The organism is Pelomonas lactea (assembly GCF_043555885.1).
Classification (GTDB): domain Bacteria; phylum Pseudomonadota; class Gammaproteobacteria; order Burkholderiales; family Burkholderiaceae_C; genus Pelomonas; species Pelomonas lactea.
The window spans coordinates 171,542-226,822 of record NZ_JBIGHX010000003.1 but is presented as its reverse complement, the minus strand read 5'-3'; the positions used below and the strand labels follow the sequence as shown (position 1 = coordinate 226,822).

Sequence of the window (55,281 nt, the reverse complement as noted above, 5' to 3'; positions counted from 1 at the left end):
CCGCGTCGTCGAGGTGCGCGACGAGTACATGCCGGTCATCGAGCTGGAGAAGGTCTTCGACGTGCCGCGCTTCGATTTCGAGCACGTCAGCTCCATCATGGTCGTCGTGGAAGCCGAAGGCGGCCGCGTCGCACTGCTGGTGGACGAGCTCCTCGGCCAGCAGCAGGTCGTTGTGAAGAACCTGGAAGCCAACTACCGCAAGGTCAACGACGTGTCGGGCGCCACCATCATGGGCGACGGCCGCGTGGCCCTGATCCTGGACGTCGGCAGCCTCGTGCGCCGTTCTCGCCACTAACAATCCACCAACGACAGAGAGGTCCGCATGGAAGCCAGCAACGTCCCCGCCCTGCGCCAGCAAGGCGCCGTCACTGCCAAGTCCCATGGCCCCGCCAGCGGCGAGTACCTGACCTTCCGCCTCGGCTCCGAGGAATACGGCATCGACATCCTGAAGGTGCAGGAAATCCGCTCCTACGAGCAGCCCACCCGCATCGCCAACGCGCCGGACTTCATCAAGGGCGTCGTCAACCTGCGCGGCGTCATCGTCCCCATCGTGGACCTGCGCCTGAAGCTGGGCTGCCCGACGGCCGAGTACAACAGCTTCACGGTCGTCATCGTGCTGAACGTGAAGAACCGCGTCGTCGGCGCCGTCGTCGACTCGGTGTCGGACGTGCTGGAACTCAACCGCGAAGCCATCCGCCCGGCGCCCGAGCTGAGCGCGGCGTCGGTGGACACCAGCTTCATCACCGGCATCGGCGCGGTGGGCGAACGCATGCTGATCCTGATGGACATCGAAGGCTTGATGAGCAGCGCCGACATGGGGTTGATGGACGCCGCCATCGCGGCCTGACCGCCACCGCCTGACCTGTTTCGGAAACCACCCGCGACGGCGCGGGGTGGCGCAGCTTTGTCCTCCCCAACGCTTTCAAGGAGGTGCACATGAGCCAGCCCGTCAACTCCATCGCCCGACAGGTCTCACTGACCGGCGCTGCGGCGGTCGCCGTCGTGCTGCTGGGCGTCAGCCTGATCGTCGGCACGCTGCTCAAGCGCACGATCAACGACCAGGTGCACACCTGGGTGAGCGACAAGGCCGGCTCGCTGGTCGACGCCATGCAGGCCATGGACGATGTCGCGGCCAAGCAGACGCAGCGCAGCTTCGGCTCCTTCCGCCAGGAGTTCGGCCCCAGCTTCACGCTGGATGAGGCGACCGGCGAACTGCGCGACTGGGGCCCCAAGCTGAACGGCAATTTCAGCCAGGTCGACAAGTTCGCGGCCGTCAACGGCGGCGTGGCCACGGTCTTTGCGGCCAAGGGCACCGACTTCGAGCGCATCACCACGTCGCTGAAGAACGAGAAGGGCGAGCGCGCCATGGGCACGCTGCTGGACAGGCAGGGTGCCCCCTATGCCGCCGTGTCGGCAGGCAAGCCATACACCGGCCGTGCGCTGCTGTTCGGGCGCGCCTACATGACGCACTACGAGCCGATCAAGAACGACGCCGGCAAGATCATCGGCATCCTCTTCGTCGGCTACGACCTCGATGCATTCGAGCAGGCCATGGACCGCATGGCTGGCAGCGCGAAGTTCTTCGAGCGGGGTGGCACCTACATCGTCGCCGTACCCAAAGACCCGACCAAGGCGCAGCTGGCCGCTCACCCAACCGCCAAGGGCAAGCTGCTGTCCAGCGTGGCGCCGGGCTTCGAGAAGCTGCTGGCCGAGCAGACGACGAACGCCGTCACGCTCGATGACGTGCCCGACGTGCTGGGCAACGGCGCCAGCGACAACTTCGCCGTCGCGCGCAAGAGCGAGAAGACCGGCTACTGGGTCATCGCCCAGGTCTCGCGCGGCGAGGCCCAGGCCGCCAGCCGCACGACGCTGTGGTTCTTCTGGGGCGCGCTGGCACTGACGGCTGCGGGGCTGGGCTTCGGCCTGATGTGGATGATGCGCCGCTGGGTGGCGCAGCCGCTGGCCGCGCTGCAGAAGGCCGTGGGGGCCATCGCGGAGGGCGACCTGAACCAGTCGGTCAGCAGCAGCCGCAACGACGAGATCGGCGCGCTGATCCAGGACACCGAGGGCATGCGCCAGCGCCTGGCCGCCACCATCGGCACGGTGCGCAACTCGGTGGACAGCATAGCCACCGCCGGCACCGAGATCGCCACCGGCAACCTGGACCTCAGTCAACGCACGGAGCAGACGGCCGGCAATCTGCAGCGCGCAGCGTCTTCGATGAGCGAGCTGACCGGTACCGTCCGGCAGACGGCCGACTCGGCCCGCACGGCCAACCAACTGGTGCAGTCTGCCGTCGGCGCCGCGACGCGCGGCGGTGAGGTCGTCGGCCAGGTCGTCACGACGATGGACGAGATCAACACCGCCAGCAAGAAGATCGCCGACATCATCGGCACCATCGACGGCATCGCCTTCCAGACCAACATCCTGGCGCTGAACGCTGCGGTGGAAGCCGCGCGTGCCGGCGAGCAGGGCCGCGGCTTCGCGGTGGTGGCCAGCGAGGTGCGCTCGCTGGCCGGCCGCAGCGCCGAGGCGGCCAAGGAGATCAAGGCCCTGATCGGCAACAGCGTGGAGCGCGTGGAGAATGGCGCCCGCCTGGTGGAGGCGGCCGGCACGACGATGGGCGAGATCGTCGCCAGCGTGCAGCGCGTGCAGGACATCATCGGCGAGATCAGCTCCGCCGCCACCGAGCAGAGCGAGGGCATCGCGTCGGTCAACACGTCGGTCGTGCAGCTGGACCAGATGACGCAGCAGAACGCGGCGCTCGTGGAGGAATCCGCCGCTGCAGCCGAGAGCCTGAAGGAACAGGCGCAACGGCTGGTGGAGGCCGTTGCGGTGTTCCGCGTGTCGGGCAGCGAGTCGTACCGCCCCGCTCCCGCAGCACCGCGGGCCGCGCCTCCCCGCCCCCTCGCCACGGCCTCGGCCAAGAGCTCACCGAAGCCCGCTGCCGCTGCGAAGCCGGTGACAGCGCCTCGCCCGAGCGCACCCGCTGTCAAGCCGCCCCCTGCGCCGGCGCCCCGCCCCCCGGCGGAGGACGGCGACTGGGAAACCTTCTAACGACAAAGGCCCGCGGTTCGCGGGCCTCGTTCATTCAGCCAGGTTGAGTCAGACGCGCTCGGCCACCCAACCGGCCACGCTGTTCAGCGCCGCGGCCACGCCGGCCGGCTGCGTGCCGCCGGCCATCGCCAGGTCGGGCTTGCCGCCGCCCTTGCCGCCGACCTGCTGGGCGACAAAGTTGACCAGCTCGCCGGCCTTGACCTTGCCAATGCTGTCGGCCGTGACGCCGGCCGCCAGCTGGACCTTGTCGCCGTCCACGGCCGCCAGCACGATGGCAGCGGTCTTGAGCTTGTCCTTGAGCTTGTCCATGGTCTCGCGCAGCGTCTTGGCGTCGGCGCCTTCGAGCTTGGCGGCCAGCACCTTCAGGCCCTTCACGTCCACGGCCTGGGCCAGCAGCTCATCGCCCTGGGCGGAGGCCAGCTTGCTCTTGGCGGCGGTCAGTTCCTTCTCCAGCTGGCGCACCTGCTCCAGCACGGCATGCAGGCGCTGGCCCAGCTCGTGCGGCGTGGTTTTCAGCGTCATCGCGGCGCCCTGCACCGTGGTTTCCAGCGACTGCAGATAGGTCAGCGCGTTGTCGCCCGTGACGGCCTCGACACGGCGGATGCCGGCAGCCACGCCGGACTCGGCGACGATCTTGAATAGGCCGATGTCACCGGTGGCCTTCACGTGCGTGCCGCCGCAGAGTTCCTTGGACGAGCCGATGGAAAGCACGCGCACGGTCTCGCCGTACTTCTCGCCGAACAGCATCATCGCGCCCGACTTCTGCGCATCGTCCAGCGCCATGACCTGCGCCGAGGCGCCGGCGTTGGCCAGGATCTCGGCGTTGACGAGGGCTTCCACCTCGCGGATTTCCTCGGCCGTCATCGGCGCGTTGTGCGCGAAGTCGAAGCGGGTGCGCTCGGCGTTCACCAGGGAGCCCTTCTGCTGCACGTGCGCGCCCAGCACTTCGCGCAGGGCCTTGTGCATCAGGTGGGTGGCGCTGTGGTTGCGCACGGTCTTGGCACGGCGTTCGGCGTCGACCTTGGCGGTGAACACGTCGCCCACCTTGACCGTGCCCTCGACGACCTGGCCGTGGTGGCCGAACACGTCGGCCTGGATCTTCAGCGTGTCGGCGACGACGACGCGCGTCGTGCCGTTGCGCAGGTCGCCAGCGTCGCCGACCTGGCCGCCGCTTTCGGCGTAGAACGGGGTGTGGTCCAGCACGATGACGGCGTCGTCACCGGCCTGGGCCTCGTTCACCTGTGCGCCATCGATGTAGATGGCCGTGACCTTGCTCGTCTCGCAGACCAGGTGCTCATAGCCGTGGAAAGTCGTGGCCGCGCCGCTGTAGGCCAGGCCCTGCGCCATCTTGAACTTGCCGGCGGCACGGGCGCGGTTCTTCTGCTCTTCCAGCAGCTCGTGGAAGCGGGCTTCGTCCACCGTCACGCCGCGCTCGCGGCAGACGTCGGCGGTCAGGTCGACCGGGAAGCCGTAGGTGTCGTGCAGCTTGAAGGCGGTGTCACCGTCGACATTGCCCTTGCCCAGCGCACCTTCGAGGATTTCCATGCCGGTGGCGATGGTCTGGAAGAAGCGTTCCTCCTCCTGCTTCAGCACGTCCGTCACGCGGGCCTGCGCCTGGCGCAGCTCGGGGTAGGCATCGCCCATCTCGGCGGACAGGGCCGCCACCAGCTTGTGGAAGAACGGCGTGCGCGCGCCGAGCTTGTAGCCGTGGCGGATGGCGCGGCGGGCGATGCGGCGCAGCACATAGCCGCGGCCGGCGTTGCCGGGGATGACGCCGTCCACCACCGTGAAGGAACAGGCGCGGATGTGGTCGGCGATGACCTTCAGCGACGGGCTGTTCGCATCGCAGTCGCCGCCGCCGGCTTCGTCCACGGCCTTCTTGGCCGCGGCGAGCAGGTTCACGAAGGTGTCGATCTCGTAGTTGCTGTGCACATGTTGCAGCACCGCAGCCAGGCGCTCCAGGCCCATGCCGGTGTCCACGCTGGGCTTGGGCAGCTTGTGCATGACGCCGTCTTCAGTACGGTTGAACTGCATGAAGACGTTGTTCCAGATCTCGATGTAGCGGTCGCCGTCCTGCTCGGGCGAGCCCGGGGGGCCGCCGGCCACGTCGGGGCCGTGGTCGTAGAAGATCTCGGTGCAGGGGCCGCAGGGGCCCGTGTCGCCCATCATCCAGAAGTTGTCGGACATGTAGCGCGCGCCCTTGTTGTCGCCGATGCGCACGATGCGCTCTTGCGGCACGCCCACCACCTTGTTCCAGATCTCGTAGGCCTCGTCGTCTTCCTCGTAGACCGTGACCCACAGCTTCTCGGCAGGCAGCTTGAAGTGGACGGTCAGCAGCTCCCAGGCGTAGGAGATGGCGTCGTGCTTGAAGTAGTCGCCGAACGAGAAGTTGCCCAGCATCTCGAAGAAGGTGTGATGGCGGGCGGTGTAGCCGACGTTGTCCAGGTCGTTGTGCTTGCCGCCGGCGCGGATGCACTTCTGGCTGGTCGTCGCGCGGGTGTAGGCGCGCTTGTCAAAGCCCAGGAACACGTCCTTGAACTGGTTCATGCCCGCGTTGGTGAACAGCAGCGTCGGGTCGTCGCCCGGCACCACGGGGCTGGAGGCGACGATCTGGTGGCCTTTCGACTCGAAGAACTTCAGAAAGGTCTGGCGGATCTCGGCGGCTTTCATCCCGGGGCTTCCTGGAAAAGGTCAGTGACAAAGAGGGGCGATTGTAGAGAGAGGCCCTTGCCTGCCCCGGGTAGAGTGGGTGTCAATACGACTGGAGAAGCCCCCAATGGACGCGAATTCCCCGCTGGACGCGCTGGAGAACCCCGGCCTGCTGCGCACGCAAGCCTTGATCAACGGCGAATGGGTGGGCGGCGCCGAGACCTTCGCCGTGACCGACCCGGCGACCGGCCGCGAGCTGGCGCAGGTGCCCAACCTGGGCCGTGCCGACGTGGAGACGGCCATCGCCGCCGCCGCCAATGCACTCAACGCCTGGCGCGCCAAGCCCGCCAAGGAGCGCGCCGCCGTGCTGGTGCGCTGGCAGCAGTTGCTCGTCCGGCATGCCGACGACCTGGCCCGGCTGATGACCGCCGAGCAGGGCAAGCCGCTGGCCGAGGCGCGTGGCGAGGTGGTTTACGGCGCGAGCTTCCTGGACTGGTTTGCCGAGGAAGCCAAGCGCGTCTACGGCGAGACCATCCCGACAACCGACCCGACCAAGCGCTACCTCGTCGTCAAGCAGGCCGTGGGCGTCTGCGCGGCCATCACGCCGTGGAACTTCCCGCTGGCGATGATCACGCGCAAGGTGGCGCCGGCGCTGGCCGCCGGCTGCACCGTCATCATCAAGCCGGCCGAGGCCACGCCGCTGACGGCGCTGGCCGCCGCCGAACTCGCGCAGCAGGCCGGCATGCCGGCCGGCGTGTTGAACGTGCTGACGGCGGATTCGCAGCGCTCCGTCGAGGTGGGCAAGCTGCTGTGCGAGAGCGACGTCGTGCGACATCTGTCGTTCACGGGCTCCACCGAGGTCGGGCGCATCCTGATGGCGCAGTGCGCGCCGACGATCAAGAAACTCAGCCTGGAGCTGGGCGGCAACGCGCCCTTCATCGTCTTCGACGACGCCGACCTGGACTCGGCCGTCGACGGCGCCATCGCCAGCAAGTACCGCAACGCCGGCCAGACCTGCGTCTGCGCCAACCGCCTCTACGTTCAGGCCGGCGTGTACGACGCCTTCCTGGACAAGTTCGCCGCGCGTGTGGCCCAGCTCAGGACCGGCAACGGCTTCGAGGCCGGCATCCACGTCGGCCCGCTGATCGACGAAGCCGCGCTGCAGAAGGTCGAGACCCACGTGGCCGACGCTGTCGCGCTGGGTGCCAAGGTACTGGTCGGCGGCAAGCGTGTGGAGGCGGCGGCGGGCAGCTTCTTCGAGCCCACGTTGCTGGCCGACGCGGCGCCGCAGATGCTGTGCTCGCGCGAGGAGACCTTCGGCCCGGTTGCACCGGTATTCAAGTTCCAGACCGAGGCGGACGCCATCCAGCTCGCCAACGCCACCGAGTTCGGCCTTGCCAGCTACTTCTACAGCCGCGACATCGGCCGCATCTTCCGCGTCAGCGAGGCGCTGGAGTACGGCATGGTGGGCGTCAACACCGGGCTGATCTCGACGGCGGAGGTGCCGTTCGGCGGCGTCAAGCAGTCGGGCCTGGGGCGCGAGGGCGCGCGGCAAGGCATCGAGGACTATGTCGAGGTGAAGTACATCTGCCTGGGCGACATCCAGAAGTAGTCGTCCAGAAACAAAAAACCGCGAGGCAGCTTTTGGCTGCACACGCGGTCACTGAACCGACTGGCCGGGCCGGATCGGCCCGCCAGCCACACAGTTTCTTGAAGGCTTACTCGAAGTCGGCGCTGAACGTGATCGTGCTCAGACGCGGGGCGCCGAGGTAATAGAACACGCCCTGGGCGGCCTGGGTCTGGTAGGCCACGGCGTTGGTGACCGTGCCCGACGACGGGTTGCGGTACTTGGCGTTGGTCAGGTTGCTGACGTTGAAGCGCAGCTGGGCGTTCTTCACGAAGCCGAGGTCGCCGACCTTGTAGCCGACGTCCAGGTCCGCGGTCTTGTAGGACGGCACCAGCTCGTCGTTCATCAGCGTGGCCTGCTGCGAACCCGAGTACTTGGCCTTCACACGGGCGTAGAACGGGCCTTGCTCGTACTGCAGCGACAGACCCGCCATGTGGCGGGGCGTCAGCGTGAACTGCTTGCCGGCGGTCGGCAGCGTCACGGCGGTGGAGACGCGCAGGTTGTCCTTGATCAGGCTTTCCTGGATGGTCACCGAGGCGTAGGCGGAGAAGCCCGAGAACACGCCGGTGCCGGCTTCGACTTCCAGACCGCGGGTGCGCACGCGGCCCGCGTTCATGTAGACGTTGGTCAGCGTGTTCGGGTCAACGGCGTTGGCCTGGCGGTCACTGAAGTTCGAGTTGAAGATCGTCGCGCCCAGAGACACGGCCGGCGACTGATAGCGGAAGCCGAAGTCCGTCATGATGGACGTTTCGGCCTTGACCTCGGCGTACGGCTGGATGGAGCCGGCAACGAAGCGCACGTTGCTGCCCGTGTAGGCGAAGTTGGACGGCGCGCGGAAGTTCTTCGCGACGTTGGCGAACACCTGCGTGCGCGGGTCGACGTTGAAGCGGATGCCCAGCTGCGGCAACACCTCGGTGAAGGAGCGCTTGACCTGGTAGTCCTGCGACACGTTGGTCGACGTCGTGGCCGTCGCCGACGCGAACGAACGGGTGGTCGTCTCGCTGGCGAAGTTGGTCACGTCACGCTGGACGGTCGGCACGCGGATGCCCACCGAGATCAGGCCGCGGTCGTTGGCGAAGCTGATCTGGTCGTTGAAGTAGGCCTGGTGGGCGGTGCTGACCGTCGACCAGTCGCGACCCTGGTAGCAGGAACCGTTGACGCGCTGGATGCAGCCTTCGCGCATCCACATGTCGGTGGGCGAGCCGTCGGCGTTCAGCTGCACGGCCGGCTGGGTCTGGCGGTGCTTGGCACGCTCGAACCACAGGCCGAACTTCAGGTAGTGGTTCTCCCAGGTCGTGCTCAGCTCGGCGGTGACGCCGGGGCGCTGCGTGCGCGTGACGCTGGCGCGGCCGACGCGGACGGTGTCCAGCGTATCGCCGTCACCGTTGATGTCCTTGGCGCCACCCAGCAGGCCGGAGGCCTCGCTCAGCGCGACTTCAGACCAGCCGCCGTTGCCAAAGCCGTACCACATGTACGGCTGCACCTTCAGGTAGGTGTCCGGGGCAACCTTGAACGAGCCCGACACCGATGCGATGACGTTCTCGAACGGGTTCAGCGACGTCTTCCAGAAGATGGGGTTCATCGGGCCGGCGGGGTTCGGCGCCGCCGGCGTGCCGATGGTCGCGGCTTCGTTCTGAGCACCCGCGCCCGGCGTCAGGCGGGGCTTGAAGGTCGTCGCGAAGTCGTAGTAGTAGCCGTTGGCGTTCAGCTGAGCCAGGCTGATCGAGTAGATGTTGTTGTTGACGGCGCGGTTGTAGAGCACCGAACCCAGAATCTTGTTGTCCTCCGACAGGTCCAGCGAGAAGCCGAAGTCCACGTGGTCCTTCTTGGCCTTGCCCTCACCCTTCCACTTGTCAGCCTGGGTGTGCGAGACGCTCAGGAACATCTTGGCCTTGCCGTCCATGAAGCGGCCGGTGTCGGCGCGCACATAGGTGCGGGTCATGTTCAGGCCGCCGAGCGTCTGCGAGAAGCGCAGGCGACGCTTGTCGGCCGGGTCGCAGGTGATGATGCCCACGCTGCCGCCGGAGGCGCCGCCGCTGGGCGATTCCAGTTCGGTGGAGCCTTGCGCGACGGACGTCGTGCAGACGTTCTCGGTGTCGATGAACTCCTGCGGGTAGACGGCGAAGTTGCCCGAGTCGTTGACGGGCACGCCGTTGACGGTGAAGCCCAGCTGGTCGGAGTTGAAGCCACGAATGGACAGACCGCCGCCGAACAGGCCGGTGCCGTCGTAGTTGTAGGTGTTGACGCCCGGCAGCAGCGCGATGGCCTGGTAGGAGTTGCCGGTGGAGCGATCCTTCTCCAGCGACGCCTTCGTGACCGTGCTGCGGCCCTTCACGGAGTCGTCATTGATCATCAGACCCGAACCCAGCTTGGCGCCGGAGCCCACGACGGTGATGGTGCCCAGGCGGACGGCGTCGTCCTTGGCGCGGGGCGTTTCGGTGGGCTGGGTACCCGCTGCTTCCTGCGCGTACACGGTGCCGGTGGCCAGTACGGTGACGGCCAGGGCCGTGGCCGTCTTGCAGAACAGTCTGCTCTTCATTCGTGTGACTCCTAGTGGGCGCGCCGGGCGCGCTGGGCTGTAACAAATTCCGTTGACATGACAGCCGGACAGCAGTCCGACCTTTGCCAGTCCTGGAATTGTCATGACTTTCCGTGACAGAACTTTACGGGTAAGTCAGAAGTGGCCCTTTTTAGACACTTCACTCCGGTTGCCGGCACCAGCAAGGTGCGGCCGCTGGGCGGGTCGACCGTCACAGCTCGGCGCAACCAGTGCCGGCATTTCCCAGTAGGCGCGGCGTTCCCATGCGCCGGCAGCGGCACCAGATTGGGTCGGCAGACGACCCGGAGGGAGGCATTTCCGGACTGTCGCAAAACTGCTACAGCCCCTCGTCACAGTCGGACTCCTAAGATCGACGGTTTAGTCAAACTTCGCTTCGCGCCATGTCATTTCGCCTCAGCGCCGTCGTCATCGCCGGCCTCCTGCTTGCCGGTTGCGCCACCCAGCCGGGCAAGACCACCGAACTGACGCTGCTGTCGATCAACGACTTCCACGGCAACATCCAACCCGCCAAGCCGACGCCGCTGATGCCGCGCCTGCCCGACCCCGCCACCGGCGAGGTCAAGCCCCAGCCCGCCGGCGGCGTGGCCCACCTGGCCACCGCGCTGGCCGAGCTGAAGGCGAAGAACCCGGACGCGCTGCTCGTCGCCGGCGGCGACCTCATCGGCGCCTCGCCGCTGATCTCCAACCTGCTGCGCGACGAGCCCACGCTGGCCGCCATGTCGCAGTTGGGCATCTCGGCCAGCGCTTTGGGCAACCACGAGCTCGATGCCGGCCTGCCCGAGTTGTTGCGCCAGGCGCGTGGCGAATGCGCGCCGGCCGGCTGCCTGTGGCCGGGCTACCGGGGCCCCGGCTTCCCCTTCCTGGGCGCCAACGTGCTGGATGCCGCCACCGGCAAGCCGGTGCTGCCCACGCACGTGATGCAACAGGCGGGCGGGCTCAAGGTCGCGGTCGCGGGCGTGGCGACCAAGGAGACGCCGCAGGTCATCGTCGCCCGGGCCATCCAGGGCCTGCGCTTCGCCGACGAGGCCGACACGCTGAACGCGCTGGTGCCCCAGCTCAAGGCCGAGGGCGCGCAGGTGCTGGTAGCCGTCATGCATGAAGGCGGCGTGCAGGGCAAGGACGGCGCCGCCAACGACCCGAGCTACGCCTGCCCCACGCTGAGCGGCCGCGTGCTGGACATCGCCAAGCGCCTGGACCCGGCCTACGCCATCATCATCGGCGGCCACACCCACCAGGCCTACACCTGCAAGATCAACGGTCGCCTCGTCGTGCAGGCCGGCAGCTACGGCGGCTGGATCACCGAGAGCAAGCTCAAGATCGACGCCGCCGGTCGCGTGCTGGAAGCCAGTGCCGTGAACCACCCGGTGCTGCAGTCGGCCTACGCGCCCAATGCTGCGCTGGCCGACCTGGTCGCCCGCGCCGCCGCGCTGACCGAGGCCGCGCGCCTGAAGCCCGTGGCCACGCTGCCGCGCGGCGCGGTGCGCAGCGCCAAGGAACCCCACGGCGACGCCGCGCTGGGCAATCTCATCGCCGACAGCCAGCTCGTGTTCGCCCGCAAGCAGGGGCCGGCGGACATCGCCTTCATGAACCCGGGCGGCATCCGCGCCGACCTGGTGGTGGAGCCCGGCAAGCCCACGACGATGAGCGACCTGCTGGCCATCCAGCCCTTCGGCAACGAGATCGTCGTGCTGACGCTGACCGGCCAGCAGCTGTGGGACGTGCTGCAGCGCCAGCTGCCCCGTGGCGACGCCGCGCCGCGCATGCTGCAGCCGTCGTGGACGCTGCACTACCGCTGGCGCACCGGGCCCGACGGCACGCCGCAGCTGGGCGAGATCCTCATCGACGGCAAACCGCTGGAGCGCACACGCGACTACCGCATCGTCGTCAACAACTTCCTGTCCGAGGGCGGCGACGCGCAGGCGGGCTTCCGCCACGGCCGCGACCGCGCCGTGCTGGGCACCGACATCGACGCCTTGGTGGGCCTGCTGCGCGACCAGCCGCTGGCCATGGACCGCATCGCCCCGGGCCGCATCGTCCGCGAGTGAGGGGGCACAGGGGAAACCTGTAACCAATTGCAGCGACGCCGACGCAGGACTCGCCGCATGTGCACCCTAGACTCGTGACGTCCGGCACAGCTGGCCGGGCGCCAGCGGTTCGGGGGAGCGATGGCGGCGTGGGACAAGCAAGGTGGCGCGGGTGCCGAGCACCGGCTCAGGCCCGCGCCCAGCCCGCTGGTGCTGGAGGTGCTGGCCCACCTCCCCTGCGGGCTGGCCGTGTTCGACGCCGAGCGCCGCCTGGTGGTGCACAACGCCGAGTTCGAGAGGCTGCTGGACATCCCCGCCTCGCTGTTCGAAGAGCCGCTGCTGCGTTTCGACGACCTCGTCAGCTTCTTCGCTGCGCGCGGCGACTACGGCGAGGGCGAAAAGGCGCGCGCCACCGTCGAGGCGGCGCTGGCCCTGGCCCGCGACGGCCAGCCGCGCCGGCTGGAGACCTACCGCACCGGCAACCGCGTCATCGAGGCCCGCACGGCGCCGCTGCCCGACGGCAGCCTCGTGGTGACCTGCCTGGACCTCTCCGCCCAGGTCCAGGCACGCGTCGCGGCCGAGCGTGCCTCGCTGGCCAAGACGCGCTTCCTGGCCAACATGAGCCACGAGATCCGCACGCCCATGAACGCCGTGCTGGGCATGCTGCGGCTGCTGCAGAAGACACCGCTGGATGCCCGCCAGCGCGACTACGCCGTCAAGAGCGAGGGCGCCGCGCGCGGCCTGCTGGGGCTGCTGAACGACATCCTCGACTTCTCCAAGATCGAGGCCGGCCACCTGGAGCTGGACCCGCACCCCACCAGGCTGGACGAGCTGCTGCGCGACCTCTCCGTCATCCTGGCCGCGCATGTGGACCGGCGCGACATCGAGGTGCTGTTCGACCTCGACCCCGCCCTGCCCGCCATCATCCACGCCGACGCGCTGCGCCTGCAGCAGGTGCTCGTCAACCTGGCCGGCAACGCGATCAAGTTCACCAGCCAGGGCGAGGTCGTGCTGGCCATCCAGCGCGTCATGCAGGCCACCGGCAGCGTCACGCTGGCCTTCTCGGTGCGCGACACCGGCATCGGCATCGCACCGCAGCAGCTCGAGCGCATCTTCTCCGGCTTCACCCAGGCCGAGGCCTCCACCGCGCGGCGCTTCGGCGGCACCGGCCTGGGCCTGGCCATCAGCCGCCGCCTCGTGCGGCTGATGGGCGGCGACATCCACGTCGACAGCACCCCCGGCGCCGGCAGCTGCTTCAGCTTCTCGCTGAGCTTCCCGCTGCCCGGCGACGCCCCGCCGCCGCCGCCGCCCCGCCAGGCGCTGCAGGCGCTGGTCATCGACGACCACGCCGAGGCCCGCCGCGTCATCGGTGCGCTGGCCCGCTCGCTGGGCTGGCAGGTGCGGCTGGCCGGCAGCGGCGCCGAGGCGCTGGCGCTGGCGGCCGCGCAGGCGCCCGAGGTCGTGCTGCTGGACTGGGTCATGCCCGACATGGACGGCTGGCAGACCGCCGTGCGGTTGCGCCAGCTGCTGGGACCGGCGCCGCTGGTGCTGATGGTCACCAGCCATGACCGCGAGCGGCTGGCCCAGCGCAGTGCTGCCGAGCAGGCGCTGCTGGACGGATTCCTCGTCAAGCCCATCACCGCGGCGATGCTGGGCCAGGCCGTCGCCGCCGCCACGCAGTCCCGCCACGGCAACGCCGCGCCCCCCGAGCCCGCGCCGCAGCGACTGGCCGGGCTGCGCCTGCTCGTCGTCGAGGACAACCCCGCCAGCCAACAGGTCTCGCGCGAGCTGCTGGAGCTGGAAGGCGCCACGGTCACGCTGGCCGGCGACGGCCAGCAGGCGCTGACGCTGCTGGCCCAGGCGCGCGGCCGCCCCGGCTTCGACGCCGTGCTGATGGACGTGCAGATGCCCGTGATGGACGGCACCACCGCCACCCGGCTGATGCGCCGCCAGTTGGGCCTGACGCTGCCCGTCATCGCGATGACCGCCGGCGCACTCGCCGCCGAGCGCCAGGCCTGCCTGGACGCCGGCATGGACGAGCACATCGTCAAACCCTTCGACCCCGACACCGTCGTCGCCGTGCTGCACCGCCGCTGCGGCACCGTGGCGGCGCCCGAACGCGCCGCCGCGGCCGAGCTGCCGCCCGCGCTGCTGGACGACGCCGGCCGCGCCGGCATCGCGCTGGCCGAGGCGCTGGCACGCATGTCCGGCCGCGTCGAGCTGTTCGAGCGCACGCTGGCCGCGCTGCACGAGCAGGACCGCCACATCGCCCAGGCGCTGACCGAGGGCGGCAAGGCCGCCACCCGTGGCCTGCACGGTTACCGCGGCCTGGCCGCGATGCTGGGCGCCGGCCAGCTCGCCGCGCTGGCCGCCGAGGGCGAGCACGCCGCCGCGCCCGACCCCGACTGGCGCCAGCGCTTCCAGGAGCGTCGCCAGGTGGACCTCGCCGCGCTGGACCGGCTAGCCGCCAACTTGAACGCGCGCCAGGCCGTGCAGGCGCTGCACGCCGCCGCCGGCGCCCCGCCCGCGGCCGGCACGCTGGCCGCGCAGCTGGCAATGCTGACCGAGCTGCTGGCCGGCTCCGACCTCGCCGCGCTGGACGCCCACGAGGCTCTGCGCCCGCAGCTGCCGCCCGGCACCGCCGCCGCGCTGGACGCGGCCATGGCGGCGCTGGACTTCGACACCGCCCTGACGCTGTGCCACGAGCTGCAGGCCACGCTGGAGCCCCGCCCATGATGCAGATCTCGCTGCCCGAACACACGCCGCTGGTCCGCGGCCATGGCCCGTCGGGGCGCCGCCCGCGGCTGCTCATCGTCGACGACCAGCCCGTCAACATCCAGGCCCTGCACCGCGTGTTCGCGCCGGACTGCCAGGTGCTGATGGCCACCGATGGCGCCCGCGCGCTGCAGCTGTGCCGCGAGCGCCAGCCCGACCTCGTGCTGCTGGACGTGCAGATGCCCGGCATGGACGGCCACCAGCTGTGCGCCGAGCTCAAGGCCGACCCGCTGCTGCGCGGCATCGCCGTCATCTTCGTCACCGCGCAGGACCACCCCGACGACGAGACCCGCGGGCTGGACGCCGGTGCCGCCGACTTCATCACCAAACCCTTCAACCCCACCGTCGTGCGCGCCCGCGTGCGCACCCAGCTGACGCTCAAGGCCCAGGCCGACCTGCTGCGCGAGCTGGCCTTCGTCGACGGACTGACCGGCGTGCACAACCGGCGCCACTTCGACGAGCGCTTCATCGCCGAGTCGCGCCGCGCCCAGCGCACCCGCGCGCCGCTGGCCGTCGTGCTGGCCGACGTCGATCGCTTCAAGCGCTACAACGACGCGCTGGGCCACCTGGCCGGCGACGACTGCCTGCGCCGCGTCGCGGCGGCGCTGCGCGCCTGCCTGCGCCGGCCCACCGACCTGCTGGCGCGCTACGGCGGCGAGGAGTTCGTCTGCCTGCTGCCCGACACCGACCTGGCCGGCGCCATCGGCGTGGCGCAACTGATGGAAGACACCGTGCGCGCGCTGGCGCTGCCGCATCCGGGCATGGACGGGCCGGTGACGATCAGCCTGGGCGTCTCGGCCGGCGTGCAGGCCGAGGGCCTGGTCGAGGCGGCCGACAAGGCGCTGTACCTGGCCAAGGCGGCGGGGCGGGCTCGGGTGAGCTGGGTGGAGGGGTGAGCGAACCCCGGCGGGATCTCATCCCGAACCCCGGACACGCCGCCCGACACGCCGCTCAAATGCGAACGGCCCCTGCTGGGGCCGTGTGCATTTGGAGCGGGTGATGGGAATCGAACCCACGTAGTCAGCTTGGGAAGCTGAAGTTCTACCATTGAACTACACCCGCATCGGGCTGCGAGTGTACGGGAAGCGGCACGCGCGGCCCCGCTGTAGGACAAGGCCGCAAGAACGACTTGTTGCAATGGCCGGCCCGGCGCGGCAGGCGTCAAGCCCTAGCATGCCGGCCACCCACAACCGCCTCCCCAAGCAGGAGCCCCCATGAAGAAGAACACCGCCCGCCGCGCCCTCGCCTCGCTGCTCATCTCGTCCATCGTCTTCAGCGGCATGGCGCAAGCCGCGCCGACGGCGCTCATCAGCACCGAGCAGGCCGCGGCCGCCCAGCAGGCCGCCACGCGCTCCGAGGCCCATGCCCGGCTGCATGCCGCGCTGGACCGTGCCGACCTGGCCGCCATGCTGCAGGCCCGCGGCGTGTCCACCGACGAGATGCGCGCCCGCGTCGACGCCCTGACCGATGCCGAGGCGCAGAAGATGGTCACGCAGATCGACCAGGACCCGGCCGGCGCCGCCGATGTCGTCGGCGTGCTGTTCACCGTGTTCATCATCCTGCTGGTGACCGACATCCTGGGCCTGACCAAGGTGTTCCCGTTCACGCGCTCGGTGCGTTGATCGCCCGAACCGCGGCGGCGCTGGCCGCGCTGCTGCTGAGCGGCTGCGCCAGCTTCTTCACGCCGCCGCAGACGGCCGCGCTGCTGGCCAGCCCGCCGCAAGACCTGCCCGCACGCGTGGAGCGAACGGAGGTGCCGTTCTTCCCGCAGACGCGCGACCACTGCGGGCCCGCCGCGCTCGCCACCGCGCTGGCGCACGCCGGGTTGCCCGCAGACCCGGACCGGCTCGCCGACGCCGTCTTCCTGCCGTCGCGGGCCGGCACGCTGCAGCTGGAGATGCTGGGCGGCGCACGCCGCCAGGGCGCACTCGCCACCAAACTGCCGCGCGAACTGCCGGCGCTGCTGCGCGAGGTCGCTGCCGGCCACGCGGTCGTCGTGCTGCAGAACCTCGGCCTGGACCTGATCCCGCGCTGGCACTACGCCGTCGTCGTCGGCTACGACCTGGCCACGCGCGAGGTCGTGCTGCGCAGCGGCACCACCGAACGCGCCGTGCTGCCGCTGCGCACCTTCGAATACACCTGGGCGCGCGGCGGCCACTGGGCCATCGCCGTGCTGCCGCCGGGGCAACTGCCCGCCACCGCGCGGGAAGCCGATGCGCTGGACGCCGCCGTCGGCTTCGAGCGTGCAGCGTCGCCCGCCCGCGCGGCACTGGCCTACCAGGCGCTGCTGGCGCGCTGGCCCGGCAACCTGCTGGCCGGCATCGGCCTCGGCAACACGCGAGCGGCGGCCGGGGACGCGGCCGGCGCGCGGGCCGCCTTCGAGGCCGTGGCGACGCAGCACGACAGTGCGGTGGCCTGGATCAACCTCGCGCGATTGCGGCTGGACGCGGGCGACCGCGCTGGCGCGCTCGCCGCGGCCAGGCAGGGCCTGCAGCGCGCCAACGCCGCCGAGCCGGCGTGGCGCGATGCCGCCATCGCCACACTGGCGGCGCTGGACGCTCAGCGCTGACGACTGGCAGGCGGCACCCGCACGGCTACAGTCGCGCGCATGACGTCTGCTGCCCCACCCGCCCCACGTCCTCCCGCCACGCTGGCCGTCGCCTGGCGGCAGCTGCTGCGGGACTGGCGCGCCGGTGAACTGCGGTTGCTGATGCTGGCTGTCGCGCTGGCGGTGGCGGCCCTGTGCGCGGTGGCCTTCCTGTCGGACCGGCTGGACCAGGGCCTGCGCCGCGATGCCGCGCAGCTGCTGGGTGGCGACGCCGTCGTCGCGAGCGACCAGCCGACGCCGCAGCCCCTCGTCGACCTGGCTGCGGAGCTCAAGCTCACCACCGTCGGCACGGCAGCCTTTCCGAGCATGGCGCGCGCCGACGAGGCGCAGGGCGGCGAGAGCCGGCTGGTCGCGGTCAAGGCGGTCGGCAGCGGCTACCCGCTGCGGGGCCGCATCACGCTGCGCAGCAGCCTGCCCGGCCAGGGCCAGGCGCCGGCCGCCGGCGAGGTCTGGGTGGACCCGGCCGTCGTCGACGGGCTGGGGCTGAAGCTGGGCGACACGCTGCTGCTGGGCGACAGCCGGCTCAGGATCAGCGGCCTCATCGAGACCGAACCGGACCGCGGCGCCGGCTTCATCAACTTCGCACCGCGCGTGATGCTGGCCGAGGCCGACCTGGCCGCCACCCACCTCGTGCAGCCCGCCAGCCGCATCACCTACCGCCTCGCGGTGGCGCCCGCGCCGGGCGCCGCGCCGGACGCCGTGAAGCGCTTCGTCACGGGCGCCGAGAAGCTCATCGAGGCGCAGAAGCTGCGCGGCCTGCGGCTGGAGTCGCTGGAGTCCGGCCGGCCCGAGATGCGCCAGACGCTGGACCGCGCCGCACGCTTCCTGCGGCTGGTGGCCATGCTGTCGGCGCTGCTGGCCGCCGTGGCCGTGGCGCTGGCCGCGCGGGACTTCGCCGCCCGCCACCTGGACGCCTGCGCGATGCTGCGCGTGCTGGGCCAGCCGCAGCGTCGCATCGCCTGGGCCTACGGGCTGGAGTTCCTGCTGGCCGGGCTGGCCGCCAGCGTCGTCGGCGTGCTGCTGGGCCTGGGGCTGCACCAGGTGTTCGTGTCGCTGCTGGCCGGCCTCATCGACGTGGCGCTGCCAGCACCCAGCGTCTGGCCGGCGTTGCTGGGGCTGGCGCTGGGGCTGTCGCTGCTGATGGGCTTCGGCCTGCCGCCAGTGCTGCAGCTGGCGGCCGTGCCGCCGCTGCGCGTCATCCGCCGCGATCTGGGCGCGCCCAAGGCCAGCTCGCTGCTGGTGCTGGGCGCGGGCGTGGCGGGCCTGGCGGCCATCCTCGTCGTGCTGGCGGGCGACCTGACGCTGGGCGCCATCGCGGCGGCCGGCTTCGCGGGCGCGGTGCTGCTGTTCGCGCTGCTGGCCTTTGCGGCGGTGAAGCTGTTGCGCCGCGTGGTACCTGCCAACGTCAGCGGCGCCGGCGTGCCGCGCTGGCTGCTGCTGGCCACGCGCCAGGTGGCGGCGCGGCCGGGGTTTGCCGTCATGCAGGTGTCCTCGCTGGCGGTGGGGCTGCTGGCGCTGGCGCTGCTGGTGCTGCTGCGCACGGACCTCATCGACAGCTGGCGCGCCGCGACGCCGGCCGCCGCGCCGGACCGCTTCGTCATCAACATCCAGCCCGACCAGGGCGCGGACTTCCGCCAGGCGCTGGCCGATGCCGGCGTGCAGCAGTACGACTGGTACCCCATGATCCGCGGCCGCCTGACGACGCTGAACGGCGAGGCGGTGCAGGCCAGGCGCTTTGCCGATGACCGCGCCCAGCGCCTGGCCGAGCGCGAGTTCAACCTCAGCCACACCGCCGAGCTGCCGGCGCACAACCAGATCGTCGGCGGCCGCTGGGGTTCGGCCGCGGCGGGCGAACTGGGCCTGAGCGTGGAGGAAGGCCTGGCCAAGACGCTGAACCTGAAGCTGGGCGACCGGATGGCCTTCGACATCGCCGGCCAGCCTGTGCAGGGCCGCGTGACCAGCCTGCGCAAGGTGGACTGGTCGTCCATGCGCGTCAACTTCTTCGTGCTGTTCGAGCAGGCGGAGCTGCCCGATCTGCCGGCCACGCAGATTGCCGCCTACCGCACGCCGGCCGCGGGCAAGCTGGACCGCGAGCTGGCGCGCCGCTTCCCCAACCTCACCGTCATCGACGTGTCGGCCCAGCTCAACCAGGTGCAGGGCGTGCTGGACCAGGTCATCCAGGCCGTGCAGTTCCTGTTCGGCTTCACGCTGGCGACGGGGCTGGTGGTGCTGCTGGCGGCCGTGGGCAGCACCCGCGAGGCGCGCACACGTGAGTTCGGGCTGATGCGGGCTTTGGGCGCGCCGTCGTCGCTGCTGGCGCAGGTGCAGCGCGCCGAGCTGCTGGGCGTGGGCGCGCTGGCCGGCTTCCTGGCCGGCGCGGTGGCGCTGCTGCTGGCGGCGCTGCTGGCTCGCTTCGTGTTCGAGTTCGACTGGCAGCTCAAGCCCTGGGTGCCTCTCGCGAGTGCCGCGTTCGGCGCGTTGCTGGCCTGGAGCGCCGGCTGGTGGAGCCTGCAGGGCGTGCTGCAGCGGCCGGTGGTGCAGACGCTGCGGGAGGCGCAGGCGGAATGAAGCTGGCTGCCCGCGACATCGGCCGCTACCTGGCGCTGACCGCGGGCATCACGGCCGTCTATTACCTGCTGGGCCGGCTGGGCCTGCTGATGGTGCTGCCGCCCTACCAGCTGGCCCCCATCTACCCGGCCGCCGGCTGGGGGCTGGCCGTGCTGCTGGTGCTGGGGCTGCGTTACCTGCCGGCCGTCGCGCTGGGCTCGTTCGTCGTGCAGGCGACGACACAAGGCGGCCAGGCGCTGCCGCTGGCGCTGGCCATCGGCTGCGGTGCGGCGTCCCAGGCGGCGGCCGGCGTGCTGCTGGTGCGGCGCTGGTGCGGCCAACCGCTGCTGCTCGCGTCACCGCGCGAGGTGGCCGGCTACCTGGCCGCGGCCGCGCTGGCCGGCGTCGTCAGCCCCAGTTGCGCGACGCTGGCGCTGAAGGCCGCGGGCGTCATCGCCACCGCGCAGATGGGCCTGGTGTGGACCGTCTGGTGGACCGGTGACCTGATGGGCGTGCTGATCGCCACGCCCATCACGCTGGCACTGATCGGCCAGCCGCGGCGGGCCTGGGTGCCACGCCGCCTCAGCGTGGGCCTGCCCATGCTGCTGACGACGCTGCTGGTGGGCCTGGGCGTGGCCGCCACGATGGAATGGGATCGCCAGCGCAACCGCGCCGACTTCACCCGCGAGGCCACCAATGCGGCGCAGGCGCTGGCCGGGCGGCTGCGCGAGCCGCTGCTGGCGCTGGAGGGCGTGCACGGGCTCGTCAAGGTCAAACCGCTGCCCACGCGCGACGAGTTCGAGCAGGCCACGCGCGGCTTCCTCACCGAGGACAGCCCGCTGATCGCGCTGGGCCTGGCGCTGCAGGTACCGCGCGCCGAGCTCGCACGGTTCACCGCCGCAGCAGCCACCGATCGCTTCCCGACCGGCTTCCAGGTGCGTGACCGCACACGCGCCGGCGACGTCAGCCCGCCGCCCGACGAGGACGTGCTGGCCATCCGCCTCATCGAGCCGCTGTCGCGCAACGCCGGTGCGCTGGGCATCAACGTGCGCAGCGTGCCGGTGGCGCGCGTGGCCACGCAGCAGGCTGCCACCACGGGCCGGGCGGTCGCGTCCGCGGGCTTCCAGCTCTCGCAGGACAACGAGGGCGTCGGCGTCGTCATCTACCAGCCGCTGCAGCGAGGCGGCACAGGCGCGAGCGGCTACGTGTTCGCCACGCTGCGCCCGGACGTGCTGCTGTCGCGGCTGGCCGCAGACTGGCCGGAGTACCTGGGCGTCTGCCTGGTGGACCTGCAGCCCGGCGTGGCGCTCCCGCGCCTGGCCGGCCGGCGCGGCTGCGAGGCGGTTCAGCGCGGCACCGCGTCGGCGCTGCCGCTGGTGAAGCTGCCGCTGAGCTTTGGCGGCCGTGCCTGGGAAGTGCGCATCTACGACCTGCCGGGCCTCACGCCCGCGCCGGGGCGCAGCTGGGCGTTTGCGCTGGTGGGGTTGCTGGCCACGGCCATGGTGGGGGCGCTGCTGCTGCTGATGTCGGGCCGCACCCAGCACGTCGAGGCCCTCGTGCGCGAGCGCACCGCGGCGCTGCAGCGCGAGATCGCCAGCCGCGCTGAGGGCGAGCATGCGCTGATGCAGACCGAACAGCGTTTCCGCAGCATCTTCGAGACGGCCCCCATCGGCATCGCGTTCACCGATCTGAACGGCGGGTTCCAGGAGGTCAACGCCTATTTCTGCGGCCTGGTGGGCCGCCCGGCCGAGCAACTGATTGGCCAGCGCTCCGTCGACGTGACCCACCCCGACGACCGCCGCGAGGACATCCGCCTGGGACGCCGGCTGATGCGCGGCGAGCTGCCGTTCTACCGGCGCCTGAAGCGCTACGTGCGGCCCGACGGCAGCCAGGTGCATGCGCGCGTGCTGGTCAGCCTGCTGCGCGGCAGCGACGGCCGGCCGCACCGGCTGGTGGGCATCGTCGAGGACATCACCGACCAGCTGCGCATCGAGGAGCTGGGCCGCGCCCGCGAGGCCGCCGAGGCGGCCAACCAGGCCAAGAACGAGTTCCTGTCGCGGATGAGCCATGAGCTGCGCACGCCGATGAACGCCATCCTCGGCTTCACGCAGCTGATGCAGATGGACGCCGGCGAGCCGCTGCCGCCGGCGCAGCGCGCCCGTGCGCAGCAGATCGCACAGGCCGGCTGGCATCTGCTGGAGATGATCAACGACACGCTGGACCTGTCGCGCATCGAGGCCGGCTCGTTGCGGCTGGAGCTGGCGCCGCTGGCGCTGCCGCCGCTGCTGGCGCGCGCACAGGCGCTGGTGCAGCAGAGCGCCGCCGAGCGCGGCCTGAGCATCAGCCAGCGCCTGGCGCCCGACGCGCTGCGCCTGCTGGGCGACGCTACTCGCGTCACGCAGGTGCTGACCAACCTGCTCAGCAACGCCGTCAAGTACAACCGCCCCGGCGGCAGCGTTGCCGTCGAGGCCCGCTGCCCGGAACCCGGCTGGGTGGAGATCGCCGTGCGCGACACCGGCCTGGGGCTGACCGACGAGCAGCGCGCCGCCCTCTTCCAGCCGTTCAACCGGCTGGGCCGCGAGCGCAGCGGGCTGCCTGGCACCGGCATCGGGCTGGTCATCAGCCAGCGCCTGGCCGAGATGATGGGCGGCAGCCTGCGCGCCGAGGCCGTCGACGGCCCCGGCGCCTGCTTCGTGCTGCGCCTGCCCGCCGCCGCGGCCGCGCCGGCCACGACCGAGTCCGGCCCGCAGGAACCGGCCCAGCCGCAGCCCGGCCCGCACCGGCGGCTGCTGTACGTGGAAGACAACCCGCTGAACGCCGACGTCATGCGCGGCATCCTGGAGCAGCGCCCGGGGCTGGAGCTGGAGGTCGCCTCCACGGTGGAGGCCGGCCTGCGCGCGCTGCGCGAGCGCCCCCCGGCACTGCTACTGCTGGACTGGCAGCTGCCCGACGGCGACGGCCTGGCGCTGCTGCGCCAGCTGCAGCCTCCCGGGGCGCCGGCGCTGCCAGTCATCGTCGTGTCGGCCAATGCGCAGCCCGAGCAGATCGAACTGGCCCGCCAGGCCGGCGCCCGCCACTACCTGACCAAGCCGCTGGACGTACGCGAACTGCTGGCCCTGGTTGACGAATTGTTGGCATCGTCCGCCCAGCCGGAGCGGGCAGAATGAGTGCCTGAGATCCACCCCGCGCCGTACCGATGAGCTCCACCGACCTCGTTCCGACCACCTCCGGTGCCCAGGCCGTGCAGGCCCAGACCCACACCGATGGCCGCCAGTTCCTGACCTTCCGCATCGGCGAGGAGGAATACGGCCTGGACATCCTGCGCGTGCAGGAGATCCGCTCCTATGAGGCCCCCACCCGCGTCGCCAACGCGCCGTCCTTCGTCAAGGGCGTTGTCAACCTGCGCGGCGTCATCGTGCCCATCCTGGACCTGCGCATCCGCCTGGGCCAGGCCGGCGAGTACAACGCCTTCACGGTCGTCATCGTGCTGAACGTGGCCGGCCGGGTCGTTGGTGTTGTCGTCGATTCGGTGTCCGACGTGCTGGAGCTGAGCGAGGACGAGATCAAGCCGCGCCCCGACGTGCCCGCGGCGATGGACTCCCGCTTCATCACCGGCCTGGGCAAGCTGGGCGAACGCATGCTGATCCTGCTGGACATCGAGGCCATGATCAAAAGCCCCGATTTCGGCCTGGTCGACTGACCGCCCGACGACTTCAAGTTAGCGCCCGCCCACTGTTCAAGCCGCAGCAACACTGCATTCCAGGAACAGCCATCTGATCCTTAGCACTCAGCAAAGCAGAGTGCTAATATTCATCTCACCGCTGCATCTCGTGGCGGTTCAGTAAGGATCAAGACGATGTCTGCTTCTTCCGCCATTGCCGTTCGCAGTCCCTGGGCCATGGTGCCCTCGCTGGGCAATCTGGACGCGTACATCTCCGCCGTCAACCGCCTGCCGCTGCTGACGGCCGAGGAGGAATCCTCCGCCGCGCGCAGCCTGCGCGACAAGGGCGATGTGGAGGCCGCCGGCCGCCTGGTGCTGTCGCACCTGCGCCTGGTGGTGTCCATCTCGCGCCAGTACGTGGGCTACGGCCTGCCCCAGGGTGACCTGATCCAGGAAGGCAACGTGGGCCTGATGAAGGCCGTCAAGCGCTTCGACCCCGACCAGGGCGTGCGCCTGGTGAGCTACGCGATGCACTGGATCAAGGCCGAGATCCATGAGTACATCCTGAAGAACTGGCGCATGGTCAAGGTCGCGACGACCAAGGCACAGCGCAAGCTGTTCTTCAACCTGCGCTCGATGAAGCACCAGCTGAAGGCCGACCAGGCCGACGGCCAGACGCACCGCAACACGCTCAGCGAGGCCGAGGTCGCCCATGTGGCCAGCACGCTGAACGTGAAGCGCGAGGAAGTGCTGGAGATGGAGACGCGCCTGTCCGGCGGCGACGTGGCGCTGGAGCCGCAGACCGACGACGACGGGGAGGCCTTCGCCCCCATCGCCTACCTGGCCGACGAGACGCACGAGCCGACGCGCGTCATCGAGGCCCGCTCGCGCGACGAACTGGCCGGCGACGGCATCCAGCGCGCGTTGGAGGTGCTGGACCCGCGCAGCCGCCGCATCGTCGAGGAGCGCTGGCTGAAGGTGAACGACGACGCGTCCGGCGGCATGACGCTGCACGAGCTGGCGGCCGAGTACGGCGTGTCGGCCGAGCGCATCCGCCAGATCGAGGTGGCGGCGATGAAGAAGATGAAGAAGGCGCTTACGGAAGCCGCCTGACCGGCGCCACCCTGGCAAAAAAGGCCCCTCGCGGGGCCTTTTTCATTTCCGGGTCTGGGCCTCGGCGAGCAGCAGCTTGATGTCGTGCGCCAGCGGCTCGGCGCCGGCGCCGTAGCGCACGTAGACGCGCACGCGGCCCTCGGTGTCGAAGACGAAGCTGGCAGCGGTGTGGTCCACCATGTAGCTCTCCGGCGTCTTGCCGGGCGACTTGGCGTAGAACGCGCGGAATTCCTTGACGGCGGCCTTGGTCTGCTCCTCGCTGCCGCGCAGCGCGACGAAGCTGGGGTCGAAGGCGGTGATGTAGGCCTTCAGCAACTGGGCGGTGTCGCGGTCGGGGTCCACGGTGACGAACACGCCCTGCACCTTGTCGCCGTCCGCGCCCAGCGACTTCTTGACCTCGGCCACCTCGGCCATCGTCGTCGGGCAGACGTCAGGGCACTGCGTGTAGCCGAAGAACACCACGACGACCTTGCCCTTGAAGTCGGCCAACGAACGGGAACGGCCGTCCTGGTCGGTCAGGTTCAGCTGCCGGGCGTAGTCGACGCCGGTCAGGTCCACACCCTTGAAGGCGGGCTTGTCGGGGCCGGACGGCTGGCAGCCGGCCACGGCGAGCGCGGCCAGCAACGTCAACGAGGAAAGGGCCAGGCGGCGTGTGCTCATGGGATGTAGTGGTCGATCAGCAGCGCCGCGAACAGCAGCGACAGGTGCCAGATGGAGAACCAGAAGGTCCGCCGCGCCAGCATCTCCGAATACTCGCGCCACAGCCGGAAGGCATAGCCGCAGAAGCCCAGGCCCAGCGCGATGGCGCTGACCAGGTAGAACCAGCCGCTCATGCCGGTCAGGAAGGGCAGCAGCGTGGCGGCCAGCAGCACCCAGGTGTAGAGCAGGATCTGCAGCCGCGTGTAGTCGTTGCCATGCGTCACCGGCAGCATGGGCAGGCCGGCGCGGGCGTAGTCCTCGGCGCGGTACAGCGCCAGCGCCCAGAAGTGCGGCGGCGTCCACAGGAAGATGATCAGACACAGCAGCCAGGCCTCGAAGCCCACTTCGCCGCGCATCGCGGCCCAGCCCAGCACGGGCGGCATCGCACCGGACGCGCCGCCGATGACGATGTTCTGCGGCGTCATGGGCTTGAGGATGACCGTGTAGACCACGGCGTAGCCGACGAAAGTGGCAAAGGTCAGCCACATGGTCAGCACGTTCACGTAGACGGCCAGCAGCGCCATGCCGGCGCCACACAGCAGCGCCGAGAACGCCAGCGTCTGCGGCCGGCTCAGCTCGCCCTTGGCCGTGGCCCGCCACGCGGTGCGCTTCATGCGGGCGTCGATGCCGTCTTCGATGAGGCAGTTGAACGCGGCGGCGGCGCCGGCCACCAGCCAGATGCCGGCGATGGCGGCGAGCATGGTGACGGCCTGAGACAGGTCCGGCAGGCCGGGCACGGCCAGCGCCATGCCGATGGCGGCGCAGAAGACGATGAGCTGGACGACGCGCGGCTTGGTCAGCTGGTAGAACTGCTGCCAGCGCGGGTGGTGCGCGGGTGCGCTGGCGGTGGACGTGGAAGCCATGGTCAGACGTGACGCGCGTTGGCGCGGGCAAACAAGGTGGTGAGCAGACCCAGCAGCACGGCGGCGCCGGCCGTGTGCGCCAGGGCCGCGACGATGGGCCAGTCGAGCACGACGTTGGACAGGCCGGATGCGAGCTGCCAGCCCGCGGCGGCCAGCAGCGCACGCGACCAGCCGGGTGCGGGTCGGCGCAGCGCCCAGGCCAACGTCAGGATGGCAGCGAAGACGACGGCCGCACCCAGGCGGTGGGCCATGTGGATGGCGGCCAGCGCCTCGAAGCCCAGCCAGCGGCCGTCCGCGCGCTGGCCCAGCTCGCGCCACAGCTGGAAGCCCTGGCCGAAATCCATGTGCGGCCACCACTGGCCGTTGTGGCAGGTGGGGAACTCGTCGCAGGCCAGCACCGCGTAGTTGGTGCTGACCCAGCCGCCCAAGGCGACCTGGCCCAGCGTCAGCAGCAGCACGATGAGCACGGCACGCGCGAACGCCGGGGGCAAGGCCACGGGCCGCGGCGCGTAGGCCTCGTGCTGCCAGGCCAGCAGCATCAACAGCCCCAGGCCGAACAGCAGGTGCAGCGTGACGATGGCGGGGAACAGCTTCATCGTCACCGTCAGCGCACCGAACGCGCCCTGCACGCAGACCCAGACGAAAGTCAGCGTGGGCAGCCACGCGGAGGGCGCGTGCTCGCCCCGCTGGCGCTTCAGGCGCCAACCCAGCGCCGTCATGACGAGGATGAGCAACCCCACGCCGCTGGCAAGGTAGCGGTGGATCATCTCGATCCACGCCTTGCCATGCGTGACCGGGCCCGTGGGCATGGCCGTCTGCGCGGCCTCGATGTGGTCACGCGCACCGACGGGGCTGGCCGACGCGTAGCAGCCCGGCCAGTCCGGGCAGCCCAGGCCGGAGTCGGTCAGCCGCGTGAACGCCCCGAAGACGATGAGGTCGAAGGTGAGGAACAGCGTCAGCAGCGTCAGCGCCCGCAGCCGGCCAGTGGGCGTCTGCGTGCGCGAGCGCTGGCGCCACCACAGCAGCGGGCCGAGTGCCACCGCGCCGCCGATGGCGGCGACCTGGCCCAGGGGGAGCAGCAGCTCGTTCATCGGCCCGGGTTGTCCCAACCTGCGCTGGCCTTGAGCAGTTTGACGAGGTCAGCCTGCAGCTTCTTGGGCTCGGGCTCACCGGGCGCCCGCTCCATCCAGCGGCCCATCGGGTCGACCACGTAGAAGTGCTCGGACAGCTTGCGGCCCTGCGCCGGCTTGAGCCAGCCGGCCAGGCGATCCGCCGGCACGCGCAGCACGGTGACTTCGGCGCCCTTCTGCCCCACGGCGGCCAGCACCTCGGCGCGCGGCGTGCCCTCGTCGGGGATGAGCCAGAGCTTGTCGACGCGCGCGCGCTCCTTGCCCAGCATCTCGCGCAGCTGGCGCTGCACGAAGAGCTGGCGCTCGCAGGCCGCGTCGCAGCGGGACGGCTGCACGGCAACCAGCAGCCACTGCCCCTTCAGCGACTCTGCCTTCACGGCCTGGCCCTGCAGGTCGGTCAGCGGCAGGTCGGCGGGGACGTCGACGGTGGGCGTGATGAGCTCGCCATACGCCGAGCCGCTGGGCTTGATGACGTAGAAGGTGAAGTAGGACGCGACGACCGGCGCCGCGCACAGCGCCAGCACCAGCAACATCTTCCAGCGCCCGGCCTTCTGCGCAGCCGCGCGCGGGTCGGGCAGGCTGTGCACGGCGAAGCTCAGCGGCTCAGGCGTGCTGGCGGCGGAGCCGGGGGCGGAGGAGTTGGAACCAGACATAGAGACCGACGATCAACGCGCAGAGCGCAAACCATTGAAAGGCGTAGCCGTAGTGCTTGTGCAGGCCGAGGTCGGGCGCCGGCCAGTGGCGCAGCAGGCCGTCGTCGGCGCCGTCGGGCGCGGTCTGCACGACGGTCAGCGGCAGCAGCGCCAGGCCCGACTCGACGGCGAAAGCCGCCGAGTCGAGATTCTGCCGGATCGCGCCGCCCGCCCCTTCGCCCAGCTCATAAAGCCGTGACGGCGAGGCGGCCAGCCGCCCGGTGACTTCCACCTCGCCGGCCGGTGTCGCCAGCGGCGGCAGCTGGCGCAGGTCGGCCTGGCTGCGTGGCGCCCAGCCGCGCTGCACGAGGACGGCATCGGCGCGCCCTGCCAGCCGCAGCGGCGTGACGACATAGAAGCCCGCGCGGCCGTCCATCGGACGGTTGTCCAGCCAGACGGTGCGCTCGGCGACCCAGGTACCGCGCAGCACGACGCGGCGGTGCAGCCCGGCACCGCCCAACGCCGCGTTGCCCAGTGGCGCGCGCGCCGTCTCGGCGTCCATCGCCGCCTGCAACTGCAGCTTCTGCTGGGCGCGGTCGAGCTGCCAGACGCCCAGCCGCGCCGTCAACACGGCGCCTGCCAACGCGGCCAGCAGCACCAGCCAGCGCCGGGCCGTCACGGGCGCACCCCGCGCGGATAATTCGCCGTCATGAAATTCCTGTTCCTGGTGGCCTTCATCGGCATCCTCGGCGCGCTGGCGGCGGCCGGCTTCTTCATGTTGCGCAAGGGCCGCGGCACCGACAAGCGCAGCCCCAGCATGGCCCGCGCACTGGCGGTGCGGGTGGGGCTGTCGGTGGCGCTGTTCCTCATCATCCTGCTGAGCTGGAAGCTGGGCTGGATACACCCGACCGGACTGCCGCTGAAGTCGTCCTGAACCGCAACAAAAAAGCGCCGCTTCCGCGGCGCTTTGTCATTGGGTGGCTGGCTTACATCCAGTAGACGATGACGTACAGGCCCAGCCAGACGACGTCGACGAAGTGCCAGTACCAGGCCGCGCCTTCGAAGCCGAAGTGGTGCTCGGGCGTGAAGTGGCCCTTCATCAGGCGGATGGTGATGAACAGCAGCATCAACGCGCCCACGCAGACATGGAAGCCGTGGAAGCCGGTCAGCATGAAGAACGTGGAGCCGTAGATGCCGGAGTTGAGCTTGAGGTTCAGCTCGGCATAGGCGTGGTGGTATTCGTAGGCCTGGAAGCCCAGGAAGGTGGCACCCAGCAGCACGGTGATCCACATCCACGTGATGGTCTTGGCGCGGTTGCCGGCGATCAGCGCATGGTGGGCAATGGTCAGCGTGATGCCCGAGGTCAGCAGCAGCGCCGTGTTGATCGTCGGGATGGGCCACGGGCCCATGGTCGTGAAGGGCTCGACGGTGCCGGCCGGCGCCGCGGTGAAGCCGGCGGCGGTGCTGGGCCAGATGGCCTTGAAGTCGGGCCACAGCAGGCCGTTCTCCAGGCTGCCCAGCGACGGCACCGAGAACACGCGGGCCCAGTACAGCGCACCGAAGAAGGCCGCGAAGAACATCACCTCCGAGAAGATGAACCAGCCCATGCTCCAGCGGAACGACACATCGATGCGCTCGCTGTAGAGGCCGCCCTCGCTCTCGCGGATGGCGTCGCCGAACCACTGCTTGAGCACGAAGGCCCACAGCGCCAGGCCGCCGAACAGCGAGTACATGCCCCAGCCGTGGCCGTTGACCCACTGGCCGGCGCCGAGGATGACGAAGAACAGGCCGATCGCGGCCATCACCGGATGCCGCGAGGGCGCCGGGACGAAGTAGTACGGGGTCTTGCCCGAAGTTGTCGCTGCCGACATGTCGTTCTCCTAGTTCTCGCTCGTTCTGAACCTTGTCGCGTGCGGCCTCAGGCCGCCGCCACGCCACTGCCGATGACCCAGCGGACCAGCAGCACCAGCATCAACACAAACAGGGCCGCGCCGAGCAGGCCCGCAATGATCACGTGCACCGGGTTCAGCCTGGCCATGTCGTTTTCATGGTCCTTGCCGCGACGCACGCCGAAAAAACTCCAGGCCACGGCCGCGATCGTCTGGCCCAGTGAAGCCTTGCGGTTCACGGCGTCCTTCAGATCCTGGCCCGGCTTGCTCACAGCGCCGTCCCTTTCGGAGACTGGCTGAGCTTGACCGCGCCCTTGCCCGCCACCTCGAAGAAGGTGTAGGACAGGGTGATGGTCTTCACGTCCTTGGGCAGCTTGGGGTCGATGACGAACACGACCGGCCACTGCCTGCTCTCGCCCGGCTTCAGCGTGTACTCGTTGAAGCAGAAGCATTCCAGCTTGTTGAAATGCGCGCTGGCCTGCATCGGCGCATAGCTCGGGATCGCCTGTGCGGCCATCGTGCGGTCCTGCTTGTTGCGGAACTCGTACATGACCTGGCTCAGCTCGCCCGGGTGCACCGTCATGTGGCGCACGGCGGGCTTGAAGTCCCAGGGGCCACGCGCGTTGGTGTCGAACTCGACGGTGATCTCGCGGCTGTAGTCGACCTGGCCGTTGCCGTTGGCAACACCCTTGTCGGCCAGCGCCACCTGCCGCTCGGCCAGCGACAGTACGTTGATGCCCAACGCCTCGCAGATCGCCTTGTACAGCGGCACCAGTGCATAGCCGAAACCGAACATCAGCGCCACGATGACCGCCAGCTTCGCCAGGAGCTGACGGTTGTCACGGCGCAGGGCGTTCAGCAGACGCATGACGTCAGTGGGCGAACAGCGCCATCTTGGCGATGAAACCCACGCCGAAGGCCAGGGCAACCGTCAGCAGGATGAGACCCAGCCGGCGGTTGTTCTTGCGCTGCTCGGGCGTCATCACGTTCAGTGGCCGTGGACGATGCGGGTCGCCGAAGCGTCCAGCTTGGGCGGCTCCTCGAAGGTGTGGAACGGCGCCGGCGACGGCACTTCCCACTCCAGGCCTTCAGCGGCTTCCCACGGCTTCTGCGGGGCCTTCTCGCCCTTGCCGCGCATCATCGGCACGACGACGAACAGGAAGAAGTACACCTGCATCAGGCCGAAGCCGAAAGCGCCGATGGACGCGATCTGGTTGAAGTCGGTGAACTGCATCGGGTAGTCGGCATAGCGACGCGGCATGCCGGCCAGACCCAGGAAGTGCATCGGGAAGAAGGTGATGTTGAAGAAGATCAGCGAGCCCCAGAAATGGATCTTGCCGCGCGTCTCCGAATACATCACGCCGGTCCACTTCGGGCCCCAGTAGTACACGCCGGCGAACAGCGCGTACAACGAGCCGGCCACCAGCACGTAGTGGAAGTGGGCCACGACGTAGTAGGTGTCCTGGATCTGGATGTCGATGGGGGCCATCGCGCAGATCAGGCCGGTGAAGCCGCCCATCGTGAACACGAAGATGAAGCCCACGGCCCACAGCATCGGGGTCTCGAAGGTCATCGAGCCGCGCCACATCGTGGCCAGCCAGTTGAAGATCTTCACGCCGGTGGGCACCGCGATCAGCATGGTCGCGTACATGAAGAACAGCTGGCCCGTCACCGGCATGCCGGTGGCGAACATGTGGTGGGCCCACACGATGAAGGACAGGATGGCGATCGACGCCGTGGCATACACCATCGAGGCGTAGCCGAACAGGCGCTTGCGGGCGAAGGCCGGCACGATCTGGCTCACGATGCCGAAGGCCGGCAGGATCATGATGTAGACCTCGGGGTGGCCGAAGAACCAGAAGATGTGCTGGTACATCACCGGATCGCCGCCGCCAGCGGGGTTGAAGAAGGCGGTACCGAAGTGGCGGTCCGTCAGCGTCATCGTGATGGCACCAGCCAGCACGGGCATGACGGCGATCAGCAGGTAGGCGGTGATCAGCCAGGTCCAGGCGAACATCGGCATCTTCATCAGCGTCATGCCGGGGGCGCGCATGTTGAGGATGGTCACGATGATGTTGATCGAGCCCATGATGGACGAGGCGCCGAGGATGTGCATCGCGAAGATGCCGGCGTCCATCGACGGGCCCATCTGCAGCGTCAGCGGTGCGTACAGCGTCCAGCCGGCGGCGGGGGCGCCACCGGGCATGAAGAAGCTGCTGACCAGCATGATGGCCGCGGGGATCATCAGCCAGAAGCTGAAGTTGTTCATCCGCGCGAAGGCCATGTCGCTGGCACCGATCTGCAGCGGAATCATCCAGTTCGCGAAGCCGACGAACGCCGGCATGATGGCCCCGAACACCATGATCAGACCGTGCATGGTGGTGAACTGGTTGAACAGCTCGGGGTTGAAGAACTGCAGACCCGGCTGGAACAGCTCGGCGCGGATGCACAGCGCCAGGATGCCGCCAACCATCAGCATCGTGAAGCTGAACAGCAGGTACAGCGTGCCGATGTCCTTGTGGTTGGTCGCGAACACCCAGCGGCGCCAGCCGGTGGGTGCGTGGTGATCGTGATGGTCGTCATGGGCATGGCCGTCGTGGCCGCCATGAACGCCGTGGGGGGGGAGCACTGCACTCATGTGATTTCCTCTGCTTCGGCGTTCTGACGATTACTTGCGGGCCGCGACGATCTCGGCCGGCTGCACGGTCTGGCCGGTCTTGTTGGACCAGCTGTTCTTCGTGTACGTGATGACGGCGGCGATGTCCGTGTCGCTGAGCTGCTTCCAGGCCGGCATGCCCTTGTCCAGGCGGCCGTTCAGCAGCACCTGGATCTGGTCCAGATGGTTCTCGGCGAGCACGACCGGCGAGGCGTCCAGCGCCTTGATCGGGCCGGCGCCGGTGCCGTCAGCCTTGTGGCAGGCCGCGCAGTTGGCGGCATAGACCTTCTCGCCACGGGCGATCAGCGCCGCCTGCTCCCAGACCTTGCTCGGGTCATCGGCCTTGGCGGCCAGCTTCTTCTTCTCGCCGTCCACCCACTTGGTGTAGTCCTCGGCGGACACCACCTTCACATGGATGGGCATGTAGGCGTGCTCCTTGCCGCACAGCTCGGCGCACTGGCCGTAGTAGTCGCCGACCTTCTCGGCCTTGAACCAGGTGTCGCGCACGAAACCGGGGATGGCGTCCTGCTTCACGCCGAAGGCCGGCACCATCCACGCGTGGATGACGTCATTGGCGGTCGTGATGATGCGGACCTTCTTGTCGACCGGCACCACCAGCGGGTTGTCGACCTTCAGCAGGTAGTTGTCGACCGGCGCCGGCTTGCCGGAGTTGGACTGCTCGCGCTGCTCGGTGTCCAGCGTGGCCAGGAAACCGATGCCCTCGCCCTCGCCCTTCAGGTAGTCGTAGCCCCACTTCCACTGGTAGCCGGTGGCCTTGATGGTCAGGTCGGCGTTGGTCGTGTCCTTCATCGCGACCACGACCTTGGTGGCGGGCAGCGCCATGCCGATGACGATCAGGAAGGGCACCACGGTCCAGGCGATCTCGACGGCCACGCTCTCGTGGAAGTTCGCCGACACCGCGCCCTTGGATTTGCGGTGCTTGAAGATGGAATAGAACATCACGCCGAACACCGCCACGAAGATGACGAGGCAGACGATCAGCATGAAGTTGTGCAACCACATCTGATCGGCCGCGATGCGCGTGACCGGTTCGTGCAGATTGATCTGATTGACGCCCGGGCCGCCCTTGAGATCGTTCACCGCGAAGGCAGAACCCGTTGCCAGGGCCGCCGTCGCCGCCGCGGCAGCCCGCTGGGCCCAGCCGCGTGAGGCGCTATGCACTCGTGCGTTCATCATCGTCATGGTTGTCACTTGGTTCTTTGAAGAGCAGGACTTGCATGTCCACCCGAAAGGCCGGACGTGTGCGCCGCGAGCGCCGCGGAGGTGGGTCGGGTTTTGCCCTAGACCCTCTGAGCGGCGCGAAATTTTAGCCCAGGGGTCCCCCGCCGCCGGGGGGTGGCAGCCCCTGGGAATCACCTAGCCATCAGCCGCCGGAGCGGCCTTTTTTGAGGCTGGCACGCATCGCATCGACCGACACGTGCGTCTCGGCGGCCATCGTGAGGCGCGGTGCCGCCTTGAAGGCGTGGCCAAACACCAGCTCCAGCGTCAGGCCCAGCCGGCCGTCGGGGCCGCGCAGCCCTTCCAACGCGTGCCGCAGCGCCGCCTGCCAGGCGCGGCCGCGCAGGCCGGCAAAGCGACTGGGCGCCAGGTTGCCGCCCAGCGCGCGAAGGTCGGCCAGCAGGCTCTCGGGGCTGGCCCAGGTCAGCCGCAGGCGCTCCTGGTCCATGACGGGGTCGGCAAACCCGGCCTTGAGCACGAGGTCGCCGATGTCGTGCATGTCCCACCAGTCCGGCGCCGGCCGACCCCAACCGGCGCGCGCGAACAGCGGGCGCAACTCGACGAAGCTGTCGGGGCCCAGGCAGGAAAACATCATGAAGCCGCCCACGGCGATGCTGGCCTGCCACTGCGCCAGCAGCCCCGGCAAATCCGACGCCGCGTGCAAGGCCATGTTGGACCACAGCAGCTCCACCTCGGGCCGCGCCGGCAATGAGTTCACGCGGCCGGAGCCCGCGCCGCGCAACTTCTGCCACCAGCCCGGCGACCGGTCCTGCGCCGCACGGTCGGCCAGCACCGCGTCGGCCTCGTGCCACAGCAGCTCGGCCTTCGGGTAGGCCTGGCGCAGCAGCTCGGCGCTCGCACCCAGCACCGGCGCAGCATCCAGCACACGGGCAGGCTGCAGCTTGATGAGGGGCAGGCGCTCGGCCATGCGCCGGGCCACCTCGGCATGCAGCCAGGGTGGCTGCTCGGCCCGCGCCAGTCGGCGCGCCTGATGACGCAGCGCGGCGTCATCAATGTCCTGAGGCCGCGGCCCCTTGTTTGAAGTGGGGGGGGCTGCCGGGTCGCTCATGGGCCGCTCAGTATATTGAGCCGATGCCTGACCGCCCGCTGGCCGCGCCCAAGCCCGCACTCGTCGAACGAGTCCTGATGCGCTGCGCCGGCCAGTGCGCCGTGTGCCGGGCGTGGAGCCACCAGACCATCTGCGACGCCTGCCTGGCCCTGCACGCGCGACCGCAGCCCCGCTGCTGGACCTGCGCCGCCCGGCTGCCACTGGAACTCACGGGCCGCCCACGCCCCCAGTGCGGCCGCTGTCTCGTCGAGGCGCCGCCGCTGGACCGCGCCGTGGCCGCGCTGGACTACCGCTTTCCGTGGGACGGCCTGCTGCAGCACTTCAAGTACCACCAGGCGCTGGACTTGCGCGAGAGCTTGCTGGGCAGGCTGAATGCAGCGCTCAACGCCGCCGACGTGCACGAGCCCGACTGGCTGCTGCCGGTGCCGCTGTCGGTCGAGCGGCTGCGCGAGCGGGGCTACAACCAGTCCCACGAGCTGGCCAAGGCGCTGGCTCGCCGGCGCGGCCTGCGCTGCGAGCCCGAGCTGCTGCTGCGCGTGCGCCACAACGAGCGCCAGGCCTCGCTGCGGCTGGAGGCGCGCGCGGCCAACGTGCGCGGCGTCTTCGCCGTCGACCCACTGAGCGCCGCGAAGCTGCGCGGCGCCAGCGTGGCGCTGATGGACGACGTGATGACCAGCGGCGCGACGCTGTACGAACTGGCCCGCGTGCTGCTGCAGGCGGGCGTCATGAGCGTGCAGGCCTGGGTCATCGCGCGCACGCCCGAGCCAGGAGACGAATAGGGGCAGGGACAATCCGTCCATGTTCCATATCGTCCTCGTCCATCCCGAGATCCCGCCCAACACGGGCAACGTGATCCGCCTCGCTGCCAACACGGGCTGCAGCCTGCACCTCATCGAGCCGCTGGGCTTCTCGATGGAGGATCGGTTGCTGCAGCGCGCCGGGCTGGACTATCACGAGTACGCCCGCGTGCAGCGGCACGCCGACTGGGGCGCCTTCCTGGCCGCTGAGTCGCCGGATCCGTCGCGGATGTTTGCGTTCACGACGCGCGGCAGCCGCCCGTTCGGCGAGGTCGCCTGGCAGCCGGGTGACTGGCTGGTGTTCGGCAGCGAGACAGCCGGACTGCCGCCGGCGCTGCGCGACGGCTTTCCGGCCGAACAACGGGTTCGGCTGCCGATGCGACCGGAGCAGCGCAGCCTGAACCTCAGCAACAGCGTCGCCGTCGCGGTGTTCGAAGCGTGGCGTCAGAACGGCTACGCGGGCGGCGCCTGACGCCCTGCCCGCCCGACGGGCGAAGGCGGCCCTACTCCGCCTTCGCGTCGCGGCTCATGAGCCGCTCGACCGCCTCGCCCACCTTCAGCCGGCCGTCCAGCAGCGCCACCATGCCCTCGGTGATGGGCATCTCGACACCGGCGGCGCGCGCACGCGCCAGCACGGTCGGCGCGCTGTAGACGCCCTCGGCCACATGGCCCAGCTGCTGCAGGATCTGCGGCAGCGCCAGGCCCTGCGCCAGCAGCAGGCCCACGCGGCGGTTGCGGGACAGGTCGCCGGTCGCCGTCAGCACCAGGTCGCCCAGGCCCGACAGACCCATGAAGGTCTCGACCCGCGCGCCCAAGGCAACACCCAGCCGCAGCATCTCGGCCAGGCCTCGCGTGATCAGCGCGGCGCGTGCGTTCAGCCCCGGCGCATCGGGCGCGGCGCCCGACAGCCCGTCGCAGATGCCGACGGCGATGGCCATCACGTTCTTGACCGCCCCACCCACCTCCACGCCCACCGGGTCGGCCGAGGTGTAGACGCGCAGCCGCTCGCCATGGAAGGCGTCGACGGCGGCCTGGGCCAGATCGGCATCCTCGCTGGCGGCCACCAGCGCCGTCGGGCGGCCGGCGGCCACCTCCTGCGCGAAGCTGGGGCCGGACAGCACGCCCACGCGCATCGCGGGCTGCAGTTCGCGTGCGATCTCGTGGCCCAGCTTGCCGGTGCCGGCCTCGAAGCCCTTGCACAGCCACAGCACGCGCTGCGTGGCGGGCAGCGCCGCCAGCGTCTCGCGCAGGCCGGACATGGGCGTGGCGATGATGGTCAGGCCCTGCGCCGCGTGGGCAACGGCCTCCCCGCGGTCCGCGCTCAGCGCGAGCGCGGCGGGCAGTTCGCTGTCGGGCAGGTAGGCGGCATTGCGGCGGCTCGCGCGCATCTGCGCAATGGCCGTGGCGTCGCGCGCCCACAGGCACACGTCATGGCCGGCCCGGGCGGCCTGGATGGCCAGCGCCGTGCCCCAGGCGCCGGCACCCAACACGCTGATCTTCATCGTCGTCATCGCGGAAGTGTCGCCCATGAAAAACGCCCCGCGGCGCGGGGCGTCGTCACGGGCGCAAGGCGCTCAGTTGACGGCGGTGCCGCCCTGGGCGGCGCGCTGGGCCTGCTGGGCTTCGAACATCGCCTGGAAGTTCACTTCGGTCAGCAGCACGGGCGGGAAGCCGGCACGGGTGCAGACGTCGGAGACGATGGCGCGCAGGTAGGGGTAGACCATCTGCGGGCAGACGATGCCCAGGATGCCTTCGACCTGGTCCTGCGGCACGTTGCGGATCTCGAAGATGCCGGCCTGCTTGGCTTCCACCAGGAACAGCGTCTTGTCGCCGACCTTGGTGTTGACGGTGGCCGTCACGCAGACTTCGAAGATGCCGTCAGTGACGTTCTCGGCCGACAGCGTCAGATTGATGTCGACCTGGGGCTGCTGCTGTTCCAGCAGGATGTGCGGCGCGTTGGGCTGTTCCAGCGACAGATCCTTCAGGTACATGCGCTGGATCTGGAACACGGGGGTGCCTTCGGCGGCAGCTTGGATCTCGTCGGCCATGGGACTCTTTCGGTGTCAAACAAAAGCCCGCAGACACGCTGCGGGCGGCAGATGGATTATGGGCGAGGCCTCGTGACAGCACGCCCGGGGCTTGCCCGGGCTTGAAATCGGCCCTCGCGGCCGAAGGCGTTCAGGCGGCCTGCAGCAGGGGCATCAGCCCGCCGCGCTGGTCCAGCGCGATCAGGTCGTCACAGCCCCCGACATGGGTGTCGCCGATGAAGATCTGCGGCACGGTGCGGCGGCCGGTCCTGTCCATCATGGCCTGGCGCTCCTCGGGGTTGAGGTCCACGCGGACCTCGTCAATCTGCTCCACGCCGCGCTGCTTGAGCAGCGTCTTGGCGCGCACGCAGAACGGGCAGACCAGGGTGGTGTACATCTTCACGGGCGCCATCGCCACACTCCTCAGGCAGTTTTCTCGACCGGCAGGCTGGCGTCTCGCCAGGCCTTCAGGCCGCCGGCCAGCACCTGGGCCTTCTCGTAGCCCAGCTTGCGCAGCATGCCTGCGGCGCGGCCGGCGCGTGCGCCGGTGGGGCACACCACCACGAGTGGCAGGGCCTTGTTGGAGGGCAGTTGCTTGTGGCCTTCAAGTTGGCCAAAAGGGATGTTGCGCGCGCCGACCGCATGGCCCTTGGCGAATTCCTCGGGCTCGCTGACGTCGATGAGGACGCCCTTCTCGCGGTTGATGACCTGCACCGCCTGGGCCGGGCTGAGCGCCGCCCCCTGCGAGCCGGACACGACCAGGGGCCACAGCAGCATGCCGCCGGACACCACGGCCGCGACGATCAGGAACCAGTTTTGGATCAGGAAGTTCAAGCGTTCACCGTCAGGACTTGGAAAAGCCCGCGATTATCGGCGAGGCTGGCCGGCCCCGCCCGGCGGCGGGCCCGGCGACTCAGGACAGCTTGAAGGTGGCCACCGCCTGCTGCAGGTTGACGGCCTGCTGCTCCAGGCTGGTGGCGGCCGCGGCGGCCTCTTCGACGAGCGCGGCGTTCTGCTGGGTCATCTGGTCCAGCTGCACGACGGACGCGTTGACCTGGCCGATGCCGGTGCTCTGCTCGGTGGCGGCAGCCGTGATCTCGCCGATGATGTCGGAGACGCGCTGCACGCTGGCGACGATCTCGTCCATCGTGCTGCCCGCCGCCTGCACGAGGCGGGCGCCGGACTCGACCTTGTCGACGCTGGCACCGATCAGGCCCTTGATCTCGCGGGCCGCCTCGGCACTGCGCTGCGCGAGCGAGCGCACCTCGCCGGCCACGACCGCGAAGCCGCGGCCCTGCTCGCCGGCACGGGCCGCCTCCACGGCCGCGTTCAGTGCCAGGATGTTGGTCTGAAACGCGATGCCGTCGATGGTGCCGATGATGTCGGCGATCTTCTTGGAGCTGGTGTTGATCTCGTCCATCGTCGCGACCACCTGGCCGACGACCTCGCCGCCACGCTGCGCGACGGCGGCCGCCGAGCCGGCCAGCTGGTTGGCCTGCGCCGCGGCATCTGCGCTCTGGCGGACGGTGTCGGTCAACGCCTGCATGTTGCCGGCGGTCTGCTCCAGCGAGCTGGCCTGCTTCTCGGTGCGCTCGGACAGATCCTGGTTGCCGGCGGCAATCTCGCGCGAAGCCACCGTCATGGAGTCGGTGCCGGTGCGCACATTGGCGACGATGGCGGCGAGGCCGCGCGACATGTCGCGCACCGCGGCCAGCATGCTCTGCTCGGCGCCCGGCGCCACGACGATGTCCTGCGACAGGTCGCCGTCGGCCATGTGACGCATCACGTCGCGGGCGTACTCGGGCTCGCCGCCGAGCTGGCGCCAGACGCCACCGATGATCAGGAAGGACCCGCCGCCCAGGCACAGCACGACGACGACGCCGCTGATGACCGTGGCCCAGAGGCTGGCGGAGACGCCGCTCTGCGCGCGCTCCAGGCCGGCATCGAATCCTTCGCTGGCCTGCACGCGGGCGCTGGCGAGCTCGGACTCCAGCTTCTTCAGTGCGGCCTGCATCTTGGGAATGGCGCCCGCCTGGTCGCCCTGGCGGATGCCCAGGAACAGCTCGGCCGTCTCCACCGACGCCGTGAAGTAGGCCTCGAAGCTCTTCGTCAGCTGGCTGCCGACCTCCGCCTTGCCCTCGATGCGCGAGATGGCGGCCAGCAGCTTGCGCAGGCTGGCCGCACGCTCGTTGGCTTCGTCCAGGCGCTTCTTCTCGCCCTCGGCGACGGCACTCTGGATGGTGGCGCCCAGCGCCTCCAGTTGAGCAGCGAACTGCGTGGTGGCGTCCAGGTAGGGGTAGTCCACCTGGCCCACCGCACGGATGGAGTCCGATGTCCTCGACGAGAACAACAGCACCACCACGATGCCGATGGCAAAGATTGCCGCCGCCAACGCGGGGAGCAACCAGATCCGGGTCTTCACGTTCATTCGCTGTCTCCTGGGCGGGTGGGCGCGTCAGGCACCCCACGCCATCATCTGTTGCGGACGGAAATCAGTCGACGGTCAGCACGACCTTGACGCTGCCGTCCACGGCGGATTTCTCGATGTAGCCGATCGCGTCCGGGTTGGCGGCGACAAACTTCTTCACTTCGGCGGAGCTGCCCAGTTCCTTGGGCGGCGTCGCCTTGCCGGAGAACACCAGCCGCGACCACGCCGCCTTGACCTGCGCGGCCTGCTTGCCAGCCACCTTGGCATAGAACTGCTCGCGCACGGCAGAGCCTTCGGCCTGGTCTGCCGCCGCGGCGGTGGCGCCGCTGGGCAGCGTGGAGGTCTTGCCGAGGAAGATGCCGGCCACCTGGTCGGCGGTCATGGCCGCAGCCGCGCTCTTGGGGTTCACGACGACGGCGACCTGCGCCTGGGAAGCGACGGCGCAGGCGGCCAGCGCCAGGCCGGAGAGGAGATGCTTGAGATTCATGGCGTTGCTTCCTTGCTCAGAACACGGTGTCCAGCGCGACGCTGAACACGTTCACGGTCTTGCCGTTGCCCCAGTTGGGGTTCGTGACGATGAAGTAGCCGCGGCCGTCGGGGCGGACGTTCTCCCACTGCGCCTTGAAGGCGAAGTTGCGGGCAAAGTCCCAGCGGGCGCCCAGCGCCACGGTCTTCTGGGTGTGGCGCTGGCCTTCGACGACGCCGTCGACGGCCGCCTTCAGTGCGGCGAGCTGCGGCGTCGCGGCCGGAATGGTGTTGTTGACGTTGCTGTCGACCGTGCGCGCCTCCGACACCGTCAGGTAGGGCGTCACCGGGCCGAAGCGGTGGCCCACCAGCACGTACCAGCCGTCCGTGTCGGCCAGGAAGCTCTTGAGGCGGCGCTGCGTGTACTCGGCATTGACGATCCACTGGCCCTGGTCCCAGGTCAGGCCCACGCCGGAGAAGCTGGCCTTGCTGCTGTTCGGGTCCAGCTGGTTGCCGACGCTGGCGAAGGGCGTCGCGCGCAGCGTCGCCACCAGGCCGTTCAGCGCCGCATTGCCCACCGTCAGCTTGCCCTCGGCATAGCCCAGGCGCAGCGTCAGGCCGGCATCGGTCTCCAGCGTGGCGTTGAAGCCGGCCATGCTCTTGACGTCCACCTTGTAGCGCTGCGACGTGTCCGAGGCCTTGCCGCCAAACACCTGGCCGGTCAGCGTACCCACCGACGTGGCGAGCTGGTAGCTGGCGTCGGCACCGTCGAAGTGGCTGACGGGCACCTGGTCGTAGACATCCTTGGGCGGGCGCAGCGCGGTGTTGGCAAAGCCCACGTCACGGAAATCCGACACGGCGAAGAACGGCGCACCCATGCGGCCGGCGCGCACGGCCACGGCCGGCGTCACCTGCGCCTTCAGGAAGGCCCACTCCACGCCGGGGGCGAACTTGCCCTTGCCGTTGGCCTTGGTCAGCACCTGCACGGTGCCGGAGAACACGTTGTTGAACTTGGCGCCGACCTGCACGCCCAGCTTGCTGTCGACTTCCGCGCTCGGGTCCTTGTCGGCGCCGCGCACCTGGCCGAACAGCGCGAACTGGGCGTCGTCGGTGCTCGTGCGCACCAGGCCCAGCGTGCCGAAGCCGGACAGCGAGAACATGCCGTCGGCGGCGGAAGCACCGCCGGCCGCCAGGGCCAGCAGCAGGGGAAGCAGGCGATGTCGGGCTTGGACCTTCATGGTTTGACTCCTTGAGTTGGCACGGTTGGCCTTGTTTGCTCGGGAAAACCCGGATTATTCGGAGTCGCCAAACGTTTGCGCCGCCTCTGTCGAACGGGAACGCGCACTGAGTCACAGTCGAAGGCCACTTCTGAGGCGAGCGTCGCGGCCTCCCTACAATTTCGGCGCCCTCATCCATTTCTCACTCCATGTACAAGCTCGTCCTCATCCGCCACGGCGAATCCACCTGGAACCTCGAAAACCGCTTCACCGGCTGGACCGACGTGGACCTGACGCCCACCGGCGTGGAACAGGCCAAGAGTGCGGGCCGCCTGCTGAAGGAAGCCGGCTACGACTTCGACATCGCCTACACGTCGGTGCTCAAGCGCGCCGTGTGGACGCTGTGGCACGCGCTGGACCAGATGGACCGCACCTGGCTGCCCGTGCGCCACGCCTGGCGCCTGAACGAGCGCCACTACGGCGGCCTGCAGGGCCTGAACAAGGCGGACATGGCCAAGCAGTACGGTGACGAGCAGGTGCTGATCTGGCGCCGCAGCTACGACACGCCGCCGCCGGCGCTGGAGCCGACCGACCCGCGCAGCGAGCGCAGCGATGTGCGCTACGCCAAGCTGGACCCGAACGACATTCCGCTGACCGAATGCCTGAAGGACACGGTCGCCCGCGTGCTGCCGTTCTGGAACGAGACCGTCGCGCCCGCTATCCAGAGCGGCCAGCGCGTGCTGATCGCCGCGCATGGCAACAGCATCCGCGCGCTGGTGAAGTACCTGGACGGCATCGCCGACGACGCCATCGTCGGCGTCAACATCCCCAACGGCATCCCGCTCGTCTACGAGCTGGACGCTAATCTCAAGCCCATCAAGAGCTACTACCTCGGCGACGCCGAAGCGGCCGCCAAGGCGGCGGCGGCCGTCGCGAATCAGGGCAAGGCCTGATCCACGGCTGACAGCACCTCATCGACGCTGACCCACTCAGGCCAGCGTCGCATGACGGTCACGCTCGATCCCCACGGCGCCCAGCGCGCCGGATCGGTCGGCCCCAGCACGCTGAGCAGCCGAGCGCCGACGCCGGCAGCCATGTGGGCCGGCCCGGTGTCGTTGGAGACCACCACGCCGGCCAGTTGCAGCAAGGCGTTGTAGACGCCCAGCGCCACGCCGTCCAGGCGAATGGCATCCGGGTACAAGTCCTTCGCCCCCTGCACCTCGGCCGGCCCCGGCACGATGACGATCCGGCGGCCGTCGGCATGCAGGCGGCGCACGAACGCCGGGAAGGCCGGCCAGCTGCGGTCCAGGAACTCCACGCGGCCGTTCGCGAACGGGCAGATCAGCACGTAGCGCCCGGCCTCCAGGCCCTGTTCAGCCAGCAAGGCCAGCGCCTGCGCGCGCTGCGCCTCGGTGACCTTGACGCGGATGTCGGCGGGCGGCTCGGCCTGGATGCCCAGGAAGTCGCAGGCCAGCTCCCAGTACTCCACCAGCGTGTGCCGCCCGTCGCGGCGAGGGTGGCCGCGCTGCATCAGCCACGTGCGGCCGTCGCCGGCATGGCCCTCGGCCTTGAGCCCGGCCAGCCGCGCATCCAGCGCGGCCGAGAAGGCATAGGGCAGCAGCAGCGTGTTGGAGCGGCGGTCGAACCCGGCGTCCTCGGCGCGAAAGCGCTGGCGCAGCGCGCGCAGCTGCGCGATGCGGTCGCCCAGCTTCGCGGGCCGCACATGCACCGCCCAGCCCTCGGCTTCCAGCAGCCCGCGCGCCCAGCCCTTGCCCACCAGCTCAAGCCGGTAGCCGTGCTGCTCCAACAGCCGCAACGCCGGCAGGCTCAGCACCGTGTCGCCCACGAAGTTGCGCAGGCGCACGATCAGCGGCTTGGGTGGGGTGCTGGCTTCTATCATCCGGGGCTCTTGCAAAGTGGCGCGGGATTCTGCCAGCGCATCCTCATGAACAGCCTGCCTTCCTCCGCCGATGTGATCGCCGCCCACGATGCGGCCCTGGCCTCGGCCCCTGTGTCCGCCGAGGCGAACGACGTCACCGGCTGGATCGCCGTCAACCATTTCCACAACCGCAGCCTGTGGGCCCAGGAAGACCTGGCCCGCCGCACGCAGGCACCGGACGCCGACATCGTCGCCAACAAGCGCGCCATCGACCGCCACAACCAGGCCCGCAACGACGCCATCGAGCGCATCGACGAGTTCCTGCTGTCCGCGCTGGGTCTGGTGGACCCGGCCACCATCGGCACCGCCCTGCCCGTTTCCACCGTCGCGCCCGGCGCGCGGCTGAACAGCGAAACGGCCGGCTCCATGCTGGACCGCATCTCCATCCTGGGCCTGAAGATCGCCGCGATGCGCGAGCAGACGCAGCGCACCGACGTCGACGACGCGCACCGCCAGGCCTGCGGCGAGCGGCTGCAGCGGCTGGTCCAGCAGCGCGCTGACCTGGGTGCCTGCTACGACGAGCTGCTGGCCGACGCCCGCGCCGGCAGGGCCTACTTCAAGGTCTACCGCCAGTTCAAGATGTACAACGACCCGCGCCTGAACCCGGCGCTGGTGGCGGAGCGCAAGTGATATCGCCGCGCTTCGCGGCCAACCTCGACTGGCTGTACGCGGAGCATGCCTACCTGGACCGGCCCGCGGCGGCCCGCGCCGACGGCTTCAGCGCCGTCGAGCTGCAGCAGCCGCACCTGCACGACACCGCGGCACTGAAGGCGGCGCTGGGCGACCTGCGCGTCGTGCTCATCAACGCGCCCGCGGGCGACTGGGCCGCGGGGGACCGTGGCTTCGCCGCCCTTCCCGGCCGCGAGGCCGAGTTCCGCGACATGACGCTGCGTGGGCTGGAACTCGCTACCCGGCTGGACGCCGCCCGCGTGCATCTGCTGTCGGGGCTGGCCGAGGACGGCGAATCGACACGCGCCACCTGGCTGGACAACCTGCATTGGGCCGCGGAGCAGTCGACGCTGCCGCTGGTCGTGGAGCCCATCAACCGGCGCGACATGCCGGGCTACTTCCTGCACCGCCAGTCGCAGGCGCTGGCGCTACTGGCCGAGTTGGGCTCGCCGCGCGTACAACTGCAGCTGGACCTCTACCACTGCCGCATCGCCGAGGGCGAGTCCGCAAGCCACCTGGCCCGCGCGCTGGACCTGGGCCTGCTGGGCCATGTGCAGGTGGCTGGCGTGGCCGGCCGTCACGAGCCTGCGGTCAGCGAGTACGCAGCCGATCTCGCTTTGCTGGAGGCGCGCGGCTGGCCCGGCGCCGTCGGCCTGGAGTACCGGCCACGTGCCGGCACGTCGGCCGGCCTGGGCTGGCTTACAGCCGCTCGCTGATCACGCCGCGCAGCGCCTCGGCCAGCGCGCGGCGGTCCTGGCCGGCCACATCCACGCTGGGCAGGATCTGCACCTCGATGCCCAGACCGCGCGCCGAGGCGATGGCCCACAGGCTCTGCGCCAGCGTTGTGTCGCCGATGAAGCGCGCCGACACGGCGAAGCGCTCGCCCGGCGCGTGCCAGCGCAACACCAGCGGCAGCACCGGCGCCTGCGCCGACACTGCGGCTTGCAGCAGGTTGGCATGGAAGGGCAACAACTCGGGGCCGGGGCCGGTGGTGCCTTCCGGGAAGAAGGCCACGCAATCGCCCGCCTGCAGCGCCGCGGCCGCCTGGTGCACGACGCGCAGCGCATCGCGCTTGCTCTCGCGCTCGATGAACAGCGTGCCCGCGCCCTCCACCAACGCGCCCACCAGCGGCCAGTGCTTCACGTCGGCCTTGGACACGAAGCGCGCCTGCGGCAGCACCGCATGCACGGCCGCGATGTCCAGCCACGACACATGGTTGGCCACCAGCAGATGCCCGGCGGGCAAGGCCTGGCCCTCGGCCTTCAGCGTGATGCCCAGGATGCGCAGCGTCTTCAGCGACCACCACTGGATGAGCTGGTGCCGCTCGGTGGCGGACAGCAGCTCGAAGCGGCGCCTGACCAGCCACAGCCCATGCAGCACATGCGGCACAAGGCGCGCCAGGCGCCAGACCGCCCGCATCAGGCCTCCCGCCGGCCAGCCGCTCGGGCGGCGGCGAGCAAGGCGCGCATGCGGGCCGTCATGCCTTTTCGAAGGCCACGTGCCCGGCCACCAGCGTGCAGCGCACGCGCGCCGGCAGCTCGAAGCCGGTGCGCTCGAACGCGAACGGCGTGTGCTTGCCCTGGCTGGCGAGCTGCTCCGGCGTGACGGCCCAGCTGGCATCGGCGTCGAACACGCAGACGTCGGCCACGCCGCCTTCCACCAGGCGGCCGGCACTCGCGGCCAGCGAGCCCAGGGCGCCGCCCATCACGCGCACCGGCTCGGCGGTGACGACAGCCAGCGCACGCTGCAGCGGCAGGTCGGCGTCGCGCGCCCAGCGCAGCGCCAGGCTCAGCAGCAGCTCCAGCCCGGTGGCGCCCGGCGTGGCCTCGGCGAAGGGCACGGCCTTCTCGTCGGTCGTCACGGGCATGTGGTCGGACACCAGCGCGTCGAGGGTGCCGTCGGCCAGGCCGGCGCGCAGAGCGTCGCGGTCGCGGCCCTGGCGCAGCGGCGGCGTCAGGCGCATGGCGGAGTCGAAGTAGCCGATGTCCACATCGCTGAGGTGCAGCGAATTGATGGACACGTCGGCGGTGACGGGCAGGCCTTCCTTCTTGGCGGTACGCACGAGCTCCACGCCGGCGGCGCTGGAAAGCCGGCACAAGTGCACGCGGGCACCGGTGGCACGCACCAGCTCGAAGATGGTGTGCAGCGCGATCGTCTCGGCACTGACCGGCACACCGGACAGGCCCAGCCGCGTCGCGACCGAGCCGCTGGCGGCCACGCCGCCGCTTAAGTACGCGTCCTGCGGGCGCAGCCAGACGGTGTAGCCGTAGGTCGCCGCGTACTGCAGCGCGCGGCTCAGCACGACGGTGTCCTTGATGGGCACCTCGGCCTGCGAGAAGCCGATGCAGCCGGCCTCGGTCAGCTCGGCCATCTCGGTCAGCGCGGTGCCGCCCAGTTGGCGCGTCAGTGCGCCGAGCGGGAACAGCCGGCAGCGGCTGAGCTTGCGGGCGCGGAACTTCAGCATCTCCACCAGCCCGGGCTCGTCGAGCACGGGGTCGGTGTCCGGCGGGCAGACCAGGCTGGTCACGCCACCGGCCGCGGCCGCGGCGAGCTCGCTCTCCAGCAGGCCTTCATGCTCGTGGCCGGGCTCGCGCAGGCGGGCGCACAGGTCCACGAGGCCGGGCGCGACGATGAGGCCGGTGGCGTCGATCGTGCGGTCGGCGGTGAAGTCGGCCGCGTCGCCCAGCTTGACGATGCGGCCGTTGGCGATGGCCAGGTCGCCGGTGCGGTCCAGGTTGCTGGCCGGGTCGATGAGGCGGCCGTTCTTGATCAGGATCTTCATGCTCATGCCTCGTTGCCAGCCAGGATGGCCATGACGGCCATGCGCACCGCGATGCCGAAGGTGACCTGCGGCAGGATGACGCTGCTCTTGCCGTCCGCCACCTCGGACGCGATCTCCACGCCGCGGTTGATGGGGCCCGGGTGCATGACGATGGCGTCGGGCTTGGCCAGCGCCAGCTTGTCCGGCGTCAGGCCGAAGTGCTTGAAGAACTCGCCGCTGCTGGGCAGCATGCCGCCGTTCATGCGCTCGTTCTGCAGGCGCAGCATGATGATGACGTCGGCGTCCCTCACGCCCTCGGCCATGTCGTGGCAGACGCGTACGCCCATGTCGCGCAGGTCGCCGGGCACCAGCGTCTTGGGGCCCACCGCGCGGATCTCGGGCACGCCCAGGATGTTGAGCGCGTGGATGTCGGAGCGGGCCACGCGCGAGTGGACGATGTCGCCGACGATGGCCACCGTCAGGTTGCGGAAGTCCTTCTTGAAGTGCCGGATCGTGTACATGTCCAGCAGGCCCTGCGTGGGGTGCGCATGGCGGCCGTCACCGGCGTTGACGACGTGCACGTGCGGCGCGCAGTGCTGGGCGATCAGGTGCGGCGCGCCGCTCTCGCTGTGCCGCACGACGAACATGTCGGCGTGCATGGCGCTGAGGTTGGCCACCGTGTCCAGCAGCGTCTCGCCCTTGGCGGTGGAGCTGCGCGCGATGTCCAGGTTGATGACGTCGGCGGACAGGCGCTTGGCCGCGATCTCGAAGGTGGTGCGGGTGCGCGTGCTGTTTTCGAAGAACAGGTTGAACACCGACTTGCCGCGCAGCAGCGGCACCTTCTTGACCTCGCGGTCGTTGACGGACAGGAAGCTGCCGGCGGTGTCCAGGATCTGCTCGACGACTGCGCGCGGCAGGCCTTCGATGGACAGCAGGTGGATCAGCTCGCCGTGCTTGTTGAGTTGAGGGTTGCGTTTGCTGAGCATCACTTCACCTCAAAGGCAAATCGGCCATCGTCGCTGCGCGCCAGGCGCAGGCTCTGGTCGGCGTTGAGCGTCACGCGCGCCGCCGAGAAGGCGGGCTCGATGGGCAGCTCGCGGCCACCGCGGTCCACCAGCACCGCCAGCTGCACGCGCGCCGGGCGGCCGTAGTCGAACAGCTCGTTGATGACCGCCCGCGTCGTGCGGCCGGTGTAGAGCACATCGTCGATGAGCAGGATGTCGCGGCCGTTCACGTCGAAGGGCAGCTTGGTGTGGTCCGCCTTGGCCAGGCCGCGCGACCCGAAGTCGTCACGGTGCATGGCGCTGGAGATGGTGCCGCAGGCCAGGCCCAGGTCGGCCGCCAGACGCTCGGCCAGCCATGCGCCGCCACTCCAGATGCCCACGAGGGCGGTGTCGGGCGTCAGCAGCCGCTGCACGCCTTTCTTCAGTTCGAGGTACAGCGCCTCGGCATCAAGCAGCAATTCACTCATGGGTGTTCTCTAAAAAACTGTTCCAGGATCAGCGCGGCGGCGGCGGCGTCCACGTCGAGTGCGCCCTGGGCCTCGGCCTCGACACTGGTGTAGCGCTCGTCCACCTCGAAGACCGGCAGGTGGTAGCGGCCGGACAAGCGGCGGCCGAAGTTCTGCGCCTTGGCCGTCATCTCGTGCGGGTTGCCGTCGGGATGGCGCGGCACGCCGATGACCAGCGCGTCAGGCTGCCACGTCTTGATGAGATCCGCTATGGCGGCGAAGTCGCCGCCCTTGATCGTGCCACGCGGCTCGGCAGCGCCCAGCAGCCGCGTGCCGGAGGCCACGCCGATGCGGCGCAGGCCGAAATCGAAAGCAAGAAAGGATTGATGGGCCGGCGTGAGGGCGGGAGCCATCATCAGGCGTGGCCCGCTTCCGTGCTGAGCATGCGCGGATCGATGCCCAGCAGGCCCAGGGCCTTCTCGTAGCGCTGCTCCACGGGCGTGTCGAAGATGATCTCGGGCGCGGCGTCCACGGTGAGCCAGCCGTTGCGGCCGATCTCTTCCTCCAGCTGACCCGCGGCCCAGCCGCTGTAGCCCAGCGTGACGAGCAGCTTCTTGGGGCCGGCGCCGTTGGACAGCGCCTCCAGCACGTCGCGGCTGGTGGTCATCTCCAGGCCGCCGGGCACGGCCAGCGTGGCGTTGTAGTGGCCCCCCTGCTCGTCCAGCGGCTCGTGCAGCACGAAGCCACGGTCGGTCTGCACCGGGCCGCCGTAGTAGACGGGGGTCTCGGACAGTGCATCGGCCGGTGGGCTGAGCTCCACCTTCTCGAACAGGTTGCCCAGCGTCAGGGAGATGGGCTTGTTGATGACCAGGCCCAGCGCCCCGTTGTCGTTGTGCTCGCAGAGGTAGACCACGGTGCCTGCGAAAGCCTCGTCGGCCATGCCCGGCATGGCGATGAGGAACTGGTTGGTCAGGACGATCCGGTCGGCGGGCATGGCCGGCATTTTATTCTGCGGGTATGACCACCCGCCTCGACCGTGCTCTCGTCTGGTTTCGCCGCGACCTGCGGGCCGATGACAACGCTGCGCTGTACCGCGCCCTCACCGGCGCCCGCCAGGTCTTCTGCGCCTTCGTGCTGGACCGCGACATCCTGGACGCCCTGCCCCGCGCCGACCGGCGCGTGGAGTTCATCCTGGGCGCGCTGCAGGTGCTGGACGAGGACCTGCGCAAGCTGGGCGGCGCGCTCATCGTGCGCCATGGCACGGCGGCGGACGAGATCCCGCGGCTGGCCGCCGAGCTGGGTGTGCAGGCGGTGTTCGCGAACCACGACGACGAGCCCCAGGCGCTCAGCCGGGACGCCCGCGTGGCCGAGCGACTGGCGTCCTTCAACGCCGCGCTGCGCACGTTCAAGGACCACGTCGTCTTCGAGCGCCGCGAGGTGATGACGGGCGCGGGCGGCGCCTACGGCGTGTTCACGCCCTACAAGAACGCATGGCTGAAGAAGGTCGACGAGTTCTACCTCAGCAGCTATCCGGTCGAGCGGCACGCGCAGGCACTGGCGACGACGGCGCTGGCCAACGGCGTACCGGCGCTGGCCGACATCGGCTTCCGGCCCGCCGGACTCACCGCGCACGTGGGCCAGGGCAGCCGCGGCGCCGACGCGCTGCTGGACGACTTCCTGGACCGCATCTCCGACTACGACAAGAAGCGCGACTTCCCGGCGATCAAGGGGCCCAGCTACCTCAGCGTGCATCTGCGCTTCGGCACGGTGTCGATCCGGCGCCTGGCGCGCATCGCCCACCAGCGCATGCTGGGCGGCGACCACGGCGCCGAGGTGTGGCTGTCAGAGCTGATCTGGCGCGACTTCTATCACCAGGTCATGCACCACCATCCGCACGCGATGACAGCGGCCTTCCGGCCTGAGTACGACGCCATCGCGTGGGAGACTGGACCGCACGCCGACGCCCTCTTCCAGGCCTGGTGCGAAGGCCGCACGGGCTTCCCGCTGGTGGACGCCGCGATGCGCCAGCTCAGCCAGACCGGCTACATGCATAACCGCCTGCGCATGGTGACGGCCAGCTTCCTGGCCAAGGACCTCGGGCTGGACTGGCGCCGCGGCGAGGCCTGGTTCGCGCGGCAGCTGCTGGACTTCGACCTGGCCGCCAACAACGGCGGCTGGCAGTGGGCCAGCAGCAGCGGCTGCGACGCCCAGCCCTACTTCCGCATCTTCAACCCCACCGCGCAGAGCGAGAAGTTCGACGCCGAGGGGCGCTTCATCCGCCGCTACTGCCCGGAGCTGGCCGGGCTCGATGCCAAGGCCATCCACGCGCCCTGGGAGCGCGCGCCGCTGGCGATGCAGGGTGTGGACTACCCGCGGCCCGTCGTCGACCACGCCGTCGCCCGCGAGCGCACGCTGGCGCGCTACGCGGTCGTGAAAAGCCGCGCACTGCCCTAGGCGGAAAACACCCCACGGGGTGACCGCACGGGTTTTGCAGACCCTCCCTAGAGGCCCTGCACCTTGTAGACGCCACAGCCCACCAGCAGATCGCCCGGCAGCGGCAGCACGAACGACACCTTGTCGTTGACGGCGCCGGTGCCCGGGTGGACGGTCTGGTAGTCCACCCAGCCGCCGCCCGCGTCGGTACGCACGAAGCCCTCGCGCAGCAGGTGCTCCCACTGCAAGCCCTGCACCTGGCGCAGGTGGCCGCCATGCAGCCCGGGGTTGGGCCCGAAGGCCGTGAACACGCCCTCGCGGTTGAAGATGAAGATGTACATGTCGCGGTCGAAAAACTCGCCTGCCCGGTCCACGAGCCGCGGCACGGCGGCGCGCAGGCCATCCCGCTTCACCAGCGCGACGGCGCGCTCGACAAGGCGGCGCGCCTCGTCGGCGCTGCCCTGGCGCAGCCGCACGGTCTGTGCGGCGCGGGACAGTTCCTCCGTGCGCTCTCCCAATTCGCGCGCGGCGCGCGCCGAGTCGGCCACCATGGCCGCATTGCGCTGCGTCAGCGCGTTGGCACCCTGCACCGCCTCGGCCAACGTGCCCAGGCCGGCCGCCTGCGCCACGCTGCCGTCGGCCATCTCGCCGACACGGCCGCTCAACTCGCGCACGCCGCCGACGATGTCGGCCAGCGTCTGCCCCAGCGTCTCAATACTGCGCGCGCCCTGCTCCACCTGCTCGGCGGACTGCGCGATCAGCCGCTTCACCTGCGCCGCCGACGCCGCGCTGCGCTGGGCCAGCGCGCGAACCTCGCTGGCCACGACCGCAAAGCCACGCCCCTGCTCGCCGGCCCGCGCGGCCTCCACGGCCGCGTTCAGCGCCAGGATGTTGGTCTGGAATGCGATGCTGTCGATGACGGCGATGATGTCGCCCATCTCGTGCGAGCTCATCTCGATCTGGCGCACCTGCCCGACGGCCGACTGCATCAGCGCCGCGCTGGATTCCGCCGCTTCGCGCACCCGGGTGGAGACCTGGTGGGCCGCCTGCGCATGCTGGGCCGTCTGCCGCACACGCTCGCCCAGGGCCTGCACCTGCTCCGAGGCGGACGCCAACTGGCTGGCCTGCGCGCGCGTGCGCTCGTCCAGCTGATGCGTACCGCGGGCCAGCTCCTGCCCGGCCATCGCGAGGATGCTGGCGTTGTTGCGGATCTGCGCGACGCGGTTGGACAGCGAAGCGCACATCGCATTGAAGTGCCGCCCCAACCCAGCCGCTGCACCGTCCTCCACGGTGACCGACAGGTCACCCCGCGCAGCCGCGTTCAGCCCGCCATCCAGCCCCCCGCCCTTCGCCACCGTCCCGCCAACGCCACCAGCCGCCCACGAGCCTGCTCCGCGCCATCACCTGCTCCTTGTCTGCGTTGTCGAGAAGGGACTGGCAGTGTCCGGGCGGGCGGTCGTCAGCGGCAACCATGAATCAGAAATTTGATGGAATCCGCCCGGCAAAAACAGAAATCCGCATCGCCGCAACCGTAGCCCTTCCGGCACGGACGCAAGCCCGCAAACTGACACGAAGGGATGACCGGCAGGGCCGGCCTGGGCACCTGCGTGCCCCTAAGGCCTCGCCCCCGCCGTCAGAGGGCGCCGAATGCGGTCGCCTCGGCCAGCGTGAGCAGCGCACGCGGCGAGATCGCGTCGGCCGGAAACAGCGCCATGCCGATCTCCACGCTCAGCACATGCTCCATGCCGGCGTGGGCGAACGGTTGGGCCAGCAGCGCCGCCAGGCTGCGCGCGTGGGCGGCCGCCTGCTCGGCGTGCTCCAGGTGGGTCAGCACGACGGCGAACTGGTCGGCCGAGCTGCGCGCCACGATGTCGGCGTCGCCGCTGGCCTCGCGCAGCCGCAGTGCCACCTGCCGCGCCAGCGCGTCGGCCACGTCCTGCGGCAACCGGGCCAGGCCGGCCAGGCGCAGCACGTAGACGGCCAGGTCCACCCCGTCGCGCGTCGCGGCGCGGGCGGCCTGGTCCAGGCGCTCGTGCAGCGCGGCCTCGCTGAACAGGCCCGTCAGGCCGTCGCGCAACTGCGCGGCGGGTCGTCCGTGGGGGGTGGTGGCGCTGCTGGCGGTCAGCGCCGCGAGGTCGCCAAACAGCGTCTCCAGGCCGCTGGCCTTGTCGTAGAAGGCATCCGCGCCTGCGTCCAGGCAGGCGCGGCGGTAGGCATCCAGGTCCTGTGCGGTCAGCACCGCAATGCGCCCGGCAAACCCAGCGCCGCGCAGTTGGCGCACCAGGCCCAGGCCGGAACCGCTGGCCAGCGACAGGTCCACCAGCACGACGTCCGGCTGGGTCCACTTGATCAGCGCCAGCGCCTGGCGTTCGCCCGCCGCCTCACCGACGACGCGCATGCCGGGCAGCGTTTCCAGGCGGCGCACCAGCAGGCGGCGGATGGACACCGCGTCTTCAACGAGGAATATGTTCATGGCGGCCATGGTCATGCCGCGGCGGGACGGACGGCAGCGGCCGATGCCGGCGCCGCGCCAGCGGCGTTGCCGCGACCTCGTGTAGGGGACTTGCCTACACGCCGGCGTATCGCATCAGGCGTCGGTCAACCCGTGATGCACGCAGTACTTCGTGAGCTCGGTGTTGTTGGCCCAGCCCGTCTTCTCCAGGATGCGGGCACGGTAGCTGCCCACGGTCTTGACCGACAGGTGCATGGTCTCGGCGATCTGCGCCGGCGCCTGACCCGCGGCGATGAGCAGCATGACGCGGTGCTCCTGCGTGGACAGCAGCTCATGCGGCAACGCCTGCGGAGACTTGCCGCTGAGCAGGCCCAGCAGGTGGTCCGCCATGGACGACGTGACATAGCGTCCGCCCTCGGCCAGCCGCCGCAGCGCGACGCGCAGTTCGTCCGGCGCGCGGTCCTTGGGCAGATAGCCGCTGGCGCCCATCTGCATCAGCCGCGCCGCGTAGGCCGCCTCGGCGTTCAGGCTCAGCACCAGCAGCGGTACGTCGGGCAGCACGCGCAGCAGCCGGCTCGCACCCTCGGTGCCCTGGGCGTCCGGCAGGGACAGATCCAGCGTCACAAGATCCGGCCGAGCCGCCGCAATGCACTGCAGCGCCGCAGCGATGGTGGGCGCCTCGTCCACCTGCGCGTCCGGCCACTCCTGACGCACCAGTTGCACGATGCCCACGCGCATCAGCGGATGGTCATCGACGATCAGCACTCTCATCACCACGTCCCTCCCGCGTCGCCGCCGCCGGCGGCCTCGTTGACCTGCAAGGGCAGCCACACTCCCACCCGGGTGCCGCCCCCGGGCGCCGGACCGAACTCGAAGCTGCCGCCCGCCAGGGTCGACCGCTCGCGCATGCCACGCAGCCCCGACGCATCGGGCCGCACGTCACCGGGCCCCTGGCCGTTGTCACAGATCTCCAGCAGGTAGCCGTCCACGCCGCCCTGCTGCCACGGCTTCCCGGTCACGCGCAGCGCACTGGCGCCCGCATGGCGCAGCACGTTGGTGCACGCCTCCTGCACGATGCGGAACAGCGGGTTGGCCTGGTCCGGCGCCAGCGCATCGGCGGCGTCCAGCGTCAGCGTGGTCGTCAGGCCGGACTGGCGCTGCAGCGTCTGCAGGTAGTGCGACAACGCCGCTTCCAGCCCCAGCTCGTCCAGCAGCGGTGGCCGCAACGCCGCGGAGATCTGCCGCGCCGAGCGGATGGCTTCCTCGGCCATGTTCTGCAACTCGTCCACCAGAGGCTCGGTGCGCGGCGCCAGCTTGCTTCGCAACGACAGCGTCAGCATCTTGATGGCGGTGCCGACCTGCCCGAACTGGTCGTGCACCTCACGGGCCAGGCGCCGCCGCTCGGCCTCCACGCCACGCTCCAGCTCGACCGCAAAGCTGCGGATGCGCGCCAGCGCTCGCTGCAGCTCCTCGGTGCGCTGGGCCACCTGGCTCTCCAGCGTCGCGTTGGCCTGGCGCAGACCAGCCTCGGCGGTGTCGCGCAACCGACGCTCGCGGAACATCAGCGCCAGCGCGAAAGCCAGCGCCACGATGCCCGCGCCCAGCAACAGCCGCCCCAGGCGCGTCGTGCGCTGCTGCACCTCAAGGCTCGCACGATCGGCGTCCGCAACCCGCTGCTGCTGCCCCTGGCTCAGCTGGTCGATCTCGAAGCGCAGGTCATCCATGACGCGCTTGCCCTCGGCGTAGGCGCCCAGGTCGCGCATGACGGCATCGCCGCCGGACACGCGCCGAGCGATGATCACGCGGGCCTGCTCCAGCCGCTGGCGGACCAACTGATCCAGCCGC

General features: G+C 70.1%; 51 protein-coding genes, 1 tRNA gene and 2 pseudogenes (2 of these 54 only partly in view). 20 read left to right on the top strand and 34 right to left on the bottom strand.

All coding sequences use genetic code 11. The features are described 5' to 3' along the window. From ACG04Q_RS09535 to ACG04Q_RS09525, 3 genes are all read left to right on the top strand, one after another. A protein-coding gene (locus ACG04Q_RS09535) for a chemotaxis protein CheA (protein ID WP_394510673.1) crosses the window boundary here: on the top strand, window positions 1-295 show its final stretch. 1,841 nt of this gene lie to the left of the window's left edge; the window shows 295 of its 2,136 coding nt (coding positions 1,842-2,136); the start codon falls outside the window, past its left edge; the stop codon is at window positions 293-295. 27 nt (window positions 296-322) lie between these two features. Continuing rightward, window positions 323-847 (top strand): chemotaxis protein CheW, encoded by a 525-nt coding sequence (locus tag ACG04Q_RS09530; protein ID WP_394510672.1) that lies wholly within the window; start codon window positions 323-325, stop codon window positions 845-847. An 89-nt stretch (window positions 848-936) separates the two neighbouring features. Next, on the top strand, window positions 937-3,057 hold the full coding sequence (locus tag ACG04Q_RS09525) for a methyl-accepting chemotaxis protein (protein WP_394510671.1): 2,121 nt from the start codon (window positions 937-939) through the stop codon (window positions 3,055-3,057). 48 nt (window positions 3,058-3,105) lie between these two features. Here ACG04Q_RS09525 and alaS read toward each other — a convergent pair whose 3' ends face one another. After that, complete coding sequence (gene alaS, locus ACG04Q_RS09520; protein ID WP_394510670.1) at window positions 3,106-5,727, bottom strand: alanine--tRNA ligase; 2,622 nt, start codon at window positions 5,725-5,727, stop codon at window positions 3,106-3,108. 106 nt (window positions 5,728-5,833) lie between these two features. Here alaS and ACG04Q_RS09515 point away from each other — a divergent pair, with 106 nt between their 5' ends. After that, window positions 5,834-7,318: an NAD-dependent succinate-semialdehyde dehydrogenase gene (locus ACG04Q_RS09515; RefSeq protein WP_394510669.1), complete on the top strand. Its 1,485-nt coding sequence runs from the start codon at window positions 5,834-5,836 to the stop codon at window positions 7,316-7,318. Between the two features lie 106 nt (window positions 7,319-7,424). On the opposite strand, the gene ACG04Q_RS09510 is transcribed toward ACG04Q_RS09515, so the two are convergent. Continuing rightward, the gene (locus tag ACG04Q_RS09510; RefSeq protein WP_394510668.1) at window positions 7,425-9,872 is read right to left on the bottom strand and encodes a TonB-dependent receptor; all 2,448 of its coding nucleotides are present in this window, start codon (window positions 9,870-9,872) and stop codon (window positions 7,425-7,427) included. A 401-nt stretch (window positions 9,873-10,273) separates the two neighbouring features. On the opposite strand from ACG04Q_RS09510, the gene ACG04Q_RS09505 reads away from it, so the two are divergent. The 3 genes from ACG04Q_RS09505 (at window position 10,274) to ACG04Q_RS09495 (ending at window position 15,588) form a co-directional block, all read left to right on the top strand. Further along, window positions 10,274-11,938 carry a bifunctional metallophosphatase/5'-nucleotidase gene (locus ACG04Q_RS09505; protein ID WP_394510667.1) on the top strand — a complete coding sequence of 555 codons (1,665 nt, stop codon included), beginning with the start codon at window positions 10,274-10,276 and terminating at the stop codon, window positions 11,936-11,938. Between the two features lie 120 nt (window positions 11,939-12,058). Beyond that, window positions 12,059-14,653: a response regulator gene (locus ACG04Q_RS09500; protein ID WP_394510666.1), complete on the top strand. Its 2,595-nt coding sequence runs from the start codon at window positions 12,059-12,061 to the stop codon at window positions 14,651-14,653. Beyond that, complete coding sequence (locus ACG04Q_RS09495; RefSeq protein WP_394510665.1) at window positions 14,650-15,588, top strand: diguanylate cyclase domain-containing protein; 939 nt, start codon at window positions 14,650-14,652, stop codon at window positions 15,586-15,588. The genes ACG04Q_RS09500 and ACG04Q_RS09495 overlap by 4 nt, the downstream gene beginning before the upstream one ends. A 92-nt stretch (window positions 15,589-15,680) precedes the next feature. On the opposite strand, the gene ACG04Q_RS09490 is transcribed toward ACG04Q_RS09495, so the two are convergent. Continuing rightward, window positions 15,681-15,754: transfer RNA gene (locus tag ACG04Q_RS09490), tRNA-Gly, on the bottom strand. A gap of 152 nt (window positions 15,755-15,906) precedes the next feature. Between ACG04Q_RS09490 and ACG04Q_RS09485 the strand changes: the two genes are divergently transcribed. From ACG04Q_RS09485 to rpoH, 6 genes are all read left to right on the top strand, one after another. Then, complete coding sequence (locus ACG04Q_RS09485; RefSeq protein ID WP_394510664.1) at window positions 15,907-16,314, top strand: PA2779 family protein; 408 nt, start codon at window positions 15,907-15,909, stop codon at window positions 16,312-16,314. Beyond that, a complete protein-coding gene (locus ACG04Q_RS09480) occupies window positions 16,311-17,261 on the top strand; it encodes a PA2778 family cysteine peptidase (protein ID WP_394510663.1) in 951 nt (316 codons plus the stop codon). The genes ACG04Q_RS09485 and ACG04Q_RS09480 overlap by 4 nt, the downstream gene beginning before the upstream one ends. A 39-nt stretch (window positions 17,262-17,300) precedes the next feature. Continuing rightward, complete coding sequence (locus tag ACG04Q_RS09475; protein WP_394510662.1) at window positions 17,301-19,868, top strand: ABC transporter permease; 2,568 nt, start codon at window positions 17,301-17,303, stop codon at window positions 19,866-19,868. Continuing rightward, entirely contained in the window at window positions 19,865-23,014 is a 3,150-nt protein-coding gene (locus ACG04Q_RS09470; protein ID WP_394510661.1) for an ATP-binding protein, read from the top strand. Before ACG04Q_RS09475 ends, ACG04Q_RS09470 begins: the two co-directional genes overlap by 4 nt. A gap of 29 nt (window positions 23,015-23,043) precedes the next feature. Then, entirely contained in the window at window positions 23,044-23,547 is a 504-nt protein-coding gene (locus tag ACG04Q_RS09465) for a chemotaxis protein CheW (protein WP_394510660.1), read from the top strand. A gap of 156 nt (window positions 23,548-23,703) precedes the next feature. Further along, window positions 23,704-24,621 (top strand): RNA polymerase sigma factor RpoH, encoded by a 918-nt coding sequence (gene rpoH / locus ACG04Q_RS09460; RefSeq protein WP_394510659.1) that lies wholly within the window; start codon window positions 23,704-23,706, stop codon window positions 24,619-24,621. 42 nt (window positions 24,622-24,663) lie between these two features. On the opposite strand, the gene ACG04Q_RS09455 is transcribed toward rpoH, so the two are convergent. From ACG04Q_RS09455 to ACG04Q_RS09435, 5 genes are read right to left on the bottom strand one after another with little or no spacing between them, the layout of a single operon-like run. Continuing rightward, window positions 24,664-25,281 carry an SCO family protein gene (locus ACG04Q_RS09455; protein WP_394510658.1) on the bottom strand — a complete coding sequence of 206 codons (618 nt, stop codon included), beginning with the start codon at window positions 25,279-25,281 and terminating at the stop codon, window positions 24,664-24,666. Further along, complete coding sequence (gene cyoE, locus ACG04Q_RS09450; protein ID WP_394510657.1) at window positions 25,278-26,183, bottom strand: heme o synthase; 906 nt, start codon at window positions 26,181-26,183, stop codon at window positions 25,278-25,280. The genes ACG04Q_RS09455 and cyoE overlap by 4 nt, the downstream gene beginning before the upstream one ends. 2 nt (window positions 26,184-26,185) lie before the next feature. Continuing rightward, window positions 26,186-27,274: a COX15/CtaA family protein gene (locus ACG04Q_RS09445; RefSeq protein WP_394510656.1), complete on the bottom strand. Its 1,089-nt coding sequence runs from the start codon at window positions 27,272-27,274 to the stop codon at window positions 26,186-26,188. Further along, complete coding sequence (locus ACG04Q_RS09440) at window positions 27,271-27,966, bottom strand: SCO family protein (protein ID WP_394510655.1); 696 nt, start codon at window positions 27,964-27,966, stop codon at window positions 27,271-27,273. Before ACG04Q_RS09440 ends, ACG04Q_RS09445 begins: the two co-directional genes overlap by 4 nt. Further along, a complete protein-coding gene (locus tag ACG04Q_RS09435) occupies window positions 27,917-28,624 on the bottom strand; it encodes an SURF1 family protein (protein WP_394510654.1) in 708 nt (235 codons plus the stop codon). Before ACG04Q_RS09435 ends, ACG04Q_RS09440 begins: the two co-directional genes overlap by 50 nt. A 30-nt stretch (window positions 28,625-28,654) precedes the next feature. On the opposite strand from ACG04Q_RS09435, the gene ACG04Q_RS09430 reads away from it, so the two are divergent. After that, window positions 28,655-28,879 carry a DUF2909 domain-containing protein gene (locus ACG04Q_RS09430; RefSeq protein WP_394510653.1) on the top strand — a complete coding sequence of 75 codons (225 nt, stop codon included), beginning with the start codon at window positions 28,655-28,657 and terminating at the stop codon, window positions 28,877-28,879. 52 nt (window positions 28,880-28,931) lie between these two features. Here the strand turns inward: ACG04Q_RS09430 and ACG04Q_RS09425 are convergent, their stop codons facing one another. The 7 genes from ACG04Q_RS09425 to ACG04Q_RS09395 form a co-directional block, all read right to left on the bottom strand. Further along, a complete protein-coding gene (locus ACG04Q_RS09425; RefSeq protein WP_394510652.1) occupies window positions 28,932-29,816 on the bottom strand; it encodes a cytochrome c oxidase subunit 3 in 885 nt (294 codons plus the stop codon). 47 nt (window positions 29,817-29,863) lie between these two features. After that, the gene (locus ACG04Q_RS09420; protein WP_394510651.1) at window positions 29,864-30,106 is read right to left on the bottom strand and encodes a DUF2970 domain-containing protein; all 243 of its coding nucleotides are present in this window, start codon (window positions 30,104-30,106) and stop codon (window positions 29,864-29,866) included. Then, window positions 30,103-30,702 (bottom strand): cytochrome c oxidase assembly protein, encoded by a 600-nt coding sequence (locus ACG04Q_RS09415; RefSeq protein WP_394510650.1) that lies wholly within the window; start codon window positions 30,700-30,702, stop codon window positions 30,103-30,105. The genes ACG04Q_RS09420 and ACG04Q_RS09415 overlap by 4 nt, the downstream gene beginning before the upstream one ends. A 4-nt stretch (window positions 30,703-30,706) precedes the next feature. Next, window positions 30,707-30,817 (bottom strand): cytochrome oxidase small assembly protein, encoded by a 111-nt coding sequence (locus tag ACG04Q_RS09410; protein ID WP_394510649.1) that lies wholly within the window; start codon window positions 30,815-30,817, stop codon window positions 30,707-30,709. Window positions 30,818-30,822: 5 nt separating this feature from the next. Continuing rightward, the gene (gene ctaD / locus ACG04Q_RS09405; protein WP_394510648.1) at window positions 30,823-32,472 is read right to left on the bottom strand and encodes a cytochrome c oxidase subunit I; all 1,650 of its coding nucleotides are present in this window, start codon (window positions 32,470-32,472) and stop codon (window positions 30,823-30,825) included. Between the two features lie 30 nt (window positions 32,473-32,502). Next, window positions 32,503-33,693: a cytochrome c oxidase subunit II gene (gene coxB / locus ACG04Q_RS09400; RefSeq protein WP_394510647.1), complete on the bottom strand. Its 1,191-nt coding sequence runs from the start codon at window positions 33,691-33,693 to the stop codon at window positions 32,503-32,505. A gap of 181 nt (window positions 33,694-33,874) precedes the next feature. Continuing rightward, window positions 33,875-34,798, bottom strand: a complete 924-nt coding sequence (locus tag ACG04Q_RS09395; protein WP_394510646.1) for a class I SAM-dependent methyltransferase — start codon at window positions 34,796-34,798, stop codon at window positions 33,875-33,877. Between the two features lie 23 nt (window positions 34,799-34,821). Between ACG04Q_RS09395 and ACG04Q_RS09390 the strand changes: the two genes are divergently transcribed. Together ACG04Q_RS09390 and trmL are read left to right on the top strand one after the other, a co-directional pair. Then, window positions 34,822-35,577 carry a ComF family protein gene (locus ACG04Q_RS09390; RefSeq protein ID WP_394510645.1) on the top strand — a complete coding sequence of 252 codons (756 nt, stop codon included), beginning with the start codon at window positions 34,822-34,824 and terminating at the stop codon, window positions 35,575-35,577. 19 nt (window positions 35,578-35,596) lie between these two features. Continuing rightward, window positions 35,597-36,067 (top strand): tRNA (uridine(34)/cytosine(34)/5-carboxymethylaminomethyluridine(34)-2'-O)-methyltransferase TrmL, encoded by a 471-nt coding sequence (trmL, locus tag ACG04Q_RS09385; protein ID WP_394510644.1) that lies wholly within the window; start codon window positions 35,597-35,599, stop codon window positions 36,065-36,067. A gap of 31 nt (window positions 36,068-36,098) precedes the next feature. Here the strand turns inward: trmL and ACG04Q_RS09380 are convergent, their stop codons facing one another. The 7 genes from ACG04Q_RS09380 to ACG04Q_RS09350 all read right to left on the bottom strand — a co-directional run bounded on the left by ACG04Q_RS09380 (window position 36,099) and on the right by ACG04Q_RS09350 (window position 41,753). Then, window positions 36,099-37,097: an NAD(P)H-dependent glycerol-3-phosphate dehydrogenase gene (locus ACG04Q_RS09380; protein ID WP_394511340.1), complete on the bottom strand. Its 999-nt coding sequence runs from the start codon at window positions 37,095-37,097 to the stop codon at window positions 36,099-36,101. A gap of 72 nt (window positions 37,098-37,169) precedes the next feature. Next, window positions 37,170-37,643, bottom strand: a complete 474-nt coding sequence (gene secB / locus ACG04Q_RS09375; RefSeq protein ID WP_394510643.1) for a protein-export chaperone SecB — start codon at window positions 37,641-37,643, stop codon at window positions 37,170-37,172. A gap of 130 nt (window positions 37,644-37,773) precedes the next feature. Further along, window positions 37,774-38,034: a glutaredoxin 3 gene (gene grxC, locus ACG04Q_RS09370; protein WP_394510642.1), complete on the bottom strand. Its 261-nt coding sequence runs from the start codon at window positions 38,032-38,034 to the stop codon at window positions 37,774-37,776. An 11-nt stretch (window positions 38,035-38,045) separates the two neighbouring features. Then, window positions 38,046-38,456, bottom strand: a complete 411-nt coding sequence (locus tag ACG04Q_RS09365) for a rhodanese-like domain-containing protein (protein ID WP_394510641.1) — start codon at window positions 38,454-38,456, stop codon at window positions 38,046-38,048. A gap of 79 nt (window positions 38,457-38,535) precedes the next feature. Further along, entirely contained in the window at window positions 38,536-40,050 is a 1,515-nt protein-coding gene (locus ACG04Q_RS09360; protein ID WP_394510640.1) for a methyl-accepting chemotaxis protein, read from the bottom strand. Between the two features lie 64 nt (window positions 40,051-40,114). Beyond that, window positions 40,115-40,537: a type 2 periplasmic-binding domain-containing protein gene (locus ACG04Q_RS09355; RefSeq protein WP_394510639.1), complete on the bottom strand. Its 423-nt coding sequence runs from the start codon at window positions 40,535-40,537 to the stop codon at window positions 40,115-40,117. 16 nt (window positions 40,538-40,553) lie between these two features. Further along, window positions 40,554-41,753 (bottom strand): hypothetical protein, encoded by a 1,200-nt coding sequence (locus ACG04Q_RS09350; RefSeq protein ID WP_394510638.1) that lies wholly within the window; start codon window positions 41,751-41,753, stop codon window positions 40,554-40,556. Between the two features lie 188 nt (window positions 41,754-41,941). Between ACG04Q_RS09350 and gpmA the strand changes: the two genes are divergently transcribed. Then, window positions 41,942-42,685: a 2,3-diphosphoglycerate-dependent phosphoglycerate mutase gene (gene gpmA, locus ACG04Q_RS09345; RefSeq protein ID WP_394510637.1), complete on the top strand. Its 744-nt coding sequence runs from the start codon at window positions 41,942-41,944 to the stop codon at window positions 42,683-42,685. Here the strand turns inward: gpmA and ACG04Q_RS09340 are convergent. Beyond that, entirely contained in the window at window positions 42,670-43,632 is a 963-nt protein-coding gene (locus ACG04Q_RS09340; protein WP_394510636.1) for a glycosyltransferase family 9 protein, read from the bottom strand. The genes gpmA and ACG04Q_RS09340 overlap by 16 nt on opposite strands. A gap of 45 nt (window positions 43,633-43,677) precedes the next feature. On the opposite strand from ACG04Q_RS09340, the gene ACG04Q_RS09335 reads away from it, so the two are divergent. Then, window positions 43,678-44,301: a DUF4254 domain-containing protein gene (locus ACG04Q_RS09335; protein ID WP_394510635.1), complete on the top strand. Its 624-nt coding sequence runs from the start codon at window positions 43,678-43,680 to the stop codon at window positions 44,299-44,301. Further along, window positions 44,298-45,056 (top strand): hydroxypyruvate isomerase family protein, encoded by a 759-nt coding sequence (locus tag ACG04Q_RS09330; protein WP_394510634.1) that lies wholly within the window; start codon window positions 44,298-44,300, stop codon window positions 45,054-45,056. Before ACG04Q_RS09335 ends, ACG04Q_RS09330 begins: the two co-directional genes overlap by 4 nt. On the opposite strand, the gene ACG04Q_RS09325 is transcribed toward ACG04Q_RS09330, so the two are convergent. Genes ACG04Q_RS09325 through ACG04Q_RS09300 form a run of 6 tightly spaced genes read right to left on the bottom strand, consistent with a single transcriptional unit; the run spans window position 45,040 to window position 49,554 of the window. Further along, window positions 45,040-45,759: a lysophospholipid acyltransferase family protein gene (locus tag ACG04Q_RS09325; protein WP_394510633.1), complete on the bottom strand. Its 720-nt coding sequence runs from the start codon at window positions 45,757-45,759 to the stop codon at window positions 45,040-45,042. The genes ACG04Q_RS09330 and ACG04Q_RS09325 overlap by 17 nt on opposite strands. Before the next feature lie 58 nt (window positions 45,760-45,817). Further along, complete coding sequence (locus tag ACG04Q_RS09320) at window positions 45,818-47,122, bottom strand: dihydroorotase (RefSeq protein WP_394510632.1); 1,305 nt, start codon at window positions 47,120-47,122, stop codon at window positions 45,818-45,820. Window positions 47,123-47,124: 2 nt separating this feature from the next. After that, the gene (locus ACG04Q_RS09315; protein WP_394510631.1) at window positions 47,125-48,087 is read right to left on the bottom strand and encodes an aspartate carbamoyltransferase catalytic subunit; all 963 of its coding nucleotides are present in this window, start codon (window positions 48,085-48,087) and stop codon (window positions 47,125-47,127) included. Next, window positions 48,087-48,572, bottom strand: coding sequence for a bifunctional pyr operon transcriptional regulator/uracil phosphoribosyltransferase PyrR (pyrR, locus tag ACG04Q_RS09310; protein ID WP_394510630.1), 486 nt, complete (start codon window positions 48,570-48,572; stop codon window positions 48,087-48,089). Before pyrR ends, ACG04Q_RS09315 begins: the two co-directional genes overlap by 1 nt. After that, window positions 48,569-48,967, bottom strand: coding sequence for a Holliday junction resolvase RuvX (gene ruvX / locus ACG04Q_RS09305; RefSeq protein WP_394510629.1), 399 nt, complete (start codon window positions 48,965-48,967; stop codon window positions 48,569-48,571). The genes pyrR and ruvX overlap by 4 nt, the downstream gene beginning before the upstream one ends. Then, window positions 48,967-49,554, bottom strand: coding sequence for a YqgE/AlgH family protein (locus ACG04Q_RS09300; protein ID WP_394510628.1), 588 nt, complete (start codon window positions 49,552-49,554; stop codon window positions 48,967-48,969). Before ACG04Q_RS09300 ends, ruvX begins: the two co-directional genes overlap by 1 nt. Window positions 49,555-49,568: 14 nt before the next feature. Here ACG04Q_RS09300 and ACG04Q_RS09295 point away from each other — a divergent pair, with 14 nt between their 5' ends. After that, the gene (locus tag ACG04Q_RS09295; RefSeq protein WP_394510627.1) at window positions 49,569-51,005 is read left to right on the top strand and encodes a cryptochrome/photolyase family protein; all 1,437 of its coding nucleotides are present in this window, start codon (window positions 49,569-49,571) and stop codon (window positions 51,003-51,005) included. Window positions 51,006-51,052: 47 nt separating this feature from the next. Here ACG04Q_RS09295 and ACG04Q_RS25715 read toward each other — a convergent pair. From ACG04Q_RS25715 to ACG04Q_RS09275, 5 genes and pseudogenes are all read right to left on the bottom strand, one after another. Beyond that, a pseudogene (locus ACG04Q_RS25715) lies at window positions 51,053-51,460 on the bottom strand (cache domain-containing protein); the annotation flags it as partial. Window positions 51,461-51,613: 153 nt separating this feature from the next. Next, window positions 51,614-52,168 (bottom strand): annotated as a pseudogene (locus ACG04Q_RS25710) (methyl-accepting chemotaxis protein); the annotation flags it as partial. 449 nt (window positions 52,169-52,617) lie between these two features. Beyond that, window positions 52,618-53,457, bottom strand: a complete 840-nt coding sequence (locus ACG04Q_RS09285; protein ID WP_394510625.1) for a response regulator — start codon at window positions 53,455-53,457, stop codon at window positions 52,618-52,620. Between the two features lie 114 nt (window positions 53,458-53,571). After that, complete coding sequence (locus ACG04Q_RS09280) at window positions 53,572-54,207, bottom strand: response regulator (RefSeq protein WP_394510624.1); 636 nt, start codon at window positions 54,205-54,207, stop codon at window positions 53,572-53,574. Next, a protein-coding gene (locus ACG04Q_RS09275; protein ID WP_394510623.1) for a CHASE3 domain-containing protein crosses the window boundary here: on the bottom strand, window positions 54,207-55,281 show its 3' portion. Its footprint extends 320 nt past the window's final position; only the last 1,075 of its 1,395 coding nucleotides appear in the window; the start codon falls outside the window, past its right edge; the stop codon is at window positions 54,207-54,209. Before ACG04Q_RS09275 ends, ACG04Q_RS09280 begins: the two co-directional genes overlap by 1 nt.

Bases quoted from the DNA above. Each gene is read 5' to 3' on its own strand.
- ACG04Q_RS09380 (WP_394511340.1), bottom strand. From the start codon at position 37,097: ATGAAGATCAGCGTGTTGGGTGCCGGCGCCTGGGGCACGGCGCTGGCC.
- ACG04Q_RS09430 (WP_394510653.1), top strand. From the start codon at position 28,655: ATGAAATTCCTGTTCCTGGTGGCCTTCATCGGCATCCTCGGCGCGCTG.
- ACG04Q_RS09295 (WP_394510627.1), top strand. From the start codon at position 49,569: ATGACCACCCGCCTCGACCGTGCTCTCGTCTGGTTTCGCCGCGACCTG.
- cyoE (WP_394510657.1), bottom strand. From the start codon at position 26,183: ATGGCTTCCACGTCCACCGCCAGCGCACCCGCGCACCACCCGCGCTGG.
- ACG04Q_RS09410 (WP_394510649.1), bottom strand. From the start codon at position 30,817: ATGACGCCCGAGCAGCGCAAGAACAACCGCCGGCTGGGTCTCATCCTG.
- ACG04Q_RS09335 (WP_394510635.1), top strand. From the start codon at position 43,678: ATGAACAGCCTGCCTTCCTCCGCCGATGTGATCGCCGCCCACGATGCG.
- ACG04Q_RS09445 (WP_394510656.1), bottom strand. From the start codon at position 27,274: ATGAACGAGCTGCTGCTCCCCCTGGGCCAGGTCGCCGCCATCGGCGGC.
- ACG04Q_RS09340 (WP_394510636.1), bottom strand. From the start codon at position 43,632: ATGATAGAAGCCAGCACCCCACCCAAGCCGCTGATCGTGCGCCTGCGC.
- ACG04Q_RS09475 (WP_394510662.1), top strand. From the start codon at position 17,301: ATGACGTCTGCTGCCCCACCCGCCCCACGTCCTCCCGCCACGCTGGCC.
- ruvX (WP_394510629.1), bottom strand. From the start codon at position 48,967: ATGATGGCTCCCGCCCTCACGCCGGCCCATCAATCCTTTCTTGCTTTC.
- ACG04Q_RS09440 (WP_394510655.1), bottom strand. From the start codon at position 27,966: ATGTCTGGTTCCAACTCCTCCGCCCCCGGCTCCGCCGCCAGCACGCCT.
- ACG04Q_RS09390 (WP_394510645.1), top strand. From the start codon at position 34,822: ATGCCTGACCGCCCGCTGGCCGCGCCCAAGCCCGCACTCGTCGAACGA.
- secB (WP_394510643.1), bottom strand. From the start codon at position 37,643: ATGGCCGACGAGATCCAAGCTGCCGCCGAAGGCACCCCCGTGTTCCAG.
- ACG04Q_RS09280 (WP_394510624.1), bottom strand. From the start codon at position 54,207: ATGAGAGTGCTGATCGTCGATGACCATCCGCTGATGCGCGTGGGCATC.
- ACG04Q_RS09315 (WP_394510631.1), bottom strand. From the start codon at position 48,087: ATGCTCAGCAAACGCAACCCTCAACTCAACAAGCACGGCGAGCTGATC.
- trmL (WP_394510644.1), top strand. From the start codon at position 35,597: ATGTTCCATATCGTCCTCGTCCATCCCGAGATCCCGCCCAACACGGGC.
- ACG04Q_RS09360 (WP_394510640.1), bottom strand. From the start codon at position 40,050: ATGAACGTGAAGACCCGGATCTGGTTGCTCCCCGCGTTGGCGGCGGCA.
- coxB (WP_394510647.1), bottom strand. From the start codon at position 33,693: ATGACGATGATGAACGCACGAGTGCATAGCGCCTCACGCGGCTGGGCC.
- ctaD (WP_394510648.1), bottom strand. From the start codon at position 32,472: ATGAGTGCAGTGCTCCCCCCCCACGGCGTTCATGGCGGCCACGACGGC.
- ACG04Q_RS09355 (WP_394510639.1), bottom strand. From the start codon at position 40,537: ATGAATCTCAAGCATCTCCTCTCCGGCCTGGCGCTGGCCGCCTGCGCC.
- ACG04Q_RS09470 (WP_394510661.1), top strand. From the start codon at position 19,865: ATGAAGCTGGCTGCCCGCGACATCGGCCGCTACCTGGCGCTGACCGCG.
- ACG04Q_RS09495 (WP_394510665.1), top strand. From the start codon at position 14,650: ATGATGCAGATCTCGCTGCCCGAACACACGCCGCTGGTCCGCGGCCAT.
- ACG04Q_RS09320 (WP_394510632.1), bottom strand. From the start codon at position 47,122: ATGAAGATCCTGATCAAGAACGGCCGCCTCATCGACCCGGCCAGCAAC.
- ACG04Q_RS09395 (WP_394510646.1), bottom strand. From the start codon at position 34,798: ATGAGCGACCCGGCAGCCCCCCCCACTTCAAACAAGGGGCCGCGGCCT.
- ACG04Q_RS09510 (WP_394510668.1), bottom strand. From the start codon at position 9,872: ATGAAGAGCAGACTGTTCTGCAAGACGGCCACGGCCCTGGCCGTCACC.
- ACG04Q_RS09530 (WP_394510672.1), top strand. From the start codon at position 323: ATGGAAGCCAGCAACGTCCCCGCCCTGCGCCAGCAAGGCGCCGTCACT.
- ACG04Q_RS09455 (WP_394510658.1), bottom strand. From the start codon at position 25,281: ATGAGCACACGCCGCCTGGCCCTTTCCTCGTTGACGTTGCTGGCCGCG.
- ACG04Q_RS09500 (WP_394510666.1), top strand. From the start codon at position 12,059: ATGGCGGCGTGGGACAAGCAAGGTGGCGCGGGTGCCGAGCACCGGCTC.
- ACG04Q_RS09525 (WP_394510671.1), top strand. From the start codon at position 937: ATGAGCCAGCCCGTCAACTCCATCGCCCGACAGGTCTCACTGACCGGC.
- gpmA (WP_394510637.1), top strand. From the start codon at position 41,942: ATGTACAAGCTCGTCCTCATCCGCCACGGCGAATCCACCTGGAACCTC.
- grxC (WP_394510642.1), bottom strand. From the start codon at position 38,034: ATGGCGCCCGTGAAGATGTACACCACCCTGGTCTGCCCGTTCTGCGTG.
- ACG04Q_RS09465 (WP_394510660.1), top strand. From the start codon at position 23,044: ATGAGCTCCACCGACCTCGTTCCGACCACCTCCGGTGCCCAGGCCGTG.
- ACG04Q_RS09415 (WP_394510650.1), bottom strand. From the start codon at position 30,702: ATGCGTCTGCTGAACGCCCTGCGCCGTGACAACCGTCAGCTCCTGGCG.
- alaS (WP_394510670.1), bottom strand. From the start codon at position 5,727: ATGAAAGCCGCCGAGATCCGCCAGACCTTTCTGAAGTTCTTCGAGTCG.
- ACG04Q_RS09285 (WP_394510625.1), bottom strand. From the start codon at position 53,457: ATGAACATATTCCTCGTTGAAGACGCGGTGTCCATCCGCCGCCTGCTG.
- ACG04Q_RS09325 (WP_394510633.1), bottom strand. From the start codon at position 45,759: ATGCGGGCGGTCTGGCGCCTGGCGCGCCTTGTGCCGCATGTGCTGCAT.
- ACG04Q_RS09300 (WP_394510628.1), bottom strand. From the start codon at position 49,554: ATGCCGGCCATGCCCGCCGACCGGATCGTCCTGACCAACCAGTTCCTC.
- ACG04Q_RS09485 (WP_394510664.1), top strand. From the start codon at position 15,907: ATGAAGAAGAACACCGCCCGCCGCGCCCTCGCCTCGCTGCTCATCTCG.
- rpoH (WP_394510659.1), top strand. From the start codon at position 23,704: ATGTCTGCTTCTTCCGCCATTGCCGTTCGCAGTCCCTGGGCCATGGTG.
- ACG04Q_RS09425 (WP_394510652.1), bottom strand. From the start codon at position 29,816: ATGTCGGCAGCGACAACTTCGGGCAAGACCCCGTACTACTTCGTCCCG.
- ACG04Q_RS09515 (WP_394510669.1), top strand. From the start codon at position 5,834: ATGGACGCGAATTCCCCGCTGGACGCGCTGGAGAACCCCGGCCTGCTG.
- ACG04Q_RS09505 (WP_394510667.1), top strand. From the start codon at position 10,274: ATGTCATTTCGCCTCAGCGCCGTCGTCATCGCCGGCCTCCTGCTTGCC.
- ACG04Q_RS09350 (WP_394510638.1), bottom strand. From the start codon at position 41,753: ATGAAGGTCCAAGCCCGACATCGCCTGCTTCCCCTGCTGCTGGCCCTG.
- pyrR (WP_394510630.1), bottom strand. From the start codon at position 48,572: ATGAGTGAATTGCTGCTTGATGCCGAGGCGCTGTACCTCGAACTGAAG.